This window comes from Leucobacter sp. OH1287, from assembly GCF_003859945.1.
Classification (GTDB): Bacteria; Actinomycetota; Actinomycetes; order Actinomycetales; family Microbacteriaceae; genus Canibacter.
The window spans coordinates 1-56,416 of sequence record NZ_RQYM01000011.1; the positions used below are offsets into that span (position 1 = coordinate 1).

At 60.7% G+C, this 56,416-nt stretch carries 54 protein-coding genes and 3 tRNA genes (1 of these 57 cut by a window edge); 36 read left to right on the forward strand and 21 right to left on the reverse strand.

Going from position 1 to position 56,416, the window contains the following annotated elements:
* Window positions 1-131: 131 nt before the first annotated feature.
* From EII30_RS06815 to EII30_RS06835, 5 genes are all read left to right on the forward strand, one after another.
* Complete coding sequence (locus EII30_RS06815; protein WP_158608678.1) at window positions 132-1,712, forward strand: D-alanyl-D-alanine carboxypeptidase family protein; 1,581 nt, start codon at window positions 132-134, stop codon at window positions 1,710-1,712.
* 297 nt (window positions 1,713-2,009) lie between these two features.
* Entirely contained in the window at window positions 2,010-4,166 is a 2,157-nt protein-coding gene (locus tag EII30_RS06820; RefSeq protein ID WP_124886588.1) for an ATP-dependent Clp protease ATP-binding subunit, read from the forward strand.
* A gap of 74 nt (window positions 4,167-4,240) precedes the next feature.
* Window positions 4,241-4,921, forward strand: a complete 681-nt coding sequence (locus EII30_RS06825; RefSeq protein WP_124886589.1) for a TrmH family RNA methyltransferase — start codon at window positions 4,241-4,243, stop codon at window positions 4,919-4,921.
* A 60-nt stretch (window positions 4,922-4,981) separates the two neighbouring features.
* A tRNA-Arg gene (locus EII30_RS06830) sits at window positions 4,982-5,058 on the forward strand.
* 77 nt (window positions 5,059-5,135) lie between these two features.
* A complete protein-coding gene (locus tag EII30_RS06835; protein WP_124886590.1) occupies window positions 5,136-6,236 on the forward strand; it encodes a YihY/virulence factor BrkB family protein in 1,101 nt (366 codons plus the stop codon).
* Window positions 6,237-6,242: 6 nt separating this feature from the next.
* On the opposite strand, the gene EII30_RS06840 is transcribed toward EII30_RS06835, so the two are convergent.
* Window positions 6,243-8,111: a phospho-sugar mutase gene (locus tag EII30_RS06840; protein ID WP_124886591.1), complete on the reverse strand. Its 1,869-nt coding sequence runs from the start codon at window positions 8,109-8,111 to the stop codon at window positions 6,243-6,245.
* A gap of 88 nt (window positions 8,112-8,199) precedes the next feature.
* On the opposite strand from EII30_RS06840, the gene EII30_RS06845 reads away from it, so the two are divergent.
* Complete coding sequence (locus EII30_RS06845; protein ID WP_124886592.1) at window positions 8,200-9,117, forward strand: purine-nucleoside phosphorylase; 918 nt, start codon at window positions 8,200-8,202, stop codon at window positions 9,115-9,117.
* A 132-nt stretch (window positions 9,118-9,249) separates the two neighbouring features.
* Here the strand turns inward: EII30_RS06845 and EII30_RS06850 are convergent, their stop codons facing one another.
* On the reverse strand, window positions 9,250-10,995 hold the full coding sequence (locus EII30_RS06850; RefSeq protein WP_124886593.1) for an L-aspartate oxidase: 1,746 nt from the start codon (window positions 10,993-10,995) through the stop codon (window positions 9,250-9,252).
* Between the two features lie 39 nt (window positions 10,996-11,034).
* Window positions 11,035-11,517 carry an SIP domain-containing protein gene (locus EII30_RS06855; protein ID WP_124886594.1) on the reverse strand — a complete coding sequence of 161 codons (483 nt, stop codon included), beginning with the start codon at window positions 11,515-11,517 and terminating at the stop codon, window positions 11,035-11,037.
* Window positions 11,518-11,667: 150 nt separating this feature from the next.
* Between EII30_RS06855 and EII30_RS06860 the strand changes: the two genes are divergently transcribed.
* A complete protein-coding gene (locus EII30_RS06860; protein ID WP_124886595.1) occupies window positions 11,668-13,101 on the forward strand; it encodes an NAD(P)H-quinone dehydrogenase in 1,434 nt (477 codons plus the stop codon).
* Window positions 13,102-13,158: 57 nt separating this feature from the next.
* Window positions 13,159-13,530 (forward strand): cupredoxin domain-containing protein, encoded by a 372-nt coding sequence (locus tag EII30_RS06865; RefSeq protein WP_124886596.1) that lies wholly within the window; start codon window positions 13,159-13,161, stop codon window positions 13,528-13,530.
* Window positions 13,531-13,631: 101 nt separating this feature from the next.
* On the opposite strand, the gene EII30_RS06870 is transcribed toward EII30_RS06865, so the two are convergent.
* The 8 genes from EII30_RS06870 to EII30_RS06905 form a co-directional block, all read right to left on the reverse strand.
* Entirely contained in the window at window positions 13,632-15,008 is a 1,377-nt protein-coding gene (locus EII30_RS06870) for an aldehyde dehydrogenase family protein (protein ID WP_124886597.1), read from the reverse strand.
* Between the two features lie 42 nt (window positions 15,009-15,050).
* Window positions 15,051-15,422, reverse strand: a complete 372-nt coding sequence (locus EII30_RS06875; protein WP_124886598.1) for a DUF4190 domain-containing protein — start codon at window positions 15,420-15,422, stop codon at window positions 15,051-15,053.
* A 144-nt stretch (window positions 15,423-15,566) separates the two neighbouring features.
* Complete coding sequence (locus EII30_RS06880; protein WP_124886599.1) at window positions 15,567-16,145, reverse strand: DUF4190 domain-containing protein; 579 nt, start codon at window positions 16,143-16,145, stop codon at window positions 15,567-15,569.
* 36 nt (window positions 16,146-16,181) lie between these two features.
* Complete coding sequence (locus tag EII30_RS06885; protein ID WP_124886600.1) at window positions 16,182-16,733, reverse strand: DUF4190 domain-containing protein; 552 nt, start codon at window positions 16,731-16,733, stop codon at window positions 16,182-16,184.
* 236 nt (window positions 16,734-16,969) lie between these two features.
* Window positions 16,970-17,893: a DUF4190 domain-containing protein gene (locus tag EII30_RS06890; protein WP_124886601.1), complete on the reverse strand. Its 924-nt coding sequence runs from the start codon at window positions 17,891-17,893 to the stop codon at window positions 16,970-16,972.
* 171 nt (window positions 17,894-18,064) lie between these two features.
* Window positions 18,065-18,901, reverse strand: a complete 837-nt coding sequence (locus tag EII30_RS06895) for a DUF4190 domain-containing protein (protein ID WP_124886602.1) — start codon at window positions 18,899-18,901, stop codon at window positions 18,065-18,067.
* A 344-nt stretch (window positions 18,902-19,245) separates the two neighbouring features.
* On the reverse strand, window positions 19,246-19,929 hold the full coding sequence (locus EII30_RS06900) for a DUF4190 domain-containing protein (protein ID WP_158608679.1): 684 nt from the start codon (window positions 19,927-19,929) through the stop codon (window positions 19,246-19,248).
* Between the two features lie 147 nt (window positions 19,930-20,076).
* Complete coding sequence (locus tag EII30_RS06905) at window positions 20,077-21,099, reverse strand: o-succinylbenzoate synthase (protein ID WP_124886604.1); 1,023 nt, start codon at window positions 21,097-21,099, stop codon at window positions 20,077-20,079.
* 19 nt (window positions 21,100-21,118) lie between these two features.
* Here EII30_RS06905 and EII30_RS06910 point away from each other — a divergent pair, with 19 nt between their 5' ends.
* The 4 genes from EII30_RS06910 to EII30_RS06925 are packed head-to-tail and all read left to right on the forward strand — an operon-like array spanning window position 21,119 to window position 24,724.
* The gene (locus tag EII30_RS06910) at window positions 21,119-22,030 is read left to right on the forward strand and encodes a 1,4-dihydroxy-2-naphthoyl-CoA synthase (RefSeq protein WP_124886605.1); all 912 of its coding nucleotides are present in this window, start codon (window positions 21,119-21,121) and stop codon (window positions 22,028-22,030) included.
* A 49-nt stretch (window positions 22,031-22,079) separates the two neighbouring features.
* Window positions 22,080-23,480 carry an AMP-binding protein gene (locus EII30_RS06915; RefSeq protein WP_199731592.1) on the forward strand — a complete coding sequence of 467 codons (1,401 nt, stop codon included), beginning with the start codon at window positions 22,080-22,082 and terminating at the stop codon, window positions 23,478-23,480.
* 15 nt (window positions 23,481-23,495) lie between these two features.
* Entirely contained in the window at window positions 23,496-23,783 is a 288-nt protein-coding gene (locus tag EII30_RS06920) for a hypothetical protein (protein ID WP_124886606.1), read from the forward strand.
* On the forward strand, window positions 23,780-24,724 hold the full coding sequence (locus EII30_RS06925; protein WP_124886607.1) for a 1,4-dihydroxy-2-naphthoate polyprenyltransferase: 945 nt from the start codon (window positions 23,780-23,782) through the stop codon (window positions 24,722-24,724). The genes EII30_RS06920 and EII30_RS06925 overlap by 4 nt, the downstream gene beginning before the upstream one ends.
* A gap of 52 nt (window positions 24,725-24,776) precedes the next feature.
* Here the strand turns inward: EII30_RS06925 and EII30_RS06930 are convergent, their stop codons facing one another.
* Window positions 24,777-25,121, reverse strand: a complete 345-nt coding sequence (locus tag EII30_RS06930) for a DUF4229 domain-containing protein (protein ID WP_124886608.1) — start codon at window positions 25,119-25,121, stop codon at window positions 24,777-24,779.
* Window positions 25,122-25,178: 57 nt separating this feature from the next.
* Here EII30_RS06930 and EII30_RS06935 point away from each other — a divergent pair, with 57 nt between their 5' ends.
* A complete protein-coding gene (locus EII30_RS06935) occupies window positions 25,179-25,553 on the forward strand; it encodes a PLDc N-terminal domain-containing protein (RefSeq protein WP_124886609.1) in 375 nt (124 codons plus the stop codon).
* Window positions 25,550-27,367, forward strand: coding sequence for a 2-succinyl-5-enolpyruvyl-6-hydroxy-3-cyclohexene-1-carboxylic-acid synthase (gene menD / locus EII30_RS06940; RefSeq protein ID WP_124886610.1), 1,818 nt, complete (start codon window positions 25,550-25,552; stop codon window positions 27,365-27,367). Before EII30_RS06935 ends, menD begins: the two co-directional genes overlap by 4 nt.
* 11 nt (window positions 27,368-27,378) lie before the next feature.
* Here the strand turns inward: menD and EII30_RS06945 are convergent, their stop codons facing one another.
* Window positions 27,379-28,830: an isochorismate synthase MenF gene (locus tag EII30_RS06945; RefSeq protein ID WP_233569411.1), complete on the reverse strand. Its 1,452-nt coding sequence runs from the start codon at window positions 28,828-28,830 to the stop codon at window positions 27,379-27,381.
* 78 nt (window positions 28,831-28,908) lie between these two features.
* Here EII30_RS06945 and ubiE point away from each other — a divergent pair, with 78 nt between their 5' ends.
* The 5 genes from ubiE (at window position 28,909) to EII30_RS06970 (ending at window position 33,712) form a co-directional block, all read left to right on the forward strand.
* Entirely contained in the window at window positions 28,909-29,622 is a 714-nt protein-coding gene (gene ubiE, locus EII30_RS06950; RefSeq protein WP_124886612.1) for a bifunctional demethylmenaquinone methyltransferase/2-methoxy-6-polyprenyl-1,4-benzoquinol methylase UbiE, read from the forward strand.
* A 21-nt stretch (window positions 29,623-29,643) separates the two neighbouring features.
* On the forward strand, window positions 29,644-30,708 hold the full coding sequence (locus EII30_RS06955; protein ID WP_124886613.1) for a polyprenyl synthetase family protein: 1,065 nt from the start codon (window positions 29,644-29,646) through the stop codon (window positions 30,706-30,708).
* A gap of 7 nt (window positions 30,709-30,715) precedes the next feature.
* On the forward strand, window positions 30,716-32,161 hold the full coding sequence (locus EII30_RS06960; protein ID WP_233569422.1) for an FAD-dependent oxidoreductase: 1,446 nt from the start codon (window positions 30,716-30,718) through the stop codon (window positions 32,159-32,161).
* A 153-nt stretch (window positions 32,162-32,314) separates the two neighbouring features.
* Window positions 32,315-32,869, forward strand: coding sequence for an orotate phosphoribosyltransferase (gene pyrE / locus EII30_RS06965; RefSeq protein ID WP_124886614.1), 555 nt, complete (start codon window positions 32,315-32,317; stop codon window positions 32,867-32,869).
* A gap of 69 nt (window positions 32,870-32,938) precedes the next feature.
* On the forward strand, window positions 32,939-33,712 hold the full coding sequence (locus EII30_RS06970) for a sulfite exporter TauE/SafE family protein (RefSeq protein WP_158608680.1): 774 nt from the start codon (window positions 32,939-32,941) through the stop codon (window positions 33,710-33,712).
* Window positions 33,713-33,818: 106 nt separating this feature from the next.
* Here EII30_RS06970 and EII30_RS06975 read toward each other — a convergent pair whose 3' ends face one another.
* Window positions 33,819-34,616, reverse strand: a complete 798-nt coding sequence (locus EII30_RS06975; protein ID WP_124886616.1) for an HAD-IIA family hydrolase — start codon at window positions 34,614-34,616, stop codon at window positions 33,819-33,821.
* Between the two features lie 163 nt (window positions 34,617-34,779).
* Between EII30_RS06975 and EII30_RS06980 the strand changes: the two genes are divergently transcribed.
* Window positions 34,780-36,411 carry a phosphoglucomutase gene (locus tag EII30_RS06980; protein WP_124886617.1) on the forward strand — a complete coding sequence of 544 codons (1,632 nt, stop codon included), beginning with the start codon at window positions 34,780-34,782 and terminating at the stop codon, window positions 36,409-36,411.
* 10 nt (window positions 36,412-36,421) lie between these two features.
* Entirely contained in the window at window positions 36,422-37,423 is a 1,002-nt protein-coding gene (pheA, locus tag EII30_RS06985) for a prephenate dehydratase (RefSeq protein WP_124886639.1), read from the forward strand.
* Between the two features lie 75 nt (window positions 37,424-37,498).
* Here pheA and EII30_RS06990 read toward each other — a convergent pair whose 3' ends face one another.
* Window positions 37,499-38,521, reverse strand: coding sequence for a diacylglycerol kinase family protein (locus EII30_RS06990; RefSeq protein WP_124886618.1), 1,023 nt, complete (start codon window positions 38,519-38,521; stop codon window positions 37,499-37,501).
* A 65-nt stretch (window positions 38,522-38,586) separates the two neighbouring features.
* On the opposite strand from EII30_RS06990, the gene serS reads away from it, so the two are divergent.
* From serS to EII30_RS07020, 6 genes are all read left to right on the forward strand, one after another.
* Window positions 38,587-39,864, forward strand: coding sequence for a serine--tRNA ligase (gene serS / locus EII30_RS06995; protein WP_124886619.1), 1,278 nt, complete (start codon window positions 38,587-38,589; stop codon window positions 39,862-39,864).
* Window positions 39,865-39,926: 62 nt separating this feature from the next.
* Entirely contained in the window at window positions 39,927-40,745 is an 819-nt protein-coding gene (locus EII30_RS07000; RefSeq protein ID WP_124886620.1) for an HAD family hydrolase, read from the forward strand.
* Between the two features lie 55 nt (window positions 40,746-40,800).
* Window positions 40,801-40,886: transfer RNA gene (locus tag EII30_RS07005), tRNA-Ser, on the forward strand.
* A gap of 181 nt (window positions 40,887-41,067) precedes the next feature.
* Window positions 41,068-42,297, forward strand: a complete 1,230-nt coding sequence (locus EII30_RS07010) for an SHOCT domain-containing protein (protein ID WP_124886621.1) — start codon at window positions 41,068-41,070, stop codon at window positions 42,295-42,297.
* Window positions 42,298-42,327: 30 nt separating this feature from the next.
* Window positions 42,328-43,641 carry a TFIIB-type zinc ribbon-containing protein gene (locus tag EII30_RS07015; RefSeq protein WP_124886622.1) on the forward strand — a complete coding sequence of 438 codons (1,314 nt, stop codon included), beginning with the start codon at window positions 42,328-42,330 and terminating at the stop codon, window positions 43,639-43,641.
* Entirely contained in the window at window positions 43,638-43,961 is a 324-nt protein-coding gene (locus EII30_RS07020) for a hypothetical protein (RefSeq protein WP_199731593.1), read from the forward strand. The genes EII30_RS07015 and EII30_RS07020 overlap by 4 nt, the downstream gene beginning before the upstream one ends.
* A 119-nt stretch (window positions 43,962-44,080) precedes the next feature.
* On the opposite strand, the gene EII30_RS07025 is transcribed toward EII30_RS07020, so the two are convergent.
* Both EII30_RS07025 and EII30_RS07030 read right to left on the reverse strand, forming a co-directional pair.
* Window positions 44,081-44,172: transfer RNA gene (locus EII30_RS07025), tRNA-Ser, on the reverse strand.
* 84 nt (window positions 44,173-44,256) lie between these two features.
* A complete protein-coding gene (locus tag EII30_RS07030; RefSeq protein WP_233569434.1) occupies window positions 44,257-45,447 on the reverse strand; it encodes an LCP family protein in 1,191 nt (396 codons plus the stop codon).
* Between the two features lie 247 nt (window positions 45,448-45,694).
* Here EII30_RS07030 and mvk point away from each other — a divergent pair, with 247 nt between their 5' ends.
* From mvk to EII30_RS07065, 7 genes are read left to right on the forward strand one after another with little or no spacing between them, the layout of a single operon-like run.
* Window positions 45,695-46,660 carry a mevalonate kinase gene (gene mvk, locus EII30_RS07035; protein WP_124886623.1) on the forward strand — a complete coding sequence of 322 codons (966 nt, stop codon included), beginning with the start codon at window positions 45,695-45,697 and terminating at the stop codon, window positions 46,658-46,660.
* A 24-nt stretch (window positions 46,661-46,684) separates the two neighbouring features.
* Window positions 46,685-47,653 (forward strand): diphosphomevalonate decarboxylase, encoded by a 969-nt coding sequence (gene mvaD, locus EII30_RS07040; RefSeq protein WP_124886624.1) that lies wholly within the window; start codon window positions 46,685-46,687, stop codon window positions 47,651-47,653.
* Window positions 47,653-48,825 carry a phosphomevalonate kinase gene (locus EII30_RS07045; RefSeq protein ID WP_158608681.1) on the forward strand — a complete coding sequence of 391 codons (1,173 nt, stop codon included), beginning with the start codon at window positions 47,653-47,655 and terminating at the stop codon, window positions 48,823-48,825. The genes mvaD and EII30_RS07045 overlap by 1 nt, the downstream gene beginning before the upstream one ends.
* The gene (gene fni, locus EII30_RS07050) at window positions 48,815-50,014 is read left to right on the forward strand and encodes a type 2 isopentenyl-diphosphate Delta-isomerase (RefSeq protein ID WP_233569437.1); all 1,200 of its coding nucleotides are present in this window, start codon (window positions 48,815-48,817) and stop codon (window positions 50,012-50,014) included. The genes EII30_RS07045 and fni overlap by 11 nt, the downstream gene beginning before the upstream one ends.
* Window positions 50,015-50,044: 30 nt before the next feature.
* Window positions 50,045-51,094 carry a hydroxymethylglutaryl-CoA reductase gene (locus EII30_RS07055; RefSeq protein WP_124886643.1) on the forward strand — a complete coding sequence of 350 codons (1,050 nt, stop codon included), beginning with the start codon at window positions 50,045-50,047 and terminating at the stop codon, window positions 51,092-51,094.
* Window positions 51,095-51,109: 15 nt separating this feature from the next.
* On the forward strand, window positions 51,110-52,267 hold the full coding sequence (locus EII30_RS07060) for a hydroxymethylglutaryl-CoA synthase (protein ID WP_124886626.1): 1,158 nt from the start codon (window positions 51,110-51,112) through the stop codon (window positions 52,265-52,267).
* Between the two features lie 29 nt (window positions 52,268-52,296).
* The gene (locus EII30_RS07065) at window positions 52,297-52,674 is read left to right on the forward strand and encodes a TIGR02611 family protein (protein WP_124886627.1); all 378 of its coding nucleotides are present in this window, start codon (window positions 52,297-52,299) and stop codon (window positions 52,672-52,674) included.
* Window positions 52,675-52,752: 78 nt separating this feature from the next.
* Here EII30_RS07065 and EII30_RS07070 read toward each other — a convergent pair whose 3' ends face one another.
* Both EII30_RS07070 and upp read right to left on the reverse strand, forming a co-directional pair.
* Window positions 52,753-53,418 carry a winged helix-turn-helix domain-containing protein gene (locus tag EII30_RS07070; RefSeq protein WP_124886628.1) on the reverse strand — a complete coding sequence of 222 codons (666 nt, stop codon included), beginning with the start codon at window positions 53,416-53,418 and terminating at the stop codon, window positions 52,753-52,755.
* Window positions 53,419-53,793: 375 nt separating this feature from the next.
* On the reverse strand, window positions 53,794-54,429 hold the full coding sequence (gene upp / locus EII30_RS07075; RefSeq protein WP_124886629.1) for a uracil phosphoribosyltransferase: 636 nt from the start codon (window positions 54,427-54,429) through the stop codon (window positions 53,794-53,796).
* Between the two features lie 50 nt (window positions 54,430-54,479).
* On the opposite strand from upp, the gene EII30_RS07080 reads away from it, so the two are divergent.
* Window positions 54,480-54,956, forward strand: a complete 477-nt coding sequence (locus EII30_RS07080; protein ID WP_233569438.1) for a nucleoside deaminase — start codon at window positions 54,480-54,482, stop codon at window positions 54,954-54,956.
* Here the strand turns inward: EII30_RS07080 and EII30_RS07085 are convergent.
* A complete protein-coding gene (locus EII30_RS07085; protein ID WP_124886630.1) occupies window positions 54,943-55,260 on the reverse strand; it encodes a hypothetical protein in 318 nt (105 codons plus the stop codon). The two genes, EII30_RS07080 and EII30_RS07085, sit on opposite strands and share 14 nt — an antisense overlap.
* 161 nt (window positions 55,261-55,421) lie before the next feature.
* On the opposite strand from EII30_RS07085, the gene proC reads away from it, so the two are divergent.
* Window positions 55,422-56,273: a pyrroline-5-carboxylate reductase gene (gene proC, locus EII30_RS07090; RefSeq protein WP_124886631.1), complete on the forward strand. Its 852-nt coding sequence runs from the start codon at window positions 55,422-55,424 to the stop codon at window positions 56,271-56,273.
* A 91-nt stretch (window positions 56,274-56,364) separates the two neighbouring features.
* Here the strand turns inward: proC and EII30_RS07095 are convergent, their stop codons facing one another.
* Window positions 56,365-56,416, reverse strand: the end of a protein-coding gene (locus EII30_RS07095; protein WP_233569439.1) for a TrkA family potassium uptake protein. It continues 614 nt past the right edge of the window; 52 of the gene's 666 nt are visible here — the last part of the coding sequence; its start codon lies beyond the right edge, outside the window — the gene reads right to left on this strand; it ends in the stop codon at window positions 56,365-56,367.

Here is a 56,416-nt window from a genome sequence, read left to right on the forward strand (position 1 = left end):
GTTATCTCACTCCGAGAGAGTTTGCTCAACAGCAGGTGGCGGGTTGAAAAACTCTAATAACGCCTGGACCTAAAAACGGGGCCCCCTCAGCACAGCTGACATTTAGCGCCTCGGCTGTTTATAATTTTCAAGTGCCAACTCAAACCGTAAAACCCCGTAAACTGCGGCTCATCGCAGCAACCGTCACCCTCGCAATCTTGGGTGCAGCGGGATACACAGTTGCCGTCGCAATAACTCCTCTTAAAACCCAACACCCGGTGCTGCAGGACGAAGCGGAAACCATCATCACAGGCGACGCCAGCACAATCGAAACAGCGGTGCTCGCACAGGCACAACCAGCAGGTATCTCACTGCTGACACAAGACACCATAACCATCACCCCGAGCGAAACCGCCGCGGCAGCAACCGGCGCAGACCTTAAAGCCCAACTCTCGCACGAACTCGGCATCGACTTCGGAACAGCAACCGACAGTGACACCGGCGCGGGTGAGGGAAGAGACGGCGGCGAAGCAGCGGGCGCGAGGGCTGACACGATCCACACCAGAGAACACAGCAGCAGCTGGGTCAACAACGAAAACCAGCACAGCATCGCGAGCATCACAAAGGTGATAACCGCGCTCGTCGGGCTGGAAGCGTTAGCCGCGAACGGGCACACGCTCGAAAGTTTCGGGTCATACGCGGTAACCGCGGACACACTGCAGATCACCGCCGAATCAGCCCTGCTAAACGGCAGCGTCGTTGACGTTGCAGAGGGCACAACACTCACCGGCACGCAGCTGCTGCAGCTGATGATGCTGCCGAGTGCAAACAACTTCGCGATCGCCTACTCCAGGTGGATCTTCGGCAGCGACGCGGCGTTCCTGGCACAGGCCCAGCAGTGGCTTGCGGCCAAAGGTCTTAGCTCAACGGTTATTGTGGACGCTGCGGGGCGCAGCCCAGAAAACCGCAGCACTGTCAGAGACCTGCTGCGGCTCGGCGAGCTAGCGATGTTGGATCCGCAACTCGCAGCGATTGTGGCGCAACCAAGCGCCGACATTCCCGGCTTCGGAACCGTTTACAACACCAACACGGTGCTGCAGCAGGGACTCGCCTCGGGCGTTAAAACCGGGACGCTCGACAGTTTTAACCTGCTAACCGCGACCTGGGCAACCCTGCCCGACCAGGCCGGGGCAATGTGGAACGGGGCGGCGCTGCCGCACGCAGCTCGCGCCGTACTCGGTGACGAGAGTCTGGCGGGGCAGAGTGGCGATGGCGGATCCGCACAGGGCGAGGCGGCAGCGACTGCTGAGGGAGAGATTTTGCCGGCGCAGCAGCGTCTTGAGCGGCGAGTGCTAATCGTTGCCGTGGTGCTCGGGCGAGCGGATGCCGCTGCCCGCCACAGCGACTCGGTGACGCTGTTGTCGACTGCGGGTGCGGCGGTCGTGAATGCGCAGACCGAGCTTGTGCCCGCGTCGCAAAGTTGGGCATACCGTTATAGCGGCGCAGGCGACGAGTTCAGAGCGCACAGCGATAACCCGCAGCCGATCACCGCCCCGCTTTTGCCGGGGGAGAGTGCGCGGGTGACCGCGAAGGTTGCCGGGGAGGGCGGATCCGCCACCGTCGAGTGGCCGAGCGGCTCCACGCTGCAGTTGCCTCTGCGCTTGGACGGGTCAGTGCCGGAGCCGGATCTGCTGTGGCGACTAACCCACCCCGCTGAGGTGTTCAGCAACTAGCTTTTGAAAATCGCTGACACCCGCAGGGATTGAAGGCGCCCGCAGGGATAGCGGGTACCCGCCGCGCAACGCCCCGGAAACCCTCACAAAACCGCTCCTGAGGGGCGGTTTTGCTGCATCTGGCGACCCTGCGCTAGTCCGTGTCCTAGCCAGCCTGGGAGAACGCCGACAAAACTTGAGTCCACTTGACTCAGGTTTCCCCGATTAGGTAAACTTGAGTCATAACGGCTCAAGTTTACCTGCGTTGCGGGAGACTGGGCAGACAACAGTATTAAACCTAGCGACAGGAGCAAAATTATGAACCAAGCAGCTGGGCAGCAGAACTCCCAGGAGCAGCAGAGCGCACTAGAGCAGTTCGGCGTTAACCTCACCGAGATCGCGCGCAGTGGCAAACTCGACCCGGTTATCGGACGGGACTCAGAGATTCGGCGGGTCAGCCAGGTGCTCACCCGTCGCACCAAGAACAACCCGGTGCTGATTGGCGAACCCGGTGTCGGCAAAACCGCGGTTGTTGAGGGGCTTGCACAGCGGATTGTGGCGGGCGACGTCGCTGATTCGCTGAAGGACAAAGAGCTTATCTCCCTCGACATTTCGGCGCTGATTGCGGGCGCCAGCTACCGCGGTCAGTTTGAGGAGCGGATGAAGGCGGTGCTCGCCGAGATTAAAGAGTCTGACGGGCAGATTATCACCTTTATTGATGAGCTCCACACCCTGATGGGCGCGGGCGGCGGTGAGTCATCCGTTGCGGCCTCACAGATGTTAAAGCCGATGCTTGCTCGCGGTGAACTACGGCTGATCGGCGCAACAACGCTTGACGAGTACCGCGAATACATTGAAAAAGACGCGGCTCTGGAGCGGCGCTTCCAGCAGGTGTATGTTGGTGAGCCGAGCGTGGCAGACACGGTTGCGATCCTGCGCGGCCTAAAAGAGCGCTATGAGGCACACCACAAGGTGACAATCGCCGACTCGGCGCTGGTTGCGGCCGCGTCCCTGTCAAACCGCTACATCACATCGCGGCAGCTGCCAGACAAGGCGATCGACCTGATTGATGAGGCGGCGAGCCGTCTGCGGATGGAGATTGACTCCGCGCCGGTTGAGATAGATGAGCTCAGGCGCGCGGTTGACCGCCTGAAACTCGAGGAGCTTGCTCTGAAGAAAGAGAAGGACGCCGCTTCGAAAGATCGTCTCGCGTCGCTGCGCGAAACGCTCACGGCCAAAACCGAGGAGCTTAAGGCGTTGGAGACCCGCTGGGAAGAGGAACGGAGCAGCCTCAACCGGGTTGGTGAGCTGCGAGAGAAACTCGACCAGCTTAGGATGTCGGCGGATCGTGCCCAGCGCGAGGGCAAACTCGAGCAGGCATCCAAGATCCTCTACGGCGAGATTCCGCAGACCGAGACAGCGCTAAAGCAGGCAGAGCACGATGCTAAAACCGCGCAAAACGGTGATAGCGCTGAGCGGATGGTGAACGAGCAGGTTACTGAGGCGGACATCGCCGAGGTAGTTGCGGCGTGGACGGGCGTGCCAGTCGGTAAACTGCTGCAGGGCGAAACCGAGAAACTACTGCACCTTGAGTCCGAGCTTGGTAAACGCCTGATCGGGCAAACCGACGCGGTGAGCGCGGTTGCTGACGCGGTGCGCAGAACCCGCGCGGGGATTTCGGATCCAAACCGCCCAACCGGTTCGTTCCTGTTCTTAGGACCAACCGGTGTCGGCAAAACCGAGCTCGCGAAGGCTCTCGCCGAGTTCCTGTTTGACGACGAGCGGGCGATGGTGCGGATCGACATGTCCGAATACGCTGAGAAACACTCCGTTGCCCGGCTGATTGGGGCCCCTCCTGGCTATGTCGGCTACGAGCAGGGCGGCCAGCTAACCGAGGCGGTAAGACGCCGCCCATACTCGGTTGTGCTGCTCGACGAGGTTGAAAAAGCGCACCCGGAGGTGTTCGATGTGCTGTTGCAGGTGCTTGACGACGGTAGGCTCACCGACGGTCAGGGGCGCACGGTTGACTTCCGCAACGTTATCCTGATCCTCACCTCGAACCTGGGCAGCCAGTTCCTCATCGACGACCAGCTTGACTGGGAGCAGAAACAGCAGCGGGTTATCGAAACCGTGGAGCGCTCCTTCCGTCCCGAGTTCGTTAACCGGCTCGATGAGATGGTGGTGTTTAAACCGCTCAGCGAGAATGAGCTGGCGCGGATCGTGGATCTCAGCATCGACCGACTGCAGCAGCGCCTGGGCGACCGGCGTCTCACCCTCGGGGTGACACCGGAGGCGAGGGCCTGGCTTGCTCACCGCGGCTACGACCCACACTACGGCGCTAGGCCGCTGCGTAGGCTGATTCAGCGCAGTGTCGAGGACCAGCTGGCTCGCACCCTGCTCGCCGGTGAGGTGCGCGACGGTGACACTGTCCGCGTCGATCTTGACGGCGATAAACTGCGACTCGAGAAGATGTAGGCGGATCCGCCAGCCCCGCGCGACGGCGACACCAGCCCCGCACGACGGCGCCGCAGGCATGAGAGAATAAACGGGTGAACTCAAACAGTAACCAGCTTCCGGCACCCGGCACCCACCCCGAGCTTTCCACGGCGGGGGTGGGGCCGTGGCCGGGCAGCGAGGCAGACTGGCCGACCGAACCCTGGTATGACCCGGAGCTTTTAGCAAACGGGGACAGCCGCAACGTGGTTGACCGCTACCGCTACTGGCGGATGGAGGCGATTAAAGCGGATCTCGACCAGACCAGGCACAGTTTCCACGTCGCGATCGAGAACTGGCAGCACGACATGAACATCGGCTCGATTGTGCGCAGCGCCAACGCGTTCGGGGCTGACACCGTCCACATTGTTGGCCGGAAACGCTGGAACAAGCGCGGAGCGATGGTTACCGACCGCTACCAGCACGTTGTGCACCACGAGAACGTTGCCGCGCTCACCTCCTGGGCAGCGGCAGAGGGGCTGCCGATTATCGCGATCGACAACGTGCCGGGTTGTGTCCCAATGGAGACCTTCGACTGGCCTGAGCGGTGCGTTATGTTGTTCGGGCAGGAGGGGCCGGGGCTGACAAACGAGGCGATAGCCGCTGCGGAGGCGGTTGTTGAGATCACCCAGTACGGCTCCACTCGCTCAATCAATGCCTCAGCGGCCGCGGCGGTGGCGATGTATAGCTGGGTGAATCAGCGATCCGCCCACGTGCCAGGTGCTGCTGACCGCTAATTTTTGTGTTATCGGCAAAAGTGGTGTATAGTTTCATAAGTTGATTCATTTGATCAACGTGCGCCCTTAGCTCAGCTGGATAGAGCGTCTGACTACGGATCAGAAGGCCAGGGGTTCGAATCCCTTAGGGCGCGCCAATCAAAATAGAACCCCGGCGGTTGCGAAATGCAGTGCCGGGGTTTTGTTTTAGTCATTGCTTGATAGGGTTAATATCATGTGTTTTAAAAAGCAGAGACTGGCTCGATTACGCCGAGAAGCTGTGGCGGAGCTGGAGGCGCGCAAAGCCGTTGAGCAGATGCACAAACCCGTCGGCAAGGCGCAGCTGTTTTTTGAGCGTGTGAAACGCAGTCACCCGATGCGTGCTTTTACCCACCTGATGCTGCTAAACGGCACCCTACTAGCAGCCGGCATGAGTTTTCAAGCGCTGTTCGCTGTGTTCGCTGGTCTGTTTATCGGGTTCGCAGTCTTTGGGCAGTTACTCGCCTCAAATCCGGAGCTTTTGGCCACCATTGTCGCTCAGCTCGACACCATGGTGCCGGGGCTGTTCGGGAAGGGTGGTGCCGTTGATCTAGAAACGCTGCTGAGCACCAGCGTTATCGGGTGGACTGGGGCTATCGCCATTGTTTCGCTGTTCTTGGTGACAGTTGCCTGGTTTACAAACACCCGCAACGCGATCCGCATGATTTTCATGCTCGACACCCGCGAGTACGGCAACCCGGTGGTTTTGAAACTGCGTGACACCGGTTTGGCGCTGTTCTTCGGGGTTATGATTGTTATTTCAGCTGGCCTGATAGTTCTGTCGTCGAGCGCTGCAAATACGCTGTTCGTGTTCCTCGGTGTTGGCGAGGATTCATGGCTGCTAAACAGTGTCGTCAGTGTGTTCGGGTATGTTGTGCTGTTTGCGTTCGATGTGTTGATCATCTTCCTGATCCACCGCGTGCTCGCAAAGGTGCAGGGCTACAAAAAAGATATTCTGCTTGGCAGTGTTATCGGAGCAGCCGGTTTCCTGGTGATTAAACTGCTCGGTAGTGCGCTGCTGGGCGGTGCCACAAAAAACCCGCTGCTTGCCTCGTTTGCTGTGCTGATCGGTCTGTTGATCTGGTTCAACCTGCTCTGCACGGTGCTGCTTTTGACTTCTTCGTGGATTGCGACACGCATCAACACCCACCTGGGGATGCCTCCATCAGAGCGTGACGACAGTGTTTTAGTCGTTGAGGAGCATCGCGAAACACAGCTCACCGATATTGAGCTGGAATATCTCGAAAAGGTGCGGCGCTACGCGGCAATCCGAAAGTATCGGCGCGAGATCAGGTAGCTGAGACTAAGCGCCCTGTGCCTTTAACAGCGCGGTGGCGCCGTCCCGCAGTTGCTGCAGTAGCTGGGCAGCCTCAGCGCGCCGTTTTACCGGATCCGCCAAGGTGCTAACCGCGTCAAGATACAGCTTCAGTTTCGGCTCGGTGCCGCTCGGGCGGATCATTAGACGGGCGCCGCCAGCAAGATCGTAGCGCAGCACATTCGCGGGCACCTCACTCACGCCCGGCTGCAGCAGGTCGCTGAATGATTCAACATCCAGCCCACCGATCTCGGTTGCGGGTGCTTCTCGGAGCACCTGGGCGAGCTGCTCAACCTCCTCGCGCGAGCTAAGCCGCAACGTGATCTGGTCGCTCACAAAGTGACCAAACAGGTCGCTTGCGCGGTCGAGCTGGTCCCACAGGGTTTCTCCGCGGCTGTGTAGTTCGCAGATTAGCGAGGTGATCTCGGCGGCGGCGGAGATGCCGTCCTTGTCGCGCAGCACGCCCGGGTTTACCAGGTAGCCGAGCGCCTCCTCAAACCCGAAAACAAGGCCCGGAATGCGGGAAACCCACTTAAACCCGGAGAGCGTCTCGGCATAGTTGAAACCGTAGTGTTTTGCGACCGCGCCGAGCGCCGGGGAGGAAACAATTGTGCAGGCGAGCGCGGGGCGGATCCGGGCGGCGCCGGGCGCAGTGTGCTCCGCCGGGTCAGTTGATGCTGCCGGGTTAGTTGATGTCTTCGGGTTAGCTGACGCCGCCGACTGGGCGGTGTTCTCGCCGGCCGCAGCCAGCTGAGCGGCGGTTTTTTCCGCGATCCGCCACCCGAGCAGCAGTCCCAACTGGTTGCCGCTTAACGCCCGATATTCTCCGGGATGCTCCGGGTCGGGGAGCGCAACCGCGAGCCGGTCAGCGTCGGGATCGTGCGCGATAATCGCGTCCGCGCCGCAAGCTTTTGCCCGGTCAAAGGCGAGATCGAGGGCGCCCGGCTCCTCCGGGTTTGGAAACTCGACGGTTGGGAAAGCACTGTCTGGCACAATCTGCTCAGGCACTGGGGTCAGCCGCGGCAGTCCCGTGGCGGCAAACACCCGCTCTGTGGTTTGGGCACCAACCCCGTGCATCGCGGTATAAACCAGCTTGGGTGTGGGGCTTGCGGATCCACCCCCGCCAACAGAATCGCTCGCGGCCTGCGCGGGCGAGGCACCCCCCAACGCCGGGGAACCGGTTGCGGCCGCGGTCGCCGCAACATAGTCGGCCACTATCGCGTCAGTCAATCGCGTGTAGTCGCCTGAGCGCGGATAGGCGCTGATCGCCTCAGCGGCGGCGGCATTGATTGCTTCGGCGATAGCGTTATCATCGGGCGGAATAATCTGTGAACCGGCGTCGGCATCGCCGAGATACACCTTGTAGCCGTTGTCGTTAGGTGGGTTGTGGCTGGCGGTTACCATCACGCCGGCGCTCGCGTTTAGGTGTTTCACCGCGAACGCCGTCACGGGGGTTGGCACAGGCCCCGGCAGCAGCAGTGCGTTAACCCCGGACCCTTGCATAATCTCTGCAATATCCGCGGCAAACACGGCAGAGTTTTTGCGGGCGTCAAAACCGATCACAATGGTCGGTGGCTGGGTGGCGCTGCCGGCAGCGGCGCGGGTGAGCAGGAAGTTTGCAAAGCCTAGAGTGGTTTGCGCAACAACAACCCTGTTCATGCGCATCGGCCCGGCACCGAGTTCGGCGCGCAGACCCGCTGTACCGAACTTTAGCCTGCCGCTAAACCGCTCAACCAGCTCGCCCGTGCCGGTGCGAGAGTATGCTGCCATTAGTCGCTGCAGCTCGGCGCGGGTTTCGCTGTCGGGATCCTGCTCGCACCATGCCTTAGCGGCGATCAGCAGTTCATCTCTGGCCATATTAACCTCTTTTCTGCTATCTAAAACTAGCAGAAAATACTGTTTTTTAGGGGAGGCTTTTATGCCCTGGGCGTTATAGAATAGCGGCATGACCCAAAACAGCGGCACAACAGAAAACCACGGCTCACCCAGCGACAACGGCGCTGCAACAGGCGCGGCAGCAGGCAGCGCGGCAGCAGGCAGTGCGGGCGGCACCGGCTCACTCTCAACCGCGGAGCTTGCACAGCAGGCAGCGGATTTCCTGCTGACAGGAGCTGGTATCCCAAAGATTGATATCGCGCTCACCCTCGGCAGCGGCTGGGGCAAAGCGGCAGAGCAGCTTGGCGAGGTGATCGCGAGTTTCGCCGGCGACACCGTCCCCGGCTTCTACAGCGCGGGCATTATCGGGCACTCAGGCAAGCTAACGCTGCTGCGTCTGCCTGATGAGCGGATTGTGCTGGTCATCGGCGCTCGCACCCACCTCTATGAGGGGCACGGGGTGGACGCGGTTGCTCACGGTGTCCGCACAGCCGCCGCCGCGGGAGCGAAAACCCTGATCCTCACCAACGGCTCGGGTGGTATCAACGAGCAATATCAGGTTGGTGAGGCGGTGCTAATCAGCGACCACATCAATCTGACCGCGACCAGCCCGCTAAAGGGCGCCGAGTTTGTTGACATGACAGACCTCTACAGCTCCTCCCTGCGCGACTATGTGCGCACGGTTGAGCCCGGTATTAAGGAGGGTGTCTACGTGCAGCTGCCTGGACCTCACTTTGAAACCCCCGCCGAGATTCGCTTCCTGCGGACAATCGGCGGTGACGCGGTCGGCATGTCAACCGCGCTTGAGGCGATTGCGGCGCGCGCGGCCGGGATGCGGATCCTGGGATTCACCCTGGTAACCAACCCCGCCGCCGGAATCACAGATGAGCCGCTGGATCATCACGAGGTGATTGCGCAGGGTAAGGCCGCCGAGCCGCGGCTTGCGGACCTGCTCACCCGGGTTGTTCACGGCCTCCCCGCGGCATAAGCTCCCCGTGGCATAAGCCCCAGTGAAAAACTAGCCGGGGGCTTAACCCTTAACAAAGCCTCCGCGGCACAAAAGAGCGGGGCCGCAAGTTATACCCCAAGACTTGCGACCCCGCTTGTTTAGATGAGCTCGTTACTCAACGAGCTTGCCTGTGTAATCGGTGTGCTCGTGCATGAGCGCAGCGATCTCAGCTGGAACCTCAGGAATCGGCTCCTTCTCAACTGTGCCGTCGAGTGACCACACCAGGTTCACCTGCAGCGCAGGATCGGTCTCTGGGTAGTCGGTGCGGTTGTGGCAGCCGCGGGTTTCGCGGCGTTCGAGCGCACACTGCAGGGTTGCCCGAGCGGCGATAATGGTTGAGAGCAGGTCGTATGCGTTTGCGAGATCCTGGAAACCAGCGAGGTCAGGGTGAACGCCGAGACCGGCAACGCGCGCCTCAACCTCGTCAAGCTCCTTCAGACCCTGGGTGAGGCCTTCCTCGTCACGGATAACACCCGCATACTTGGTCATAATGTTGCGCACCGCACGCTGCAGTGCACGCACGTTCTCGTCACCCTTGCGGTTCAGCAGGTCGTCCATCTCAGCTGCTGCCTCAGCCTCTGCCTGAGCGGATCGCGGCTGGCTGGTGAGCTCAGCAGAGTATTTCGCAACCGCCTCACCAACAATGCGGCCGTAAACCAGCAGCTCGATCAGCGAGTTACCGCCGAGACGGTTTGCGCCGTGCAGACCGGATGAAGCCTCACCGATAACGTAGAGACCTGGCACCTCGGTGCTGTGATCCTCTGGGCGCACCCAAACACCGCCCATTGAGTAGTGAGCGGTTGGAGCGATCTCCATCGGCTCTTTGGTGATGTCTTTCATCTGCAGTTCAAGCATCAGCGAGTAGACGCGTGGCAGACGCTCCATAATCTGCTCTTTTGGCAGGTGTGAAACGTCAAGCCACACACCGCCGTTTGCGGTGCCACGGCCCTCACGGATCTCGGTTTCAGAGGCGAGAGCAACACGGTCACGGGTGCTGAGCTCCTTACGCTCCGGGTCATACTTTGGCATGTAGCGCTCGCCGAGAGCGTTGCGCAGAATACCGCCCTCACCGCGAGCTGCCTCGCTGATCAGTGTGCCCGCCTCGCTCTCTGGCTCGAGGATGCCTGACGGGTGGAACTGCACGAGCTCGGCGTCACGGATCCGCGCACCAGCGAGAGCTGCGAGACGGAAGGTGTCACCGGTGTTCTCGTTACGGCGGCTGGAGGTGCGGCGCCAGATTCGGTTGTGACCACCGGACGCGAGAATAACCGCGTCAGCGCGCACAATAATGCGGGTGCCGTCAACCAGGTCGAAACCGTAAGCGCCAGAGACAACACCGTTTTCGTCGGTCAGCAGGCGGCTGATGTAGACGGTGTCGAGGATTGGGATGTCGAGCTGCTCAGCGCGGTTAACCAGGGTGCGCTGGATCTCCAGACCCGTGTAGTCTCCTGAGAACGCGGTGCGGCGGTAGGTGTGTGCGCCGAAGAAGCGCAGCGAAATACGGCCGTCATCTTCGCGCGCAAAGCCCATGCCGTAGCGCTCCAAGTCCTCAATACCGCGGGCAGCGTTCTTGGTTACGATCTCGACGGTGCGTGGATCCGCCAGCATATAGCTCTCGGTGATGGTGTCGGCGGCGTGCTGCTGCCAGCTGTCTTCAGGATCCATGGTGCCCAGCGCGGCGTTAATACCACCGGCAGCCAGGGTTGTGTGAGCGTCAAAGCGCGGTCGCTTACCCACCGCAATAACGTCCTGGCCCAGCTCCTGCAGCTCAATGGCTGCACGCAAACCTGAACCACCTGTTCCAATGACCAGAGCGGTCGTGTTGTATATGCGTGTTTTCGGGGTATTAGCGGTCATGATCTCCTCTTTTGTAGGGTTGTTAAATTGTCAACTTGACTAGCTAACGTTCTTTAGTTCGCGCTGCAGCATCAGCCAGTAGCGGTTCATTATTGAACTGCTGCGGGCTCCCGCCCAGATGTGGACGTGGCTGCCGCCCTCAGGGCGAGCCCACTCGTTAAGCCACGCATCAACCGCGTCGCGTAGCGCACTGCCGCGGGGGATCCCAATCCCGGGGCGGCTGCTCGGGCGCAGCTTCTCCCGGGTAATCCAGGTCACGGAAATGTGTTTGGGTGTGAAGAGTTCAACTATCTGGATCGGAGAAAACACCTCAATAAACACCTGTCCGAAGGTGTGCTCGGGCAGGCTGAACAGCCAGTCCTGGATCTCTGCGATATCGCCGGCATCACCGGCCGCAAGAACACACTCGAGACCGACCGGGTCAACGATTCTTAAGCGGGGGTGAGCGAGAAAGCTGTGCTCGAAATCGAATTCAACATGGAGTTGCTGATCTGACTGTTCGTGCCGCCGGTCGTTATACATACTATTTATATTAGGTTGCCCTTACTAAAATGACATGAACTCACAGCAGGTTGTCAGGTTACATGCCGAGAAAGGGCAAAATCTGCCGTTTCGGCGCAGGATACTCCGCAGAAGTTTAAAAGTCAGTCAAGAGAAACTAAACTTAAACACATGGCTAATGTTTTTGCGCGTAAACATCGAATTGCGGTTTTGGGTGGTGGCCCGGGTGGATACGAGGCGGCGCTCGCCGGTGCTCAGCTCGGCGCGGATGTCACCCTGATTGAGCGCGCCGGCGTCGGTGGCGCGGCAGTGCTCACCGACGTCGTTCCGTCAAAGAGCCTAATCGCAACCGCCGACGCCGCAGCTGCTGTGCGGAAGTCGGGCGCGCTCGGTGTGCAAACCTATGTGCCGGGCGGCGATGGAAAACCAGTTAGGCCAGAGATTGCCGTCAACTTCGCAACGGTCAACAAACGGTTGAAAGCGATGGCGGCAGCTCAATCCGTCGACATGCACGCAACGCTAGAGGAGGCGGGTGTACGAGTTGTGCACGGCGAGGGACGGATCGACGGTCCCAATTCGCTGGTTGTGTCAACCGCCGCGGGTGGCACCGATTTCGACCACATTAAAGCCGACACAATCGTTGTCGCGGTGGGGGCGAGCCCGCGCGAGCTGGACAGCGCAAAACCGGACGGGGAGCGGATCCTCACCTGGAAACAGCTCTACGATTTAAAGACGTTGCCCGAGCACCTGATCGTTATCGGATCCGGTGTGACCGGTGCGGAGTTCGCGAGCGCCTACCGGATTCTCGGCGCCGAGGTGACCCTGGTTTCTAGTCGCGAGCAGGTGCTGCCGGGGCAGGACGCGGACGCCGCAGCGGTGATTGAGCGGGTGTTTAAGCGATCCGGCATGAACGTTTTAAGCAAGTCGCGCGCCGAGACCGTAACCCGCACCGAGGACGGTGTGCTCGTCACCCTTTCCGACGGCAGGGAGGTGACCGGCTCCCACTGTCTGATGGCGGTTGGATCCATCCCAAACACCGCCGGTATCGGTCTGGAGAACATCGGGGTTGAGGTGACCGACTCTGGCCACATTGTGGTTAACAAGGTTGCGAACACTAATGTGCCGTCGATTTACGCGGCCGGTGACTGCACCAATTTCTACCCGCTCGCATCGGTTGCCGCAATGCAGGGCCGCACCGCGATTATGCACGCGCTCGGTGATTTTGTGCGACCAATCTCGCTCGATAACGTTGCCTCAACCGTGTTCACCTCACCGGAGATTGCAACGGTCGGGTTCAGCGAGAACGATTTGCAGGAGGGCGGACCAGGCTACGGCTGTGTCAGCCATAAAATCCCGCTCGCAATCAACCCGCGCGCGAAAATGGCGGGCATTAAAGACGGCTTCGTGAAGGTGTTTGCTTCGCAGCGGACCGGTGAGGTGCGCGGCGGTGTGATCGTTGCACCGCGCGCCTCCGAGCTGATTTTCCCGCTTGCGCTCGCGGTTGAACACCGCCTCACCGTTGACCAGATCGCGGCGGCGTTCACCGTTTATCCGTCGCTCACCGGCTCAATCTCGGATGTGGCGCGGATCCTGCACGTCCGCTAGTCACGGTTTTAGTGAGCCGCACCCAAGATCAGTGTTTTCAACAAAACAGGAGTAACAATGAGTCTGACAAAGAGCCTGCCCCGTTTCACCGCTGCCGCAGCGGCCGCGACACTGCTGTTTGGGTTGAGTGCCTGTGCGCCGGCAAAACCGGAGGTGACTCCGTCAGCGGAGGGGGTTACTCCGGCTGTGACAGTTCACGCTATTGATAACAAATACGAGCCCGCCGAGGTGACGATTAAAAAGGGTGAGGCTGTCACCTGGGAGTTTGTTGGCACCAACCGACACGATGTGGTTGCTGCCGACGGCTCATTCGTGAGTGAACTGGTTTACGAGGGCAGTTTCACGCACGTTTTTGATGAGGTTGGAACCTTCAGCTACATCTGCTCGATCCACCCCGAGATGCGCGGGGTTGTGACCGTCACCGAGTAGCCGCAGGCTAGGCGGCTGTGCCTGGTGAGCCAAAACCCGCCTGGCGCGCTAGCGCCGCCCGCGCTGTGAGTGCGAGCGGCGGCACAGTCGGTCAGTGCCCGCTAGGGCGCAACAAAGAACAGTCGCTTGTTGACGAACTCATCAATCCCGATCGGCCCCATCTCACGCCCGAAACCGGAGCGTTTAACCCCGCCGAACGGCAGCTCCGCAGCCTCCGCCGCAATCGTGTTGACGTGCGCCATGCCGACGTTCAACTGCTGTGCCAGCTCGGTCGCCAAAGCAACATCGCGGGAGAACACGGATCCACCCAGGCCGTATGCTGAGTCGTTTGCGAGCGCGAGCGCGTCGTCCGCGTCGGCTGCGCGGTAGACGGTGACGACCGGGCCGAAGATTTCCTCGTGGAAAATGCCTGAGTCGCGTGGCACATCAACCAGCACGGTCGGTGAGTAGTAGGCGGCAGAACCAGCGGTGAGTTCACCGCCGCTGAGCACGCGCGCACCGACTGCAACCGCGCGGTCAACCTGTTCGGCAACGGTTTCCGCCGCGGCTCTCGACGACATCGGGCCGTACTCGCCCGGTTTCAGGTCGCGTGGATCACCTGGGCGCAGACCCGCTGCGTGCTTCACTAACTCGGCAACAAAGGCATCGTAGATGCCGTCCTCAACAATGATCCGCTTGTTGGAGTTGCACACCTGGCCGAGGTTGTAGGTGCGGAAGTCCCACGCCGCCTTCGCAACCTCGGTGACATCAACGTCTGCGAGCACGATCATCGGGTCGTTGCCGCCGAGCTCTAGCACACACTTTTTCAGGTTTTTGCCCGCCTGTTCGGCGATAATTGCGCCGGCACGCTCGGAGCCGGTGAGCGAAACACCCTGGGTGATCGGATCCGCAATAATTTTTGCAATCTGGTCGTGGGAGGCATAAATATTGTGGTAGCCACCCTCGATAACACCAGCCTCAAGGAAGATGTCCTCCATCAGCTGTGCGGAGCGGGCGCAGATGTCCGCGTGCTTGACAATCACCGTGTTGCCGAGCAGCAGGTTTGGGGCGGCGAAACGCGCAACCTGATAGTAGGGGAAGTTCCACGGCATAACACCCAGCAGCGGCCCGATTGGGAGGCGCTGAATAACCGCTTTGCCGGGGACGGTGCTCGGGATTTCACCCTCGGTTATCAGGCTCGGGCCGTGCACGGCATAGTAGTCGATAATGTCGGTCGCAAAATCAACCTCGTCGAGCGCCTCGGGGATGCTCTTACCCATCTCCAGGGTGATGGTTTCGGCGAGTTCCTGGCGGCGTTCAGCAAACAGCTCGGCTGCCCGCTTAATCGCGGCGGCGCGTTCCTGTACGGATTTTTTGCGCCACGCTAAGTAGGCAGCCTCGCTGCTTTGGAGGATCTCGGCAACCTGAGTATCGGTCGCGGGTTCAAAGGTTTCGACGACCTCGCCGGTCGCGGGGTTCTGTACTCGATAGTTTGCCATGTTTCCTCCTCGAAATACGGGGCTTAACCGCCCCGGTTAGTTTTAATACCCGTTGTAGGTATTGGCTCCGACAGCGACCATGACGACAACAACAATCCAGAGCACTACCATGAGCAGCAAAATGCCGATTGCCACCCAGCTGATGATAACACCCGCGAACGCAAATCCTTTGCCGCCCTCACCGGTGCGTTTAATCTGGCCGAGTGCGATGTAACAAACGATCAGGCTGATCACGTTGAATCCCAGCAGGCTCAAAATGAAGCCAATGATCGCGAGGGTGTTGGTTGGTGGAGCAGCGTTAACGTTCGTCACGTAGGTGGTTTGGTGATAGGTTGGCGGTTGGTAGCTCGGCGGTTGGTAGCTCGGCTGCTGATAGCTTTGCTGTGGTTGTTCGGGTGAGTTTGGAACGGTCATGTTTCCTTAGTTCTCCTTCGGTGGTCGGCGGGTCTTGTCTGGTTGTTGGTGGGGGTGGATCTGGTTGGCTAGTGGATCCGGTCAGTCGCGGTTCGGGCTGCTAGGGGGTCTAGCTGATCGGGGTCGCACTGGCCAGCGGACTGGCTAGTAGAGGTAAGGCGGGTAAGCGTTATCAAAGAACAGGACGAGCACCAGCAGACCCATCCCGAAGAGCGTGAAGATCCCGAGCAGTGACCAGCTGATGATAATGCCCGCCATCGCTAAACCGCGGCCGCTCTCGCCGGTCCGTTTGATCTGGGGCAGAGCTATGTAGCCGGTGATCAGGGAAGCAATACTGAGGGGCGCCCCAATCCAAAACATATACAGCGGAAACGCAATAAGGCCAGTGATCAAGCTGATCAGTGCGAGAGTGTTGGTTTTTGCTGCGGGGGTTGCGTATGCGGGGTAGTAGATCACCTGCTGCTGGCCCGGACCGTACTGCGGAGGCGCACTGTACTGCGGCTGTGCGGGGTAGCCTTGCTGCTGGGTCTGATAAGCAGGTGCTGTGTTCTGCGCCGGATACGCCGGGGCTGTAGCTGGTGCGGGTGTCTGCGGCTGCGCCTGCGGGGGTGCAGCATAGCGCAGCTCCGACGTTACGGCCGGCGCTGGCATCACGGGCGTCGCGGTCTGCTCCGATTGCGCTGGCGTCAGCGGCTGGGTTGGGGGGTTATCTGGTGCAGACAATTTTTTGCTTCTTTCTGGATCCGCTAGCTGGGGTGGTTAGTAGATCCCGCACTGGAACTGGTCGTCGGCGGTAACTCGATCAAACTCTTCGGCGGCTTTCGCCTGTTCATCGCTTGTTCCCGAGAGGATCGCATCTTTAAACTCCTCAGTCACTCGCTGCTTGTCAGGCTGATCTGCGTATGCCTCTGCCAGCTCATCAAAGAGGTGCTTCTCAGCGAAGATGTTGCCACTTGCCTGGTTGAGATTATCGAGTGCGGAGCAGACCTGGCTGCTTGGGCCGCCCAAACCTCCACCGGATGAGGTGATCGCGGCAATCACGCCAATAAACACCAGCAGGAAGTAAAGGGCTAGGAAACCGGTCAGGATCCACCCGATAATGACACCCGCGAGCGCCATGCCGCGCCCCTCTTCGCCGCTGGTTTTGATCTGTTTCAGCGAGATGTGGCCAACAATCGCGCCGGCAACCGGCATCACGAAGGCGAGAATCAGCGAGACGTAGGAGAGCGTGTTGGTTTTGGACGGCTGCGGTGCCTGGGGTTGCTGGTAGTTAGCGCCGTATGGATCTTGTGGGTACTGTGGTACTGTCATCGGTGTTCCTCCGCCTGTGTTTGCTGCTGTTGGAAGCCGCCGTGATAACCCTGTGGTTGTTGATCACAGCTTAGCTATATATTAAGCATAACCATTCAATTTGATATTTTCCATTGCGGGAGGGCTGTTTTTGTGCGAAATCGGCGAGAAAGCAACCTCGGAGATAAAGAAACACGGTGCCCGGTTGTAGTCCGGACACCGTGTTGCGGGTGTTTGGTTTGGAATCCTGTGGCCGCTTACTGCAGAGCTAGGAAAACCTTCCCACCGGTGTTATCCGGTGAAACCGCGAGAACACCATCGGTGAGCCCCTCTTTCGGGAGTGTCAGCAGGATGTTGCCGGTACTGCTGGCTCCCTCGTAGAGGCTCTGCCCAGCAGGAAAACGATCTGGGTAGAGAGCGTAGGTGTTGCCACTGAACTCGTCAAAGCTGTTGCCTGCCTTGTTAACATACTCAACCCTGAAGGTTGGTGGTTCACCCTGCGTATTTTTACCGGTGTATTTTGCGGTGACGTTAATCAGTACGAAAACGCTGCCCTCAGGCGCGATATCGTTATACTCGTTTTCTTCCGCTACTTCCGTGGTTGCGTCGAGGTCAACACTGTTAACGACAATGGTCCAGTTGTCTGTCTCGATCGGGGTGTTTAGTGGAAGCGGTTTTTCCCTGGAAGACTTCGGGAGGTCAGCTGAGCCAGATCCGGTGTAGCTGTCTGAGCCTGTGCCGGAGTCGGTTTGTGTTTCGGTGCTGGTGGAGCTGCCGCTGCCGTAGTTGGTGGTAGATCCGCCGCTCGTGTTCAAGGTAATCACGAAAAGAATAATCATACCTATGATGTAGAGAACCGCTAGACCGGTGAACACAGAGCCGGCGATCGCGCCCGCCAGGGCAAGGCCACGGCCCTCCTCGCCGGTCTTTTTAATCTGCTTCAGCGCGATGAAGCTTAAGACCGCACCAACCGGAGCCAAAACAAAGGCGGCAATCAGGCCAACAACCGCGAGCGTGTTGGTCTTCTGGAAGGGTGCCGGCTGCTGCGGAGCTGTTTGCTGAGGGGCAGCATACTGAGGGGCAGCGAACTGCGGCTGCTGGGGTTGCTGGGGCTGCTGCGGCTGCTGGGGCTGCTGGGGCTGCTGTCCAGCTGAGCCGTCAGGGACCTGGGGTGAAGTCATAGAGATGTTCCTTAACTTAAGTGGGATCAGACGGTGAAATGTTGTGTGGCTGTGCCAAACACCTTCTCTTACACCTTTAAGTATAACCATTCAGTTAGATATTCTCCACTTAAAAAAGGGCGCCCACCGGTATAAACCAATGGGCACCCAGGTGTGGTGTGTTGGAGTGGGTTATTGCAGGGCGACGAATACCTTGTCTGCAAAGAACTCCGGGGTTACGCCGAGAACACCGTCTGCAACACCGTCCTTTGGAACGGTCAGCAGGATGTTACCGGTGAGGCTAGCGCCCTCGTAGAGGGTTTCAAAGGTGTCAAGCTTCTCAGGTGGAACAGCGAAGCTGCCGCCGTCGTACTGGCCGAAGGTGTTGCCCTGTTTGTTGATGTACTCAACAGAGAGGCTAGGTGTCTGGCCTGCCGAATCCTTGCCGGTGTAGGTTACGGTCATGTTTACCAGAATATAGACCTGGCCGTCAGGAGCAGGGTCGTTGTATTCTTCTGCCGCCGCTACCGCTTCGGTGGCGTCGAGGTTAACGCTGTTAACCACAACAGTCCAGTCCTCGGTCTTTAGCGGAGTGCCGATTTCTACAGGGTTGTCGCGAGAGGTGCCAACACCGCCGCTAGAGGAGCCACCCTCGTCGGACTCTTTCTCCATCGACGTGCTTGTGTCACCCATTTTTGTCTCAAGATCGGAGTTGATAGCGGCTTGGATCAAAGTCATCGCCACAATTATGTAGATGATTCCGAACACGGTGAAAATCGAGCCGAGGATCGCACCGGTGAGCGCGAGACCGCGTCCACCCTCACCAGTCTTTTTAATTTGGCTGAGCGCTACGAAACTAAGAATCGCACCAACCGGCGCAAAAACAAAGGCTGCGATCAAGCCAACGATGGCCATTGTGTTGGTCTTCTGCGGCGCAGCAGGCTGCTGAGGATGCTGCGGCATCACAGGGGGTTGGTATGCAGGCACGCCATCTGCCTGATTATTAAATCCGTCTTGTTGCTGAGTCATAATGTCCTCAAATCTACTAATTTATCCGACAATACTAATTTTACTGCCGAGAAAACCCTTATTCAAACGGATTTGTCGCCTTAGACGTTTTGATAGCAAAGGCAAGTAGCCGCTGTAGACCCACCGTGTAACTGTTTTTACTTCTCTGACCGGTGAAAAATATTTTTGGTTGTGCTTGTGCCTGGCGCGCAGAGAATTTTGAAAAAATAAAACGACGCGCACAGGGGACTAAACTCTGTGCGCGTCGTCTTTGTGGAGGTGGCTAGCTAGTTTGGGTGTTGGGTACTAGCTAGTTTGTGGATGGCTGCGGTTAAACAGCCAACTCTGTTGACCCCGGTTACCGCCTAGCGGGAGAGGCAAGCGAACTGGTCGTCACGCAGTACGGTGTCAAACTCGGTAGCGGTTGTGGTGATTGTGGATGTGTCGAGTGAATCAACAGCTGCCTTGAAGTCGTTAACGACCTTCAGCTTTGCTGGATCGTCATCGTCGTCACCGTCGCTGTACAGCACTGCGAGCTCCGCAAGAGCGGTGCTGAGCTCTGCAGGATCCTGAGAGCCAGCGATCTTGGTGAATGAGTCGCAGATCGCCTGATCTACATCATCGTCGCTCGGGGTGCTGCTGCCTGAAGAGCTGCTGCCTGAAGAGCTGCTGCCTGAAGAGCTGCCGCTTGATGAGCTTGATGAGCTGTTGCTGTAGGTTTTGTTTGCTTCCTCGGCAGCCTTGCTTGCAACTACAATGCTGAAGATGATGACGAGGATGAAGAACACGGTGAAGAGAGTACCGAGGATTGCACCCGCGAGCGCGAGACCGCGTCCACCCTCACCGGTTTTCTTGATCTGGCCGAGAGCCACGAAGCTGATAATCGCGCCGATCGGTGCCGCGATGAACGCAAGCACGAGGCCAACGATCGCCATTGTGTTGGTTTTCTGCGGGCCAGCAGGGTGCTGATTGTGTGCAGATGCCGCAGCTGGCTGCTGTGGCTGTTCGCCGTGAGCCTGGTTGTTGAATCCATTGTGCTGGTCAGTCATATTAACCTCTAATCTGTAAATTATACCGGTAGACCCCATAATAGCGGCTGCAAATAATACATTCAACTGTATTAGGGGATTTTTTGTGAGCGCGACCGAGATTGCGCACATAACAACCTCAAAAAACCGCGGAATTACAGGGTTGTTTCATCCTGCTCGGGTTTCTAACAGTTTGTAACACTCTGTAACGCGGCGGAGCCATTTTTCCCGCTCTTGCCCGGTTAGCGCGGCGGCGGAAAGCGGCTCGGTGTCACAAACCGGGGCGGTCACCGGTATGGATCCACCCACGGGGGTGAGCGGGGAAGAAACAACGTCGGCAGCCAAGAACTGGGCGGTTGCCAGACCGCAGGCGCCGTAGAACAGGCGGTCAGGAATCACCGCGGCGAGCCGCAAACCCATGCCGATGCCGACGCTTGTGTCGAGGGCGCTGGAGACAACAACCGGCAGCCCGGCCTCCGAAACAATCGCGAGGGCGCGGGAGATACCGCCTAAGGGGGCAGCCTTCACAACCAGCAGGTCTGCCGCGCCAAGTCTGGCGACCCGCAGCGGATCCGCTGCCTTGCGCACACTCTCATCGGCGGCGATCTTCACCGGGCAGCCCGCCTGATCAAGCCGCTCCCGCAGCTCGGCGAGCTCGGCGACACTCGCGCAGGGCTGCTCAACATAGTCGAGGCCGAACCGGGCGAGCTCCTGGATGCTTCGCAGCGCGGTGGCTACGTCCCAGGCGCCGTTGGCATCAAGCCTGAGCTGTATGCCCTCGCCAACCTCTCGGCGGACGGCATCAACCCGCGCAACATCACAGGTTAAATCCTGGCCGGGCTCAGCAACCTTAATCTTGAACACCTCACAGCCTGTAAACCGGGCAACGGTCTTAGGCACCAGCTCCGGGGTGACGGCGGGAATTGTGCCGTTGACGGGGATATTTTTGCGCAGCGGAGCCGGCAGCTGAGACCACCCGTACTCGATTGCAGCGGCGAGCCAGTGAGCGGCCTCTGGGGGAGGATACTCCAGGAACGGGGCAAACTCGCTCCAGCGTTTAACGCCCCGGAACAGCGCCGCCTGACGGGACACAACACCCCGGAACCTGGTGTGCAGCGGCAGCTCGACAGGAACGCAGCTGTCGATAAGATCCGCCAGCGGGGGTAAAACTGTGGGGTGAGACAGGGACATACTTAGGTAGAGTAGCTGTATGACCGTAAAAGTTTCTGAAACATTCGATCCGACACTGTGGGAGGACGCGCCCGGCAGCGAAAACTACACCGACATAACCGCGCACCTGAGCACCGACGGGCGCATCGCCCGCATTGCTTTTAACCGGCCAGAGGTGCGAAACGCGTTCCGGCCACAAACCGTTGATGAGCTGAATGACGCGCTAGAGCGGGTGCGGGTTAACCCGCGGGTCGGGGTTGTGCTGCTAACCGGCAACGGCCCGAGCGAGAAAGACGGCGGTTGGGCTTTCTGCTCCGGCGGTGACCAGCGGATCCGCGGCCGTGACGGCTATAAATACTCCGACACCCCGGATGCCAGCGGTGTTGACAGTGCGCGCGCTGGCAGGCTGCACATTCTCGAAGTGCAGCGGCTGATCAGGTTTATGCCGAAGGTTGTGATCGCACTTGTCGGTGGGTGGGCTGCCGGCGGTGGACACTCGCTGAACGTGGTTTGTGACCTGTCGATTGCGTCGCGCGAACACGGCAAGTTTAAGCAGACCGATGCGGATGTTGGATCCTTCGACGCGGGCTACGGCTCAGCCTATTTTGCCCGTCAGATCGGGCAAAAGCGTGCCCGCGAAATCTTCTTCCTCGCTGATGAATACTCCGCAGAGCGCGCCTACGAGATGGGTGTTGTGAACGCGGTTGTGCCGCACAGTGAGCTGGAAACAACCGGCATTGCCTGGGCGCGGAAGATCCTCGGCAAGTCGCCGACCGCGATCCGGATGCTGAAGTACGCGTTCAACGCGGTTGACGACGGAATCGTCGGTCAGCAGCTGTTTGCGGGGGAGGCGACCCGGCTCGCCTACGGCACCGATGAGGCGGTTGAGGGGCGAGACAGTTTCCTGCAAAAGCGCGACCCTGACTGGACCGGATTCCCATACCAATTCTAGCGGGGTGTGCGGCCGCGGTCTAAGCTGCGTGGTTTAAGCTGATAGGGATATGACGAAGCTACTGACTGTTCCCGCGAACGATGCCGCCTGGTTGCGCGCCGCGCTGGCTGACGTGCTGGGTGAGGTGGATCCGGCTGAGGCGGCGGGTGCTGAGGCTGCGGGTGCTGAGGCGCTGGCTGCTGAGGCGCTGGCTGCTGAGGCGCTGGCTGCCCGGGCTGGCGATGCGGGCGGATCCGCCGTCCTCCCGCTCCCCGCGGGCGACCACCAGCAGCTACCCCCTGCCGAGCTGGCGGCCGCGCTCGCCCCGGACACCGCGCTCGTGATCCACACCTCCGGCTCAACCGGCGTGCCAAAGTATGTTGAGCTGAGCCGTTTGGCGCTGCTCGCGAGCGCCCACGCAACCCACAGCCGCCTCGGAGGCCCCGGTCAGTGGCTGATTACGCTGCCGCTGCACCTGGTTTCGGGTGCGCAGCAGCTGGTGCGCGGGATAGTCGCGGGAACCGACCCGGTCTGTTATTTCGGTTCGCCGTTCGACCCCGCCGAGCTGCTTGACCGCGCCGAGTCGATGACGCACGACAGACGCTATGTGTCGCTGGTTCCGAGCCAGTTTGTGCAGCTGCTTGAGCTCTGCCAAAAAGACGCTGACGCGCTGCAGCGGGCCCGCGAGTTCGCCGCGATCCTCGTCGGCGGCGGGGGATTGAGCGTTGCACAGCGTCAGCTCGCCCACGAATTGAACCTGCCGCTGGTGCGCAGCTACGGCGCGAGCGAAACCGCTGGCGGCTGCGTCTACGACGGCGTTGAAATTGGTGACACCGGGGTGCGGATCCGCGACGGCGAGGTGCAGCTAGCCGGGAGCTGCCTGGCGACCGGGTACCCGCTCGATGCGGAGTTGACGGCGGCGCGGTTTATTACCGAGACGGGCGCTGACGGATCCACCAGGCGCTGGTATCGCACCGGTGACAGCGGTAAACTGCTCGGTGGAATGCTGACGGTGACGGGCAGACTCGACCGGGTGCTGATCTCCGGCGGTGTGAATGTCTCGCTTGACCGGGTAGAAAAGCTTGCGGCCGGGGTTCCGGGGGTTGGGGCGGTGCTCGCCGTCGCGATCCCGAGCGAGCGCTGGGGGCAGTCGGTTGCGCTGCTCGCGGTGGCGGGGGCGGATCCGCAAACCACCGTCGCACGGGAGGAACCCGAGGTCGAAACACAGCAGGCAGGGCAGCAGACAGACCAGCAGGCAGAGCAGCAGGCAGACCAGCAGGCAGCGCAGCAGGCAGACCAGCAGGCCACGCAGCGCGCCGAGCTTGAACAGCGGCTGATTGAGGAGCTGACCGGTGAGATTGGGAAGGCGGCGAAGCCCGCCAGGATCCGCTGGGTGACTGAGCTGCCGCAACTACCGGGCGGCAAACCTGACTATCTGACAGCGCTGAACACCCTGCAGCGGCTAAGCTAGGTGAGGGGGTTATGTATGACAGAGAATGAAGATTTAGCACGCCTTTTTACCTCGTCCATTCCGGTTGCGAAGGAGGTTGACGACGAGGGCACCGATGTTTTTAACCAGGTTGCGGACCACTACCGGAAGCCGCTGAAGTCGTTTATTATCTTCAGCGCGGTGACGGTTGCGGTGATGCTGGTGAGCACGATTCTGCTGCTCGCGTCCGTCAGTCAGGCGGATGAGCCGGAGAACAACGACGGCTCAGTGCAGAACGAAAAGGTTGTTAACACAAGCGGTTTGCCGCAGAAAGACGGTCGATGACAAAACAGTCGAGCGCCAAGCAGTCGAAAGCTAAACGGCCGGCAGCCAAGCAGTACCCCGGCGCGAGCCTCGCCAGCTGGATCGGCGGCGCACGCCTGCGCACCCTCCCCCTAGCCGTCTCACCGGTGATTGTTGGTGCTGCGCTCGCCGGAATGGTCCGCTCATACTCCCCGCTTTTAACGGCGCTCGCGCTCGCGGTTAGTGTGCTGCTGCAGATCGGTGTCAACTACTCGAACGACTACTCTGACGGTGTGCGCGGCACCGACGACTACCGGGTTGGACCCGCGCGGCTAACCGGTTCGGGGCTTGTGAACCCGAAACACGTGCTGGCGGCGGCGCTCAGCTGTTTCGGACTCGTTGCCCTCGCGGGGCTTGCCGCTGTGCTGCTCAGCCAGCAGTGGTGGTTCCTGGCGCTCGGACTGGTCGCGATTGTTGCGGCGTGGTTCTACACGGGCGGCAAACGCCCCTACGGCTATAACGCGCTCGGCGAGGTTATGGTCTTTATTTTCTTCGGACCGGTGGCAACCTGCGGCACCTACTGGCTGCAGTCGCAGATCCCGCTGCAGGAGATGTGGTGGTTTGGATCCGCGATCGGCCTGTTTGCGGTTGCGGTGCTGATCGCCAACAATATTCGCGATATCGAGAACGACAAACTGGCGGGTAAAAAGACGCTGTCGGTTTTGATTGGCGCGCGCGCCTCGAAGGTGCTTTTCACGATTGCAATGCTGGTGCCGTTCGCGTTCGCGGTTTTGCACCTGCCGTTCTATCTGCTGATGGTGCTGGTGCTGCTTGACCTGCTGATTGTGCTGCTGACGATTCTGATTATTTGGACGGCAAAAACCGCCCGTGAGCTGATTCTGGTGCTGCAGCTCAGCAGCGCCGCGTCACTCGTTTACGCGATTCTGCTCGCGTTCGCGCTCGTCGGCGTGGTCTGGGCTTAGCGCTGTTTCGCAGGGTTGGATCCCCTTAGGCGCCGTTCTTCGCGGTTAGCGGCTAGCGCTGCTCAGCGTCATCGGCGGCGGTGTGTGGATCCGCTACCGCCGTTGGGGCAGCCTCTGTCTCTGCGACGTAGGCGTCCTCAACATCGCTGTCATCGGTGCCGTGGGTGCTCTTTCGCCACTGCGCCACCGCGCCCGCTGCCTGCGCGCGCAGTTTGCTCAAAAACAGGATTGAGAGGGCGAGCGAGATAAGCCCCGCACAGCCCGCTGCGAACACGATTCCCCAGGACAGGCCGACCCGGTATTCAGGCGGCAGCAGCAGCATAATAACCGCGAAGGGCACAACAAAAAAAACGAGTCTCAGCAGGGTATAGATAATCCAGGCGCGTTTTCCACTCACACCAACATTTTAGGATAGATTTCTGCGTGCCGCCCCAGGTTTCGGTACGATTATTTCATGGTTCGATTTCTGATAATTGGTGCTGTGATTGCCGCCGCGATAACAATCTACGGCATCATTGACGCGGCAATGACCGATTCGAGCCGAGCCCGCGGTGTCTCCAAACCCGTGTGGATCCTCTTGCTTGTGCTGTTGCCGCTCGTCGGCGCGGTGCTGTGGTTGACGGTGGGTAAAAACCGCGGCGATCTGGCGCAGGAGGAGCCGCGCGATCCAGTAGACTTCAGTGATTTTGAGGGCGTCAGACAGAACCAGCTGCGTGAATCACGGCAGCGCATCGACGATCTTGAAGAGCGACTGCGGGAGCTTGACAGCGAGAAGTTCCCCGGCGAAGAGGACACCCCCGGAGATACAACCCCGGGTGACAAGCGATGAGCGGGGGCAACAGCGGATCCGCCGCCGCGGGTCAGCAGGTTGTTGCGGGCCTGATCGCGCTCGGCGCGAGTGATTTTGTTGTCAGCCCCGGATCGCGTTCGCAGGCGCTCGCGCTCAGCGCCGCCGCCGCAGAACGTCAGCAGCTGGCGCGGCTTAACACCAAAATAGATGAGCGATCGGGCGGTTTTTTTGCGCTCGGGATTGCGAAAGAGCTCGGCGTTCCCGCCCCGGTAATCACAACCAGCGGCACCGCCGTCGGTAATCTGCTGCCGGCTGTGATGGAGGCGGCAAACGCGCGCGTGCCGATGCTGCTTTTGACGGCGGATCGGCCACCCGAGCTGCACGGTGTCCGCGCCAACCAGACGGTGCCGCAGGCGGGACTGTTCCGCGATTTTGCGCGCGAAACCTTCGACTTTGATGTGCCCTGCGATTTTCTGATCGGCGGCGAGGTGAGCCGTGAGCTGGCTCGGGTGCTGCGGCGGGCGTGGATCGCGTCACTCGGCACCCCGGGTGGTAAACCGCCCGGGCCGGTGCAGCTGAATATTAGGCTGCGGGATCCGCTCTCCGCCGCCGACCAGTCGGTTAGCGCCGTGCTGCAACAGGTTAAACAGTTGCTCGCCGCGGAGGAGAACGGGGGAGCGGAAGCCACAGCCGAGCCCTCTGGGGCTGGCGCTGCCGGTGTTGCTGAGAGTGTCGCCGGGGCTGGCGATGCCGCCGAGGCTGTAGAACCCGGCGAGCTTGACACCTTTGTGCTCGCCGACAACCGCCTAACCGTTGCTTTTGCGGGGTCTGGCGCGGGCGCCGCCGCCGAACAGTTCGCGCACGAAGCCGGAGTGCCGCTCCTCGCCGAGGTTGTTAGCGGCTCCCGCTACGGCCGGGAGGCGATCAGCTGCTATAAAACCCTGTTAGAGGGTGAGCTCGGCGAGCTGATCGAGCGGGTAGTTGTTTTCGGCCACCCCACGCTGACCCGCAACGTTGGGCAGTTGCTCAGGCGGAGCGACATTGAGGTGGTGGTTGTGGATCCACACCGGGGCGAGCGCTATAACCCTGGCGGGACCGCACGTTTTGTTTCAGCCGCTACGGTTTCGCGGGATTACAGTCCGGGTTGGCTGCGGCAGTGGCTCGGTGCCTGGGTTGTTGCCGACCGTGAACTGCGTGAGGCGCGCACAACCGTGCACAGCCCTGACCTGGTTGCGGCTCGCGCGACCGGGTATAAAGAGCGCAACCGCTATGCCCGTGCGGAGCTCGCGGTGAAGCGTGAAGCGGTTACGCGCGAGCTGCTCACCGACACGGTGTGGCGGGCGAGCTGGCCGCACGACAGGCTTGTGATTGCCGCGTCCAGGCTTGTGAGAACCCTCGACGGGATTGCCGCGCCGCGTCCGGTGCGGGTGTACGCGAACCGTGGTGTTGCGGGCATTGACGGGACCATCGCCACTGCGCTCGGGATTGCTGCGGCCTCGCAGGCTGCCCCCGATGTGACGCAGGCGGCCGGGGTTACCCGCGTAATAATCGGGGATCTTGCGCTTTTGCACGATGTTGGATCGCTGCTGCTGGGTGACGACGAGGAGCTGCGGGTGCAGATAATCGTCGGCAATGACGCCGGCGGTACTATTTTTGACCAGCTAGAGGTTGCCGAAACCGCCGATCAGGCTGATTTTGAGCGGGTTATGCGGACACCGCAGCGGGTGCAGTTTGAACAGTTGGCTGCAGCATACGGCTGGCAGTACGAGCTGGCCCGCAACCGCGGTGAGCTGGAGAAACTGTTTACCGTTCCTGTCACCGGCCCGATGATTATTGAGGTGCCGCTCGCCTAGCGTAGTTTCGGTTAGAGCGGCCGGTCGAAGGCGTCGCGGATCGGCCGGAACTTAATCACCGTCTCAGTGAACTCGCCCGCGAGGTCGGCTCCGGCAACGAGTCCACCGCCGGCCCAGGCTGACACCCGGCGAACGCCCTGCCCAGCTGCGGAGGCCGACCCGGGAGTCGCGGTCGAAGTGGCCACCGCGGTGGTTGCCGGATCCACCGCCGCGGGAACAGCAGAGACCTGCGCGCAGCGCAGCGCCAGCGCCCACTCGCCGTCACCTGCCGCGTCAATCCAGCCAACCGCGCCAGCATAGCGTTCCCGGTCGAAACCCTCGGACGCGGCAATCAGCGCAACCGCCTGCGCGGTCGGGGTGCCAGCAACGGCGGCCGTCGGATGCATCGCCGCAACCAAATCGAGGCTGCTGATCGAGTTAGAAACCTGCGCCGTAATATCGGTTGCGCGGTGCCAGACATTCGGCAGGGCAATAACCAGCGGATCACGGCCCGTCCGTAGATTCTCAACCAGCGGATCCAGCGCCGAAATCACACTCTGCGCGGCAAAGCGGTGCTCCTCGGTGATCAGCGGGGAGGTTTCAAGCAGTGAGCGGGCGGCGGCGTCAGTTTGCGGATCCGCCCCACGCGATGCGGTGCCGGCGAGGACGCGCGCGGAGGCGTTACCGGCGATCACCCGGATCAGGGTTTCGGGGCTGGCACCGATCAAGCCGTCAACGCTGAACGTCCAGCAGTCGCGGTAGCTGTCGGCGAGGCGGCTGACGGGGATGCGTAGGTCGGCGTCGGCGGGGATCGTGTGCCGCTGCCTGCGCGCCAAGACAATCTTGGAGATTTCGCGGGTGTTCAGCAGCTCCAGCAGGTGCGAGGCGGACTGAAAATACTTGCTGCTCTCGTCAGCGGGGGTGCCCGGGAGGTCGCCGCCGGCGCCAGCGCCAGAGCCCGTGCCAAACCCACCCGGGGCGGGGGCCACGGATCCACCCGCGAGCGGCTCTGCGGGCTGCCAGCTGCCCGCGAGATCACGCGGTGAGAGCCCAAAATCAGAGAGCTGCGCGGCGCTAATAAACCCGGACTCGCGCTCAAAGGCGTGAGCGGGTTCGGCAGCGGTTCTCACCCGGGTTAAAAACCAGCGGTCATCGTGCCTTTGCAGGGTGAAGCGGGGGACAGTGAGAACGCTTTTTGCACGACTGTTTGCGGCGAAGGTTATCGCGCCAAACGCGATCAGGCCGGAACCGGGCAGCTGGACTCGGTCGGTTATCTCGGCGCGGCCACAGATTGCGCGCCAGCGGCGGTTCAGATCCTCAAACCGGGAAGAACCCGACGACTCCAGCCGCAGCACCTCGCCGACACCAACGGCGCCACGCTCCGAACGCAGCCACACCAGCGGATCCCGCGAATCAGCGTATGCTAAAAGCTCAACCGGCTCACTCAACTCCCGGGTTGTGACAATCAGGTGCGCTTCGCTCACCCCAATAGCCTACCCGGTCAACCGTAAATTTTTTACACTCCAAGCAGCCACTCGGTAAATACTCGGTACGATATAAGGGTGAATAAACCAGATCCCGCAACTAAACGCGCCAGCGAAGTTTCGAGTATGTTCGACAAAATCTCGGAGCGATACGATCTCACCAACGATCTTTTAACGCTCGGCATTGACAGGCTCTGGCGGATCGCGACGGTTCGTGCCGTCGCACCCAAGGCGGGGCAGCGGATCCTCGACATCGCCGCCGGCACCGGCACCTCCAGTGCCTCCTTCGCCAAGAGCGGCGCCGAGGTGGTTGCGGCGGACTTCTCGGAGGGGATGCTGGAGGTTGGCCGCAGACGCCAGGCGCACATCCCAAACCTCGAGTTTGTTTGGGCGGACGCAACAGACCTGCCGTTTGCTGACAACAGTTTCGACGCGGCAACAATCTCTTGGGGTCTGCGCAATGTGCAGGACGTGCCAGCCGCGCTCGCCGAGATGCGACGGGTAGTAAAACCGGGCGGACGGGTGGTTGTCTGTGAGTTCTCAACCCCGGCCGAACCGCTTCGCACCCCCTACCAGTTCTACACCCGCCACCTGCTGCCGAAGATTGCGGGAGTGATCGGCGGCGACCGGGGTGCCTACGAGTACCTCAACGAGTCAATCGAAAACTGGCCAAACCAGCGCGACCTGGCGGCGTTGATGCGCGATGCTGGGCTATCCATGGTGAGCTACCGCAACCTGTCCGGGGGGATCGCGGCGCTGCACCGTGGTTTTGTCAACGCGGAATGGAAATAAGCGACCCGGAGTGGATTCACTATGACAAAAGTAGATATTGTTACCGCAACCCAGGCGCTGCCGGGCAAACTGTTCCAGAGCGCCCAAGACAAGAAACACGTGAAGGCGCTTGAGGCTGAGCTCGCAAAGGTTGAGGAGGGGCTGCTAGAGAATCTTCGCTTCGCCTCACCGGTTGCGGATGCTCCGGCGCGCTACCTCGCTGAGGCGGGGGGTAAGCGGATCCGCCCGCTGCTGACCCTGCTGGTTAGTGAGCTCGGCGACGGCCCAACCCCGCAGGTGCGACGGGTTGCGCAGGCGATTGAGCTAACCCACCTGGCGACTCTATACCACGATGATGTGATGGACGAGGCTGGTCTGCGTCGCGGGGTGCCGGCTGCGCACAAGGCGTGGTCGAACTCGGTTGCGATTCTCGCCGGTGACCTGCTGTTTGCCAGGGCCTCTACGGTTGTTGCAGAGTTTGGGCGGGAGGCGATCCTCTTGCAGGCAGAAACCTTTGAGCGTCTCTGTATCGGGCAGCTGCACGAGACGGTCGGTCCGCAGCCCGGTGAGGATCGGATTGCGCACTATCTGCAGGTGCTCGCCGATAAAACCGGCTCCCTGATCGCCTGCGCCGCTCGCATGGGTGGGCTGGTTAGTCGGGCGCCACGGGAATACCTGGATCCGGTAACCGCCTACGGCGAGGAGATCGGTTTGGCGTTCCAGCTGATTGATGACGTGATCGACCTGTCGCCGTCGAAGAAACAGACCGGTAAACGCGCCGGCACTGACCTGCGCGCGGGCGTTGCAACGCTGCCGCTGTTGTTGCTGCAGCAGCGTGCCGGGGAAGACGCGCAGGCGGCGGATCTTTTACAGCGTATCGAGGCGGGCGTTGCCGCGGTTGCTGCCGGGGCTGACGCTGAGGTGATGGACACTGAGGTTGCTGAGCTGCGTGCCCACGAGGTGACAGCGGAGACAGCCCGCCAGGCTCGACAGGCGGCGGATCGCGCTGTGGCGGCGCTTGCTCCGCTGCCGGACAGCGGCCCGCAGGGCGGCGTTAAGCGCGCCCTCGTGAAACTCGCCGAAACCATTGTTGAGCGAAAGGGTTAAAACTGCCGTGAGCGCAAAACTGCGTGTTGCCGTTGTTGGTGCGGGCCCCGCCGGAATCTATGCGGCAGATATTCTGCACCGATCCGAGCGTGATTTTGAGGTAGAGATTGATCTTTTTGAGCGGCTTCCCGCTCCCTACGGACTGGTGCGCTACGGCGTCGCCCCCGACCATCCACGCATCAAAGGTATTATTACCGCGCTGCGTCAGGTGCTTGACGAGGGCAACATTCGCTACTTCGGCAACGTCAACTACGGCACCGACATAACACTCGCGGATCTGCAGCGCCACTACCACGCGGTGATCTTCGCAACCGGCGCGATCACCGATGCGCCGCTTAACATCCCGGGGATTAATGCCGCCGAAAGCCACGGCGCCGCGGACTTCGTCAACTGGTTCGACGGCCACCCCGATGTGCCACGCACCTGGGAGCTTAATGCCGAGCAGGTTGCGGTTGTCGGCAACGGTAACGTTGCGCTGGATATTTCACGGATGCTGGTGAAGGATCCCGAGGAGCTGCTCGCGACCGAGATCCCCGAGAACGTCTACGAGGGCCTACGCAAGAACCCGCTGAAGCAGTTGCACGTGTTCGGGCGAAAGGGTCCAACCCAGGTGAAGTTTACGCCGCTTGAACTGCGCGAGCTCGGCGAGGTTAACGGTGTGGACATGGTGCTTGACGAGCGCGATTTCGAGCTGATCGACGACTATCTCACCGAGCAGGCGAAGAGCAACAAGCAGATGCTGGTTATTTCGCGGATCCTCGGCAAGTGGCGTGATGAACAGCGCGCACGCGAGGCGGGCGAGGTGCCCGCAGCGGATCGCCAGCTCCACCTGCACTTCTGGTCGAAACCCGTTGCTGTGCTGCTCGATGAGGCTGGCAGCGTGCGGGCAATTAAGCTGCAGCGTACCCGCCCAGACGGAGCCGGCGGTGTTATCGACACAGACGAGTTCACCGAGATTCCGGTGCAGGCGCTCTATCGCGCGGTCGGTTACTTCGGTTCCCCGCTGGCGAGTGTGCCATTCGACAGTCAGCGCGGCATCATCCCCAACATTGCGGGCCGGGTTATTGCGGGGGCGGATCCCGCTGCTACCGCCTCTGGTGACTCCGCTGCTGGAGATGCCGAGGTGCCTGCCGAGCCTGTGACCGGCGTCTACGCAACCGGCTGGATTAAACGTGGCCCGGTCGGACTGATCGGCGCAACGAAGTCCGACGCAAAAGAGACAATCGACTCGCTGCTCGCGGACTGGCAGGCGGGCGCGGTCTGGCAGCCAGAAGTCACCGAAACCGAGGCGATCCCCGCGCTGCTTGCCGAGCGTGGCATCAACTACATAACGGTTGAGGGCTGGCATCGGCTGGACGAGCACGAGATCGCGCTCGGTGAGGCCGTGGGCCGCCCACGCATTAAGGTTGTGCCGCGCGACGAGATGGTCGCAATCTCAAACGCCGCGGACTAGCGCGCCGACGCAGCGCCGCCGCGCGCCCGCGCCAAGCCGCGCAGGCCCAAGCGACGCAGCACCCGCTGTGACGGGATCCACTCGCCGCAGCACCCACCGCTTAACCCGCGCCAGTCTTTGAGGCACAGCAGAAAACAAAATATACTGTTAGCTATGACAAGCGCACGAGAGCAACTTATTGAACTGATCAAAACCGAGGCTGTTTTCCACGGTGATTTCACCCTCACGAGCGGTAAAAAAGCGACCTACTACATTGACCTGCGCAAGCTCAGTCTCGACCACCGTGCAGCCCCGCTGATCGGTCAGGTGATGCTCGATCTAATCTCCGATATTGATGGCATCGTCGCCGTTGGCGGTTTGACCATGGGGGCGGATCCAATCGCCTCCGCCGTGCTGCACCAGGGCGCAGCGCGTGGGCTCAACTACGACGCCTTCGTTGTGCGCAAGGAGCCGAAGGATCACGGTCGCGGCCGTCAGGTTGAGGGCCCGGACCTTGCTGGTAAGCGCGTAATCGTGCTGGAGGACACATCAACAACCGGTGGCTCACCGCTGCAGGCGATTGCGGCGCTGGAAAAGGTTGGTGCCGAGGTTGCCGGGGTTGCGGTTGTTGTGGATCGCCAGGCACCGGCGAAAGAGCGAATCGAGGCGGCAGGCTACGAGTACCGTTACGCGATCGGGCTCGATGATCTGGGGCTTGACCCACAATAATTCACCCCGCAATAATTACTTCTGTGGTTGTTGAACTAGAGACGGCCCACAACAGAATTGAGGGGTGCGGTGCATAACGCGATTAAGCTTGTTTTGATCGGCCTTGCGACCGGTGTTTTTGGCGGTTTGTTCGGGATCGGCGGCGGGGTTCTGATGGTTCCCGCGCTGGTCTTTCTAATGGGATTCGATCAGCGCCGCGCGGTCGGAACAACCCCGATCGCGATGCTCCCGGCCGCAACCGCGGGACTCATCTCCTACGCGCTGCAGGGCGGTTTCGACTGGCGGGCAGCAATTGCGCTGTCAATCGGTGTAATCGTGGGCGCGCGGATCGGTTTGCGGCTGCTCAACAAGCTGAGCTTACGGGCGCTGGAGATCGGCTTCTTCGTGTTCCTGCTGCTGTCAATCGTCAGCCTCTGGGTTGTTGTGCCGTCGCGTGACGACACCATCAACATGACCCCGCTGGTGTTTGTGCTGCTGCTGGTGTTCGGTCTAATCCCGGGGCTCGCGATGTCACTGCTCGGGGTTGGCGGCGGCATTATCGCGATCCCGGTGCTGATGGTCGGTTTTAACGCGAGTGATCTCATCGCCAAGGGAACATCCCTCTGCATGGTTATCACCGGCGCGATAACCTCCGCAAGCAAGAACATTCGCATGGGCAACGCCGACATTAAAGCCGGTGCGATCCTCGGTGTTAGCGCGGCGCTTGTGTCACCGTTCAGTGTGCAACTGGCGGTGCTGCTCAGCCCCCAGGTCGCAAACATTCTGTTCTCGCTGTTCCTCGCGTTCGTCGCCTCACAGTACCTGGTGAGGATCCTGAAACAGCGCAAAACCGCCGCTAAATAGCGACGGTTTGAAGCGCGGTGCCGGGGTGGATCCGCACCCCGCCGCCCGGTGCTTACCGCGGCCAGAGGCTCACCCGCTGCCCGCTGCCCGCAACCGGGGCCGGCAGCTACTCCAGCAGGTCAGCGACCGAGCGCAGAATCTCGTCGGGGCGGAACGGATACTTCGCGATCTCCGCGTCGTCAGAAATACCGGTCTTTACGAGAATCGTGTGCAGGCCAGCTTCCATACCGGCGACAATGTCGGTGTCCATCCGGTCACCAATCATCGCGGTTGTTTCGGAGTGGGCGTGAATTTTGTTCAGCGCGGAACGGAACATCATCGGGTTCGGCTTGCCAACCACATACGGTTCCTTACCGGTCGCTTTCGTGATCAGCGCGTTAATCGCACCGGTTGCTGGCAGCGGCCCTTCCGCGCTCGGCCCGGTAGCGTCCGGGTTGGTTGAGATGAAACGCGCACCCGCGTTAATAAAACGTATCGCCTTGGTTAGCGCGTCAAAACTGTAGTTGCGGGTCTCACCCACAACAACAAAATCGGGGTTGGTTTCGGTCATAATAAACCCGGCATCGTGCAGCGCCGTCAACAGACCAGCCTCGCCGATTGCGAAGGCGGATCCACCCGGTGCCTGCGCTTTTAAGAACGCAGCGGTTGCGAGCGCGCTCGTCCAGATGCGATCCTCGGGCACCTCAATGCCGCTCGCCAACAGCCGGGCGCTGAGATCGCGGGCGGTGAAGATCGAGTTGTTGGTCAGCACAAGATACTCTTGACCGGTCTCTCGCCAGTGGTTAAGCAGCTCACTCGCCCCGGGAATCGGCTGCTGTTCGTGAACCAGAACACCGTCCATATCGGTCAGCCAGCAGTTAACCGCTGAGCGTTTTTCGGTGTTCAATTTTGTCCCCTGTGTCATTTTTCCCCTTCAATATTTCTGGTTAAAGCCTATCGTCAGAGTCTTAACGTAGGGTTATAAATTAGCTAAAACCGGTAGAATCTTAGTCGTAACGCTCTGTTTCAAAAGCGCACCCGCAGGCGCTGACCGTCACGAGCCGAAAGTTAGTAAGAGGCCAAAACACATGCACAACCGCGCCGGGCAACCCGCCACACCCGCCGATTTGATCGACCTTGAGGTGCTCAGTGCCGCCTATTTCCAGCCTGTTAACCCGGCGGATCCGGCACAGCAGGTGGTTTTCGGTACCTCCGGTCACCGGGGCAGCTCCCTTAGCGGATCCTTCAACGAGGCCCAGATCGCCGCAGTCTGCGCGGCCGTTGCTGAGTATCGCCGCCAGCAGGGAATCACCGGTCCGCTATTTGTTGGCGCCGACAGTCACCCCCTGTCTGAACCCGCTGCCGAAACCGCCTACCGGGTGCTGGTCGCCTCCGGGGTGCGGGTGCTGCGCAGCAAAAACGACGAGTATGTGCCAACCCCCGCGGTCAGCCACGCGATTATTAAACACAATGCCCGGGGTGCCGAGATCGCTGACGGACTGATTATCACCCCGAGCCACAATCCTCCCGCTGACGGCGGCATTAAATACAACCAGCTACACGGCGGCCCTGCCGACACCGCGGCGACCGGGTGGATTGCGGCGCGCGCAAACGAGCTGCTTGGTGCCTCGGGCGGATCCGCTGCCATCCTGATTTCGCAGCTTGCGGCGCGAGACGGTGGCGAGCTCGGCGAACACGACTTCCTCAGTGAGTACGTTGCCGACCTCGCGGAGGTTGTTGATATTGCTGCGATTAAACGGGCGGGGATCGCGTTTGCGGCGCACCCGCTCGGCGGCGCGGCCGACGCCTACTGGCGGGCGATTGCGGATCGGCACGGGCTTAACATCACGGTGCTCGGCCCCGGCATTGATAAGCAGTGGGGTTTTATGAGCCTCGACTGGGACGGCAAGATTCGCATGGATCCGTCATCGCGCTATGCAATGGCCGCCGTTCTCACCCACCAGAACAGCTTCCCGTTGACGGTTGCGAACGACGCGGACGCTGACCGGCACGGGATTGTCACCCCGGACGGGGGGCTAATCAACCCGAACCACTATCTCGCGGTGGTTATCGACTACCTGCTCACCCACCGGCCCGCCTGGAGTGACACCGCCGGAATCGGTAAAACCATTGTGTCATCGCAGATAATCGACCGGGTTGTGGCATCGCACGGGCGAGCGCTGCTGGAGGTGCCGGTCGGGTTTAAGTGGTTTGTGCCCGGTTTAAGCAGCGGCGAGCTGGTGTTTGGTGGGGAGGAGAGCGCCGGGGCGAGCCTTGTAACGCGCAACGGATCCGCCTGGAGCACCGACAAGGACGGCATCGCGCTGTCCCTGCTGGCGGCGGAGATTCTCGCCGTCACCGGTAAGTCACCGAGCCAGTACTACGCTGAGCTAACCGCCAAACACGGCAGCCCCGCCTACGCCCGGATTGACGCGCCAGCTACCCCGGAGCAAAAAGCGAAACTCTTGGCGCTGACCGTTGACAGCGTTGCGGCGACGGAGTTTGCCGGTGAACCGATCCGTGAGGTGCTCACGCACGCACCCGGAAACAACGCTGCGATCGGTGGTTTGGTGATCCGCACCGGGAATGCTTGGTGTGCGATCAGGCCGAGCGGCACAGAGGCGGTTATGAAGATTTATGCGGAGTCGTTTGACGGCCCGGCGCACCTTGCGGAGGTGCAGCGGGCGGTGACGGCGCTGCTGACGGACCTTTTGAAATAGTGGTGTGAAGATGAACGAAACAGCGGATCGCGCAGAATCAGCTCAGCGTGCAGAACAGACAGAACCGGCAGCTGGGACGGAGTGCGCAGAACGGCAGTACAGCTACCTCGGCCCGGCCGGCACCTTCACGGAGGCCGCGCTGAAGCAGGTGCGTGAGGCTGCCGGGCAGCGCTGGAAACCAACCGCGAACGTCAGCGAGGCGCTGCAGGATGTGATCTCCGGTGTCAGTGAGGCGGCGATGATCGCGATCGAGAACTCAGTTGACGGCGGTGTCACAGTCACCCAGGACGCGCTCGCAACAACCGGTGAGCTCGGCATTATCGGCGAGTATCTGGTGCCGGTGAACTTTGAACTGGTGACACTGCCGGGGGTTTCGCTCAACGACAGCCCCGTGATTGCCGCGCACCCGGTCGCTTACGCGCAGTGCCGCAGCTGGCTTGAGGAGCACTATCCGAAGCACACGCACCAGGCTGCGGGCAGCAACATTCAGGCGGTGCAGCTGTTGCGGGATCCGCTCAGCGATGCCACGGCGGCGATCGGCCCGTTGAACGTTCATAAACATCACAGCGTCAGTGTAATCGCGCAGAGCATCGCTGATAACAGCAACGCCGAAACCCGTTTCGTGCTCGTCGCCAAACGCCGCGCGGTTGCCGAGCCAACCGGTCATGACAAAACATCGCTGATTATTGAATTGGCTGAGGATCGTGCCGGTGCGCTGCTTGAGCTGCTTGAACAGTTCGCGACGAGGGGAGTGAATCTCACCCAGATTGCCTCGCGCCCTAACGGCAATCGTCTCGGCAGTTACCGCTTCTACATCGACGCGGAGGGGCACATCAAGGACGAGCGGGTGGCGGACGCGGTGCTCGGCGTGAAACGTCACAGCCCGCGCGTTATCTTCCTCGGGTCATATCCGCGTGCTGACAAACAGCAGGCAACCAGCACCGCCCACAATTCGAACGAGGCGTTCCAGGAGGCGCGCACCTGGCTGCGGGACCTGCTCAGCGGCAGTTAGCGGGCGGATCCGCTAACTCACTTTATATCGCAGGCACCGGCGAGCTGCTGGCCGTGGCCAAGCGGGCGGATCCAGCTAGTCGGCGAACTCGGCAACGTTCGCGCGCTCCGACCACTGCGGTAGCACACAGAGCGTTAACGCACCCGGATCTACCCGACCGGTTAGGGCAACACAGTGGCCGAAGTCGTCACCGTCCAGCTGCACTGCCTCCTCTTTCGGCACCTGCAGTTGCAACTGTTTTACCCGCCGGTAAACAACGCTCTTGGTGTCGTGTGTTAGGTCGATTATTTTGCGACCGGCGGCGCTTTTGCGGAGCACCCCGTTCTCCCAGCCGAGTTTCGCCATAATCGGCACCCACGACAGCAGGCGCATCTTGCCGATCGGTTTCAGTGCCACAACATCGAGCAGACCGTCATCGAGTTTCGCCTCCGGGATCAGCAAAACCTTTCCGGGCAAAAGCCCACAGTTGCCGATCATAACCGTGTAAACACTGACGTTGCGGGCGTGTTTCTTGTCGTAGCTGGCGCGCACGTGGAGTGGTTTGTCTTTGATAACCGACCGCATCCCGGCATCAACGTAGGCAAGCCAGCCGAGTGATTTCTTCAGCTTCGGGTTGGTTAGCGAGATCGCCCGAGCGTCCAGCCCCATACCGGCGAGCACCAGGAAAACATGCTCGTCAACTTTGCCGTCAGCGCGTTTAATCTCGGCAACCCCGAGATCTATTTTGCGCCGCTCACCGTAAAAGGCAGCCTCAACCTGCTCCTCAACATCGTTAATTGGTGCGCCGATGGTGCGGGCGAGCAGGTTGCCGGTTCCCTGCGGCACAATCGCGAGTGGCACCTCACTGCCGCGCATAACCTCGGCGATTGCGCGGACGGTGCCGTCACCGCCCGAGGCGATAATGGTTTTTGCACCCTCTGAAATAGCCTGTTTGGTGGCCGCTGCTCCGGCATCCTCCTCAGCGGTTTTATACCAGCGCGTTGGCGCACAGCCGGCCTGCTGCTCGTGCTTTTTCACAGCAGCTTTTAGCGCAGTAATATCTGTTTTCAGCGGCTGATAAACAACCGCAACATGGTCAGTTGCCGCAATTTCAGACATAACAGCAAGTCTAGTCACCGTAAATGACAAGAAGCTGGAATAGCAAAAAGCGCTAGACTTGAATCATGATTGATCTCTCTGTGCTCCGCAACAATCCTGACGTGATTGCAACCTCGCAAACAGCCCGCGGCAACGACCCGCAGATCCTCGCTGACGCAATCGCGGCCGACAGTGCGTGGCGCAGCGCCCAGGCAGAGTTTGAGAGCTACCGGGCAGAACAAAACCAGTTCAACACGCGGGTGAAAACCGCCAGCAAAGAGGAACGCCCAGCTCTGATTGAGCAGGTGAAAGAGCTCGCCGCGAAGGTGAAGGCCGCGCAGGCTGCTGCCTCCGAGGCTGAGGCTGTGGCGAAGGCCGCCGTTTACAAAATCGAGAACGTGATCGAGGAGGGCGTGCCAGGTGGCGGTGAAGAAAACTTTGTGACGCTTAGAACCCACGGTGAAAAACCAGAGTTCGATTTCACACCGAAGGATCACCTTGAACTCGGTGAGCTGCTCGGCGCAATCGACATGCAGCGCGGCGCCAAGGTTTCCGGCGCGAGGTTTTATTTCCTGCGCGGGGTTGGTGCGCAGCTGGAGCTCGCGATTATGCAGCTCGCACTCAACAAAGCGCTCGCTGCGGGCTTTATTCCGCTGATCACCCCAACCCTGGTGAAGCCCGAGATTATGCAGGGCACCGGGTTCTTGGGCGAGCACGCTGACGAGGTTTACCACCTGCCGCAGCAGGATCTCTACCTCACCGGCACCAGCGAGGTGGCGCTCGCGGGCTACCACGCCGACGAGATTCTCGACCTGAGTGACGGCCCGATCCGCTACGCCGGCTGGTCAACCTGCTACCGCTCAGAGGCGGGCTCACACGGCAAAGACACTCGCGGAATTGTCCGCGTCCACCAGTTCAACAAGCTTGAAATGTTCGTCTACACAACCCCCGATCAGGCGACAGCCGAGCACGAGCGGCTGGTTGCCTGGCAGGAGGAGATGCTGAAGGATCTCGGTTTAAGCTACCGGGTAATCGACGTCGCCGCCGGTGATCTCGGTTCAAGCGCCGCACGCAAATACGATATTGAGGCGTGGATCCCGACACAAAACACCTATCGGGAGCTCACCTCGACCTCCAACTGCACGGGTTATCAGGCACGCCGGCTCGCAACCCGGTACCGCACCGAGAGCGGTAAACCGGCTCCGGCAGCTACCCTTAACGGCACACTCGCAACAACCCGCTGGCTGGTTGCGCTGCTGGAAATTCACCAACGAGCAGACGGCAGCGTGGCGGTTCCTGAGGCGTTGCGCCCTTACCTGGGCGGGCAGGCAGTTTTACAGCCTGAGACAGCGGGAAAGCGGTAGGGTAAAACCTAAATCAGCGACCAACAGGACAGAGCATAAAGCGGTGAAACAGCAAGCAGAAAATGGTTGAAGCGAAGAAAATAGTTGCACTCGATCTCGACGGCACGGTTGTGCACTACGATGAGACCGTGGATCCAGAGCTCGCGACCGCCCTGCAGCTGCTTGACCGGGATCCGCTCACCGAGGTGATTATCGCAACCGGCCGTTCTGCCGAGTCGACGCTGAAGATCGTCAACCTGGTGGGGATCAGCCCAACCTGGGTTATCTGCTGCAACGGTGCGGTGATTTTGTATCGTGATCCGCTCGCTTCGCACGGTTACCGTCGGGAGCACGTTGAAACCTTTGACCCGAAATCGGTGCTGGAGCTGCTGTACGGTAAGATTCCTGGCGCGCGGCTCTCGGTTGAGTCGGCGGACGGAGTGTTCTACTTCACCGCAGATATTCCTTTTTTCACGCTGCCTGTAGAAAGACGACAGGTTGATTTTGCTGAGCTGGTTAAGATTCCGGCTACCAGGGTTGTGACGCTGGGGGATGAAGAACGGGTGACCAGGCTGCTAACCGGTGCGCAACTTGCGGGCATTAATCATGTCTTTTACAGTGTTGGTGAGGTTGCCTGTCTCGATATCGCTCCGACCGGGGTTTCGAAAGCGAGTGCGCTGAAGTGGGTGAACGGCAAACTGGGTGTTAGCCGGGCAAACGTGTTTGCGGCCGGTGACGGCCACAACGACATCGACATGTTTAGGTGGGCTGGCAAATACGGCACCGCCGTTGCGATGGGGCAGGCCGCCCCGGATGTCAAGGCCGCCGCGAACCGGGTGACCAGCGAGGTTGGTGAATCCGGGCTGCTGCGGGCGCTCACGGACTGGCACCCGCTGCTTTAATCACCGTTCAGCTTGGAATTGGCGCTCTCAGCTAATTTTTGCTAAGCTTTACTGCGGAAGGTTGTCCGAGCGGCCGAAGGAACTGGTCTTGAAAACCAGCAGGCGAAAGCCTCAAGGGTTCGAATCCCTTACCTTCCGCCATTGTAATGTCCTGACACGCCATTCACAGTTTTGTGGGCGTGTCAGGACATTCTCTTTTCCCCCCCATCACCGCTAAAAGTTACACCGCTGAGACGATTTTCGCTGCGTTTTCAAATCTCTGCGCGCTAGAATTAGGGTAAGCGTAATCGCGCTCTAAAACCCTTAAGATAGGCGGTAAAACATGGGACTCATTAAGGCTGTAGCGGGAGCCATCGGGGGCACGCTCGCGGATCAGTGGCTAGACTTTTACTCACTCCCTGACTCTCTCCCAGACACCGCAGCGTTCTTCTCCGCCGTTCCAAAGGGGCAGAATGCTGGGCGTGGATCAAACACTCGTGGGTCCGAGGGCGTTATCAGCAACGGCAGTAAGATTATCGTGCCTGACGGCTACGCACTGGTGCTGCTGCAGGACGGCGCCGTCACAGGGTTCGCGGCAGAACCTGGCGGCTACATCTGGGACAGCGAAGCAACCGACTCACAGTCAATCTTTGCAGGTAACGGCCTCATCAGTTCACTCATCAAAACCAGCTGGGAGCGCTTCAAGTTCGGCGGCCGCCCAAGCTCACAGCAGGCGGCGTACTACGTCAGCCTGAAGGAGCTACCAAACAACCGTTTCGGCACACAGAGCGAAATCTACTGGGATGATGCCTACATGAACGCCCAGGTTGGTGCGCTCACCCGCGGCACCTACAGCCTGCGCATTGTGGATCCGCTGCTGTTTGTAAAAAACTACCTGCCAGCAAGGTATCTACAGCCTGGCCAGGTGTTCGACTTCACCGACCTTGGTAACGACGCTGCCGAGCAGCTGTTTAACGAGGTTGTTGGATCCCTCTCGCAGGCGTTCTCGCTCTACACGAACGACCCATCAAAGGGTAACCGCATCACTCGGATTCAGCAGGACTCTGTCGGTTTTGCGCAGAGCCTCGCCGCAACCGTTGAGGCAAACTACCAGTGGAGTTCACAGCGCGGTTTAACCATCGTCAGCACCGCAATTATAGCGATCGAGTACGACGAGACAACCCGCGAACTGCTGCGCAACGTGCAGCGTGCAGACGCGCTCTCGGGTGCGCGAGGCAACTCGAACCTGCAGGCGTCAGTTGCGGCGGGATTTGAATCCGCCGGAGAAAGCGGTGGCGCAGCGGGTCTTGTAGGTTTGGGAATGGCAGCAGGAGGTGTTGGACTTTCCGGTCTGCAGCAGCCGGTTCCGGGGGTTGGCGCAAACAACACCGCTCAGCAGGCTGCACCAGCAGCAGCGCCAGCTGCTCCAGCATCTCCAGCGGCGCCAGCTGCCGCACCTGCGGAAGCGGTTGATCCCGTGCAGCAGCTCCAGAAATTCAAGGAGATGCTAGACGCCGGGCTCATCACCCAAGAAGACTATGACGCTGCTAAAGCTAAAGCGCTCGGCCTCTAGCCTGGCAGAGCACACCGACCAGGCAGAGTGATGGACAGCCCCCAGAACCCGCAGCCTGCTCAGGTGCCTGAGCAGGCTGCGGCAGAAAGCCAACCCGTAACGCAGGCACCCGCGCAGCCCGCAGCGCAGACCACAGCACCAGCACAGCCAGTACAGCAGGTTCAGCCCGCGGCACCCGCGCAGCAGGTGCAGGAGCAACCAGTGCAACCAGCTGGGCACAACGGGTTAAACAGGTGCCCGAAGTGCGGGTCCACCGAAATACAGCCAGTGCCGGCGACCGCGAACCTGATCTGCATGTTCTGCAGATACCAGTGGGAAGAACAGCAGCTGGAAACAGACCAGCCTGACCCGGAGTCGCTGTTTGACCTAACCGGCACACATGTTAGTCACGGATCCAGCAACATAGCGCCCGATTCGGCGGACATCATAACTCTGAAGTGCGGCGGTTGCGGTTCCGAGATTGTGATCGACACCGCGAACGCGCTGCACGCGAGATGTCACTGGTGCCGTAACACGCTCACCCTGAACGCGCAGATCCCCAACGGTGCTGTGCCTGATGCGGTGCTGCCTTTCTATTTGACGCATGAACAGGCTGTTGCGGCGGTTAGTAAGTTCGCCTCGAAACGGCGGCTGTTTGCGAACCGCCGGTTTATTAAAGAGTTTAAGCCGGAGAACGTGCTCGGTGTGTATCTGCCCTACCTGGTTATCGACAGCAACTCGAGCGCCGAACTGTGGGGATACGGTGAGCACCTGATCCGCAAATACACCGTGAAAAGAGGCGATGACACAGAGACTCGCTACGACGCGGATGTGTACCAGGTGTATCGGCAGATCGACTTCACAACCGACGATCTAACAATCGAGTCATCATCGCAGCGGGCGGACTTTAACAGCCCGGTCAACACCAACAACATTATTAACACGATCCTGCCGTTCGACACCGAGAACGCGGTTGTGTTCAACGCCAACTATCTCAGGGGCTTCACCTCTGAGAAACGCGACCAGGATGTCTCCGCCGTGCAGCCACAGCTGGAACACCAGCTGCTGTCGATCGCGCGCGCTAAAACAAACTCGACGCTCTCGTTCTATAACCGTGGAGTGAGATGGGAGCACGAGAAACTGCAACTGCACGGCACCAAGTGGGTTTCTATGCACCTGCCGGTTTGGCTCTACTCCTACTACGAGCGGAAGAGCAGCCACAGCGTTGTGCACTACATCGCTGTGAACGGCCGCACCGGAGAGACTATGGGCAGCGTCCCCGTCTCCTATCCGCGCCTTTTGACGGCGGCACTGCTGTCAGGCTCAATCGTTGAAGCAATAGCAATAATGGTGGCACTACTGTGATTACACTACTACTGACAAAAACCATCGCGGTGCAGGCGCTGCTTGCCCTGCAAACAGCGATCCCCGCCGATTCCTCATCAGATTCTAATCTGTGGATCCTGCTGGCCGGCCCCGCAGCGGGTGTCGGCGTCTACACCAGCATCTACCTCTACTACCGCAACACGGACAAGTCACACAGTTTCGAGACAGAAACCCGGGTGGCGCACAAACCCATCAACGGCAGTGACAACAAGGTGGACGAGATCAGAGGAACCGCCCGCGGTGAGATCCAGGGCAACAACGTTAACTCACCCAGGGTGCGCGTCAACCGCTTGCAGTAAGCGCAGCGCGTGGTGTAGCGAAGCGCGGGTCTATCGGGAATGGCGGGCTTGACCCCGATGTTAGAGAAAATGTCCTGACACACCCACAAAAACTGTGAACGATGTGTCAGGACATTACATGGCGGAGACGGGGGGATTTGAACCCCCGGTCCGGTTTAACCCAGACCCTTCATTAGCAGTGAAGTCCATTCGGCCGCTCTGGCACGTCTCCTCGCGTTTGCACGCGAAAACTATCTTAACACATAAACGCTGTGCTGTGACGGGGAGGCATAACAGCACTCAGCGAGTCACTAAACTAGCGCGTTCGCCCGCCTGAGCAGGTTGTGTCAGATGCTTTCTGCCCGGTAACATCCGCGAGCACATCGTCTGTGACAGGCGCTGTGCCGGAGCCATCAGAGGCGGTGCCAGCCGCTCCGCCGGTGGCGTTCGGATCCGCACCCGGATCGGTTGCTGCACCACCGGTGTCGCCAGTGCTGCCGTCTGCTGCGGTGCCCGGGTCAGCTGCGGAGGTGTCGACGCCCTCACCGGGGCCGCCGATTGTGAAGTCCTGGTCTGACAGGATCCGCGCCATCAGCTCATCGCCCGCAACCGTGTTCGGTGCGAGCCTGCCCTGCTGGTAGGGGTGATCGTAGCTTGGGTACTGCACGAAAGTGATGTTTTCGAGATCGATTTTGCGGATCGTCTCAGCCACCGCCTGCATAAACTCGACAGACGCCATATTGCTGTAGAGTGTCATGTTCTCAACAGCGGCTTTAGCGAGCGAGTACACCTTGGCGGGGTTACCGAGGGTGTCGGAGCTGCGGATTTGACGCATCATCGCCGCCATAAACACCTGCTGGTTGCTGATGCGGCTAACATCGCTGCCATCACCGACACCGTACCTGGTGCGCAGGAACTGCAGCGCTTCTTTACCGATCAGGGTGACCTCACCGGCTGGCAGGTTGAGTTCAGTGTTCGGGTCTTCAATCGGCTGGGTGAGGCACACATCAACGCCGCCGAGCGCGTTAGACATCGCGGTCACACCGTCAAAAGTGATTAGGCCAGCGTAGGGGATTGTGGCGCCGGTGAGTTCCTCAATGGTTGCAACCGTGCACGGCAGGCCACCATACTGCAGGGTTGTGTTGAGCTGCTGCTCAGACATTGCGGAGTAGAAGTTCTCTTCACCGTTCGGGCCGGGGCAGCTCGGGATTGACAGCATCAGGTCGCGAGGGAAACTAACCACGGTGGCGCGGGTGTGATCCGCTGAAATGCGCAGCAGCATTGTGACGTCGTTGAGTTCACCGAGCTCACCGTCATCAATCTCCTGGCCCTGGCGGGTGTCTGACCCGACCAGCAGCACGTTTAGTTCACCCTCGAGGGTTTTCGGAGCCTCAACCTTGGCGGTACCCTTTGGCGGTTCAATGGTTGTGACCTTGCTGCTGATGTCAAGCAGTGCGTAGGCAGCAACAGATACCAGGCTTAAGCCGAGCACTAAAATTCCCGTCAAGAGCCCTTTTATACCGTTGCGCAGCGAACTCGAGGGGCGCAGTTTACCGTGCCGGGCTGCGTGCAGGTTTGCCGCGGCATGTTTAGCTGTTTTTCGCACTTCCACTCCACTTGTCTATGTTTCTTAAATATAAAGATTACCGTGGAATTGACCGTGATTGCTGAGAGAGTGGGGATTAACATAGACAGTTCCCGTAAAATAGGTCTTTTGTGGGGGAAAGTTAGAACGCGATATCCACGAGAGATTTATGGTCAATTTTTTTAAGCATCAAAAGCGCCCAGCGCCCCTGTCGGGAACCGGTGAAGCGCACGGTAAATCAATCCTGATCGGTGAACACGCAGTGGTCTATGGCGCACCCGCGATCGCGTTCCCGCTGCACGATCTGAAGGTGAAAGCGACGGTGACAGGATCCGCCGCCAGCCACATCGACTCCGAGGTGTTCTCGGGAGCGATCACAATCGCCCCCGAGCGGCTCAGGCCCCCGCTCGCGGCAATGCACGAGGCCGCTGGCCGGTTCGGACTGGATCCTGACCGCCTGCACCTGCGAGTTAACAGTCCCATCCCGGTTGAGCGTGGACTCGGATCCAGCGCCGCCGTTTCAACCGCGATTGTGCGCGCCGTCGCTGACGCGGCAGGCCAAAAATTGACTGATTCGGAGCGGTTCGCGCTCGTGCAACACGCTGAGCAGGTTGCGCACGGCACCTCCTCCGGTCTGGACGCGCACGCGGTCGCCGCTGACACAGCGCTTCGCTTCCGCAGCGGCACCCCAACCCCGCTGCGCAGTAAAGTGCCGGTGACTCTCGTCATCGCGGACACCGGCAACCCCGGCAAAACCTCGATCGCGGTCGGCGGTGTTAGGCAGCTGCGCGAGAACCACCCCCGTTTCGTAAACGGTCTGATCGACAAGCTCGCGAGCCTCACCGACGGGGCTGAACGGGCGCTGCTGCTCGGAACACTTCCCGATCTCGGCCAGATTCTCACCGAGGCACACTTCACGCTTGATGAGCTCGGCGTCAGCTCCCCGGACCTAAACGCCCTGTCAAAAGCTGCCAGGGAGGCTGGAGCTTTGGGCGCTAAAATGACTGGAGGCGGTCTCGGTGGCTGTATTATCGCGCTGTCTCCAAACGCTGAGGCTGCGACCGAGATCGCTGAGCGGGTGAGCGCTGCTGGCGCTGCACGCACCTGGGTTTCAACCCTCGAACAGAACGTTTAATCCAAACCGGGAGTGGCAACAACAATGCGGGCAACAGCAATCGCTCACCCAAACATCGCGCTAATCAAATACTGGGGCAAACGCGATGAAGACCTGATTCTCCCGGTCGCAGGCTCCCTCTCCATGACGCTCGACACCGTCGCAACCCGCACAACCGTCACCCTCGGCGGTGAAAGAGACACCTTCACGCTGAATGGTGAGGCGGCGCAGGGTGGATCCGCGAGCAAGGTTTTTCGATTTTTAGACCGGGTGCGCAGCCTTGCGGGGTCGCACACCCCCGCCGCGGTTGTGTCGCACAATGACGCACCAACAGCTGCGGGTCTCGCGTCCTCAGCGTCCGGTTTTGCGGCCCTCGCGCTCGCTGCCAGCACCGCCTACGGGCTGGAGTTGACCCCGCGAGAGCTGAGCAGGTTGGCGAGGCGCGGATCCGGTTCCGCCTGTCGTTCGACGGTTGACCGGTTCGCGGTCTGGCACGCGGGAACAGATGACGAAACCTCCTACGCGGAACAGATCGACGCCCCGGATATGCGCATGATCGTCTGCGAGATTAACGCCGGCCCGAAAGCTGTTTCAAGCCGCGACGGGATGCTGCTCACCCGCGACACCTCGCCGTTTTATACCGAGTGGGCGCCGTCAACGGAGCGGGCGCTGGAGCGGATGATTGCGGCCTGTCAGGCGGGCGATTTTACGCGGATCGGTGAGCTCACCGAGCTGCACGCGATGCGGATGCACGCACTCACGATGACAACAGAACCGCCGCTGCGCTACCTCGCACCGGCCTCCTTTGCAGCCTTCGATGCGATCGCAAAACTTCGCGCGGACGGGGTTGAAGCCTACGGCACCGCAGATGCTGGCCCGAACGTTGTCGCCATCTCACGACCCGCTGACGCTGAGCGGGTGGCCGCGGCTCTCAGCGAGTTCGGCAAAACCCACATCGCCGCCCCGGGCCGGGGCGCATACCTGGCGGCAGACGGCAGCGGCGAGGCAGCCTAGTGGTGCGGGTGAGCGTTCCGGGCAAACTGTTTCTTGCCGGAGAGTACGCAATCGTGGAGCCCGCACACAGCGCGGTGCTGGTCGCGGTTGACCGGTTTTTAACCGTTGAACTAACAGCAACCGACGGTGAGGCGTCTGGCGGCGAGGGGCTCGGAGGCGAGGAGCTCGGCGGCGTCGTTGAATCCTCTGAGTACGGGGCGAATCCGCTCAAATGGCACCACACTAAGAAGGCGGCCGCCGACACAACCGCGGCGGCGGTTGAGTTTCTTGGGGAGCGCCGCGACTATGTCACAGCGGCTCTGCAGACCTGCGAAAAACTTCGCGCTGAGCGGGGGATTTCACCGCGCGGTTACGATCTGACGATCACCTCCAAGCTGAACGGCGATAACGGCGACAAGCTTGGGCTCGGCTCGTCGGGCGCGGTTGTTGTGGCTATTGTTGCGGCACTCAGCGAACACTACGGCATGGGGTTGAGCACCGCGGAACGGTTTAAGGTTGCGCTGCTCGCTGCCGCACAGATTTCCCCGCAGGGCAGCGGCGGCGACATTGCGGCGAGCACGCTGGGCGGGTGGATCCACTACCGCAGCCCCGATCGCAGGCAGGTGCTTGAGGACTACGCGACAGGGTCGGTTTCGGCGGCGCTCAGCAGCAGAGGCTGGCACGGTTCAGCGGCGTACTCGCTGCCCGCGCCAAAGCAGACCCACCTGCTTGTTGGGTGGACGAAAGCGCCCGCGCTAACCGACAAACTGGTCGCCAACCTGCAGCAGCGCACACCCAGAAACAGTCCGGTCTACGCCGATTTTTTGACCACCAGCGAGCACGCTGTGACCGAGCTGGTGACCGGTATTGTGACCGATAACGGGGAGCAGATCAGCGGCGCGATTGAGCTTGCGAGACAGAACCTGGCGACGCTCAGCGACGCGGCCGCGATCACGATTGAGACACCAGCGCTGCAGCAGATGCGGGAGCTTGCCGCGGCGGTCGGTGTTGCCGCAAAAACCAGTGGCGCCGGGGGCGGCGACTGCGCGATCGCGTTGCCGGCGGATCCCGCAAAACACGACGCGGTTGCTGCGGCGTGGCAGCGCGCAAACATTTCAGTGCTTGACCTCAGCGTTGCTGGCGCAACCGACGGCGCGGGTCAGATAGGGAGCGGGGAGAGTTTTGAGCTTTAACGAGACAGGCGGATCAGGTACCCCAGACCAGGGCAGTCTGCCAGGCCAGGGCAGTGCTCCGGAGCAGAGCGACATCGCGCTTGCCGCATCCCGCAAAGAGGACCACATCAGGTACGCGCTGCAGCAGCAGGCCGCTGCGGCGGGCGGCGGGGGAGTCTCCGCCGCTGGAGCTGCCGGAGCGGGGGATCGCGGATCCACCCCGCACAACGACTTCCAGGACATCGAGTTTCTGCACCACGCCCTAAGCGGCATCAACCTCGCCGATGTTGATCTCGGGGTTGAGGTTGCCGGGATGCGCTGGCAGACACCGCTCTACATTAACGCGATGACGGGCGGCACCGACACCGCGCTGCACATCAACACGGTGCTCGCCGAGGCGTGCGCGGCGACGGGTGTTGCGATCGGGTCAGGATCGGTTGGCATGGCGCTCGACGACCCAGACTGCGCAGCAAGCTTCCGGGTGCTGCGTGAGCGCAACCCGGACGGGCTGGTGTTCGCCAACATCGGTGCCGGGCGGCCGGTGGATCACGCCCTCCGCGCGGTCGACCTGCTCGCCGCCGACGCCCTGCAGGTCCACGTCAACGCTGTGCAGGAAACGGTTATGCCCGAGGGCGGCAGGGATTTTGGCAACTGGCTTCCACTGCTCGCGGAGATTGTTGAGCGGGTACAGGTGCCCGTGATTGTGAAAGAGGTCGGCTGCGGGCTGAGCGTGAAAACGCTGCGGCAGCTTGCCGAGATTGGGGTGACGGTTGCGGACGTGAGCGGCACCGGTGGCACGAGTTTCGCGGCGATTGAGGCTGCTAGGCGCAGCGACAGTTTCACTGACCTGAACGATTTTGGTCAGTCGGCGGTGTGCTGCCTGCTTGACGCAGCTGCCGCGCAGCTGCCGTTGACGCTGCTCGCCTCGGGCGGCGTAAAAACCCCGCTCGACGTGGTAAAAGCGGTTGCGCTCGGGGCAACGGGCGTGGGTGTTGCGGGCAGTGTTTTGCCGTTGGCAGTTTCCGGAGATGCTGAGAGTGTTGCAGAGCATCTAAAATGGATGCAACAGCGCACAAAAGAACTGTTTGCGCTGCTGGGTGCAAACTCTGTTTCGGCAGCGCGTCACTGTGACGTGCTGATCCGCGGCAGGGTGCGCGAGTACTGTGAGCTGCGAGGGATCAACGCTCAGGCGTACGCCCAAAGATCTTAACGGTTTATCGAGAATAGCGCGGTGCAAAACATGGCAACTCCTGAAACACTTATCACGGGTATCCCAACCAGCTGGGTTGGCCCGCTTAGGATCACAGGCAATGTGCTTAATGAAGAGGTCAGTGTGCCGCTTGCCACCTACGAGACACCGCTGTGGCCGTCGGTTGGTCGCGGGGCGAGCATCTCTCGCATGCTGGATGACGGGATCCGCGCCACCGTGGTTGATGAGCGGATGAGCAGGTCGTCGGTTTTTACGGCGGTGGATGCTGCAACAGCGGTCGACGCGGCGGTAACAATCGAGTCGCGTTTTGCCGAGCTTGCCGAGCTGGTGTCGCAGCGTAGCCGCTTCGCGAAGCTTCTGGAGATCCACACCGAGGTGGTTGGTAACCTGCTGTTTGCCAGGTTTGCGTTTAGCACCGGTGACGCTTCCGGTCACAACATGGCAACCGCGGCCGCTGAGGCGATTATGGGGCGCGTGCTGGAGTGGGGGATCGGTGTCGCTTACGGGTCAATCTCGGGAAATTACTGCACCGACAAGAAACCGTCCGCGGTTAACGGGATTCTCGGCCGTGGTCGCCGCACCGTCGCCGATATGCTGATCCCGCACGAGATTGTTGCGCAGCGGCTGCGCACAACCGCCGCCGAAATAGTCGCGCTAAACACGCAAAAGAACCTTGTCGGCTCAAACATTGCCGGTTCGCTCCGGTCAGCAAACGCCCACTACGCCAACATGCTGCTCGGGATTTATCTTGCGACCGGTCAGGATGCGGCAAACATTGTTGAGGGATCACAGGGCATCACCTACGCGGAGGAGCGCGAGGAGGGTCTCTACTTCTCCTGTACGCTGCCGCACCTGATCGTTGGCACGGTCGGTAACGGCAAGCATCTGCCGCACGTTCAGCAGAACCTCGATAAAATGGGTTGTGGAGATGATCGTGAGCCCGGGCAGAACGCCCGCCGGCTCGCCGCGATCACCGCCGCTACCGTGCTGTGCGGTGAGCTGTCGCTGCTTGCAGCGCAAACCAACCCTGGTGAGCTGATGGCAACCCACGTTGCTATGGAACGCCAGCCTCAGAAATAGGAGTTTAGCTGCGCGATGGCTGTTGGCATTATTGACATGGAGATGGCAAGCACACACAACTGTGTGACGCTTGACACGCTCGCTGAGGCAACCGGGGTGGATCCAAACAAGTACCGCTTCGGGCTTCGGCAAGAGGTTTTCAGCGTCCCCGCGATCGACGAGGACGCGGTCACGGTCGGCGCAACCGCCGCGCACAGGCTCCTGGAGCGCACCGGATCTGACGGGATCCGCACCCTCATTTTTGCCACCGAATCGGGCGTTGACCAGTCAAAATCTGCTGGGCTGTTTGCGCAGTCGCTGCTTGATTTGTCACCGAACCTCAGGGTTGTTGAGATGAAGCAGGCCTGTTACTCTGCAACGGCGGCGCTGCAGTTCGCGCTCGGCCTGGTCGCCCGCAACCGTGATGAGCGGGTGCTTGTGATCGCCGGTGATATTGCGCGTTACGCGGTTGATACGGCTGGGGAGCCAACGCAGGGCGCTGGCGCTGTTGCGATGCTGGTGGGGGCGGATCCGCAGCTGCTGGAGATTGAACCGGTTAACGGTGTCTGGTCAGCCCACATCGATGATTTTTGGCGGCCAAACGACCTCAGCACCCCGCTTGTTGACGGCGCGCTCTCGCTTGATGCCTACCTCGGTGCGTTCACCGGTGCGTGGGAGGATTTCACAGCCCGCGGCGGTGCTGCGCTCTCGGAGATTGACTATTTTGTGCACCACCAGCCGTTCACGAAGATGGCGGTGAAAGCCCACAATCGTCTAGCTGAGCACACGGGTGTGAAACTTGGTGCGTCACTGGTTGAGCCGAGCCTTAGCTACACCCCGGTCTTCGGCAACACCTACACCGCTTCCCTCTATCTCGGGTTGCTGTCGCTGTTGCACAGCGACATCGACCTGACCGGCAAACGGATCGGGCTCTACTCTTACGGCTCGGGCGCCGTCGGCGAGTTCTTTACCGCGGTTGTGAAGCCCGGCTATCGGGAGTTTTTGCGTCCCGAGATTGTGCGGCAGACGGCGGATCAGCGCACCCCGCTCGACTACGAGGCATACCGTGCTCTGCACGCGGCCCACGAGCGCGGCAGCCAGGTGGACTACCAGAACCCGCGCGTTACAAGCGCGCCTTTCCGGTTCGGTGGTGTCAGCGGCGGTGCACGATTTTATGAGAAAACGCTAAAGTAACCCCCAACCTAGCTCGTTAAACTTAAACCATGACTGACGAGCAGCAATACGACCCGACCGCCAAGGATATGGCGCAGATGGAGCGTATTGCTAATCGCTTCTCAAAAACCATGAAGCGGTGGCGTGCCGCCGTCGCTGAGAAGCCGTGGCTGTTGCTCACCTACCGGATCGGGCTGTGCATCGTCAGCTCGCTTGTGATTATTGCCGGTATTTTAATGCTTGTTTTGCCGGGCCCCGGCTGGTTGACGATCTTCCTCGGGCTTGCGATGCTCGGTTCCGAGTTCGCGTGGGCGCGCAGAATCCTCAGCTGGCTGCGGATGCAGGTGCGTGCCTGGTGGCAGCGCTATCAGCAGTGGCGTGCCCGGCGACGCAAGGCGAAAGCGGCCCGCAACACCGAGAAGCGCTAAACTGCCTGAGAGCGGGGGTGTGTGGATCCACTCGCCACCGCCTAACACAGCTTGCTGCCAGACGGACCCGCCCGCCGACTAGTTGAGGTCCGGGCTTGGTGCCGGGCCAGAAACCACCCGCACGTCAGCGTGGTAGTCATAGCGGTAGCCGGATCCGCGCACGGTGCGCACAATCCCGTGATAGGCGCCGAGCTTGGTGCGGAGGCGACGAATGTGCACGTCAATGGTGCGTGGCCCAGGCACCTCGGCTTCGCTGCTGTCTGCCCAGAGGCCGGCGATAACGTCCTCGCGGGTGAGGGTTTGACCCTCGCGCAGGATAAAGAACTGCAGCAGCTCAAACTCGCGGTAGGTAAGGTTGCCGAGTTCGCCGTCGAGCAGGATCTGCTGGCGCGAGAGATCAATCACTACACCGCTTTTGGGATCGCCTTTGCGCTGCTTGTTGCGGCTGGCGCGCGCTGCTGGCTCGCCGAGCGCGATCCGGGTGACGTCGAGGTTGCTGCCGCCGAGGTCCTGCGGTGCGAGCGCGAGCGCTGCGTAGCTGGTTGCGGACGGCGCGAGCGCTGACAGGTGAGCCTTCAGCTGGTTCACCAGGTCGGCTAGTTTGGTGTCTGCGCCAAGCTGTTCAGGGGTGACGCCAACGTAGAGCGCAAAACCGCGCACCTCGGTGCCCTCCGGGAGTCCGGCGGTTGGGGCTGCTGGCAGGTTGGCGAGATCTGGGCGAGTTGTTTCGATTGTGTTGCTCATTATAAATACCTTGTGAGTCTTAGTGCGGCCTTGTGTGGATCCGCGTGATACTGTGCCGGGTAGCTGATCCGGCTGGAGGGCGGTGTTAGAAACCGCGAGAATAGCTGGGTGGGTTGAATTTGTTAGGCGCTAACCCGACAGTACGCACTGCTACGGCGGCACATCATCATGCCGGATACTCCAGAGGTCACCTCGCCGATGCACTGGATTGATGTAGCAATAAGAGTCATAGCTTATAGATTAGATTACTTTTCGTTATGTTGTCAAATCGCGGCCGCCGCCCCGCGATTTTTGGGTGGATCCGCTGGTCAGTGCCGGTTCGCTGGCTCGCGACGCAGCCAACCCGTTGCAGTCGGAATACTCGGCGGTGCGCTGCTACTCGGCGGTGCCGTAGAGTCGGTCGCCCGCGTCCCCGAGACCGGGGACGATAAACGCCTGCTCGTTGAGCCCCTCATCGAGCGCTCCGAGCACAAGCTTAACGTTACGGCCGCCAACGGTGTCCTGCAGCTTCTCAACACCCTCCGGGGTGCCGAGCACACAGATTGCTGTCACGTCATCAGCGCCGCGCTCGAACAGGAACTCGATTGCGGCGGCGAGGGATCCGCCCGTGGCGAGCATCGGATCCAGCACAAAACACTGGCGACCCTGCAGACTCTCTGGCAGCCGCTCGGCGTAGGTTGTTGGCTCGTGGGTTTCTTCGTCACGTACCATGCCGAGGAAGCCAACCTCGGCGGTTGGCACGAGCCGGGTCATACCCTCAAGCATGCCGAGCCCGGCGCGCAGAATCGGCACGATCAGCGGCAGTGGCTCGCTCAGTTTCACACCGGTTGTTGTTGCCACCGGGGTGACAACGGTTGTTGGTGTGACCCGCACCTCGCGGGTAGCCTCGTAGGCGAGCAGCGTCATCAGCTCCTCGATCAGCTGTTTAAAGGTTGGTTGCGGTGTTTTATGATCCCTTAAAACACTCAGCTTGTGGGTAATCAGCGGATGCTCTGCAACAAAAACCTTCATGCCTCTAAGTCTACTGCGATAGCCTAGAAGCAAGCTGTTGAAACGAGACGATGAACCCAAATAGCACCGAGACAACCATGATCCGCACCGCGATGACAATAGCGGAAGCGGCGACCGCGCACGGCGATGTGCCCGTCGGCGCCGTAATCGTTGACGGCACCGGGCAGGTGATCGCGAGCGGGCACAACACCAGGGAGCGGGACGACGATATTCTCGGGCACGCGGAGATTAACGCGATAACCGCGGCGATCAAACACACCGGCAGTCGGGTGCTTGGCGACTGCACACTGTTTATTACGCTCGAACCGTGCGCGATGTGCGCGGCGGTGATTGCATCGGCGAGAATCCCGCGGGTTGTGTTCGGGGCGTGGGACGAAAAGGCGGGCGCCGCCGGCAGTGTCTATGATCTGCTGCGGGACGGCAGGCTGCCGCACCCGGTTCCGGAGGTGGTTGGCGGGGTGTTAGCGGACGAGTGCGCCAGGCAGTTAAGCGACTTCTTCAGCGGGCTGCGGCCTAGTCGTAGCTGAGGGTGACGATTGAGCTGGTGGACGGTGCCGCGTTCGGGTCGCAGTAAACATCCGGGGTGATAAACACGTGCTGCGCATCCGGCAGGGCGCGGCGCACCCGACGCTCCGCGAGCGCAACCACAATCGACACGTCACGCATTGTGAAATCAACCGGCAGCGAGATCTTCGCCCCAACCAGCACCGTGTCGGCATCGACGCGGTACGCAGAAACTCGAATCACACGGTCAATCTGCTTCAGCTCATTAAGAGCAGCCTCAATCGCGGCAACATCCTCAACGGTTACTAACACTTCTTCAGCGCTCATGGTTACCCCTCCTTGTTGGCCCGCAAAATCAGGAACAGGCCAGCCAGTATTTATCGCCAAACGGGTATCTAAAACCCGCATATAAACCCGTGCAGCAGAGCTGAGCCGCTGTGCAAAAGCTTTCTCACCTAACAGTAATAGTTTCGTCTTAAAATTTGCTTATGACAAAACGCATAGCTATTCTCGGTCTCGGCTCAATGGGCGGTGCGATCCACCGCGGTCTAATCGCGGCGATGGGGGAGCAGGATCCGCCCGTTATGGTCACCACCAACTCTGCCGCCAGTGCCGCGAAAGCAGCTGAACTGCCGCACACAAGCGCTGCCGCTGTCAGCGAAAATCCGGAGGCGAACCGCGAGGCTGCGGCGGCTGCCGACACCGTGATTCTGGCGGTGAAACCGTGGATGATTCACGACCTGATCGGTGAGATTAGCGATGTTTTGCGACCCGGCACAGCGGTTATCTCGGTTGCGGCGGGCATCACCGTTGAGTCGATGCAGCGGCTACTCCCGGAGGGCGTGATCGCACTTCGGGCGATGCCGAACACGCCATCACACATTGGCGCGGGCGTGACCGGTGTGGCCGCGGCCGAGAGTTTTGAGGGCGGGCAGCTGCCCGAGCTGGTTGCGGCCGCGCTCGCCGATGCGGAGACAATCTTTGCGCGGGTTGGGGCGGTTGTGACGGTTCCCGAGTCACAGATTGACGCGCTCAGCGCGGTTAGTGGATCCGGGCCAGCCTACCTTTTCTGGTTCGTTGAGGAGTTTATTGCCGCCGCCGGCCGGCTCGGTTTCGACCGGGAGACGGCGAAGGTGCTGGCGCAGAACACGGTCGTTGGCGCAGCGAAGCTGCTAGAGAGCACGGGCGAGGACGCGGCAGCGCTACGCCGAAAGGTGACCAGTCCGAACGGCACAACCGAGCAGGCTGTCACCCGGCTGCAGGCCGGGGGAATACCGGAACTTTTTGACACGGCGTTGGGCGCGGCGATTACGCGAGCTCGAGAGCTCGCGGCGGGCTAGTGCGGGCACGCGGGAGCGCGCTAGCGCGCTAGCGCGCCGGGGCGTGCGCCCCGGGGCGTGCCCGCGCAAGCCAGCAGGCTAGCCCGCGGGGCTAGCCCATCGCCGCGAAACGCTCAACGTTGCTGTTGGATCCGGCCACCACA

Coding starts and splice junctions, on each gene's coding strand:
- mvaD (WP_124886624.1), top strand. CDS start 46,685: ATGCGGGCAACAGCAATCGCTCACCCAAACATCGCGCTAATCAAATAC.
- EII30_RS06990 (WP_124886618.1), bottom strand. CDS start 38,521: ATGTCTGAAATTGCGGCAACTGACCATGTTGCGGTTGTTTATCAGCCG.
- proC (WP_124886631.1), top strand. CDS start 55,422: ATGACAAAACGCATAGCTATTCTCGGTCTCGGCTCAATGGGCGGTGCG.
- EII30_RS06905 (WP_124886604.1), bottom strand. CDS start 21,099: ATGTCCCTGTCTCACCCCACAGTTTTACCCCCGCTGGCGGATCTTATC.
- menD (WP_124886610.1), top strand. CDS start 25,550: ATGAGCGGGGGCAACAGCGGATCCGCCGCCGCGGGTCAGCAGGTTGTT.
- EII30_RS06920 (WP_124886606.1), top strand. CDS start 23,496: ATGACAGAGAATGAAGATTTAGCACGCCTTTTTACCTCGTCCATTCCG.
- EII30_RS06870 (WP_124886597.1), bottom strand. CDS start 15,008: ATGGCAAACTATCGAGTACAGAACCCCGCGACCGGCGAGGTCGTCGAA.
- EII30_RS06890 (WP_124886601.1), bottom strand. CDS start 17,893: ATGACTTCACCCCAGGTCCCTGACGGCTCAGCTGGACAGCAGCCCCAG.
- EII30_RS07015 (WP_124886622.1), top strand. CDS start 42,328: ATGGACAGCCCCCAGAACCCGCAGCCTGCTCAGGTGCCTGAGCAGGCT.
- EII30_RS07065 (WP_124886627.1), top strand. CDS start 52,297: ATGACTGACGAGCAGCAATACGACCCGACCGCCAAGGATATGGCGCAG.
- EII30_RS06955 (WP_124886613.1), top strand. CDS start 29,644: ATGACAAAAGTAGATATTGTTACCGCAACCCAGGCGCTGCCGGGCAAA.
- EII30_RS06885 (WP_124886600.1), bottom strand. CDS start 16,733: ATGACAGTACCACAGTACCCACAAGATCCATACGGCGCTAACTACCAG.
- EII30_RS07085 (WP_124886630.1), bottom strand. CDS start 55,260: ATGAGCGCTGAAGAAGTGTTAGTAACCGTTGAGGATGTTGCCGCGATT.
- EII30_RS06840 (WP_124886591.1), bottom strand. CDS start 8,111: ATGGCCAGAGATGAACTGCTGATCGCCGCTAAGGCATGGTGCGAGCAG.
- EII30_RS06935 (WP_124886609.1), top strand. CDS start 25,179: ATGGTTCGATTTCTGATAATTGGTGCTGTGATTGCCGCCGCGATAACA.
- EII30_RS06835 (WP_124886590.1), top strand. CDS start 5,136: ATGTGTTTTAAAAAGCAGAGACTGGCTCGATTACGCCGAGAAGCTGTG.
- EII30_RS06980 (WP_124886617.1), top strand. CDS start 34,780: ATGCACAACCGCGCCGGGCAACCCGCCACACCCGCCGATTTGATCGAC.
- EII30_RS06820 (WP_124886588.1), top strand. CDS start 2,010: ATGAACCAAGCAGCTGGGCAGCAGAACTCCCAGGAGCAGCAGAGCGCA.
- EII30_RS07055 (WP_124886643.1), top strand. CDS start 50,045: ATGGCAACTCCTGAAACACTTATCACGGGTATCCCAACCAGCTGGGTT.
- EII30_RS06850 (WP_124886593.1), bottom strand. CDS start 10,995: ATGACCGCTAATACCCCGAAAACACGCATATACAACACGACCGCTCTG.
- EII30_RS06875 (WP_124886598.1), bottom strand. CDS start 15,422: ATGACCGTTCCAAACTCACCCGAACAACCACAGCAAAGCTATCAGCAG.
- EII30_RS06910 (WP_124886605.1), top strand. CDS start 21,119: ATGACCGTAAAAGTTTCTGAAACATTCGATCCGACACTGTGGGAGGAC.
- pyrE (WP_124886614.1), top strand. CDS start 32,315: ATGACAAGCGCACGAGAGCAACTTATTGAACTGATCAAAACCGAGGCT.
- EII30_RS07070 (WP_124886628.1), bottom strand. CDS start 53,418: ATGAGCAACACAATCGAAACAACTCGCCCAGATCTCGCCAACCTGCCA.
- EII30_RS07000 (WP_124886620.1), top strand. CDS start 39,927: ATGGTTGAAGCGAAGAAAATAGTTGCACTCGATCTCGACGGCACGGTT.
- EII30_RS06975 (WP_124886616.1), bottom strand. CDS start 34,616: ATGACACAGGGGACAAAATTGAACACCGAAAAACGCTCAGCGGTTAAC.
- EII30_RS07010 (WP_124886621.1), top strand. CDS start 41,068: ATGGGACTCATTAAGGCTGTAGCGGGAGCCATCGGGGGCACGCTCGCG.
- mvk (WP_124886623.1), top strand. CDS start 45,695: ATGGTCAATTTTTTTAAGCATCAAAAGCGCCCAGCGCCCCTGTCGGGA.
- EII30_RS06865 (WP_124886596.1), top strand. CDS start 13,159: ATGAGTCTGACAAAGAGCCTGCCCCGTTTCACCGCTGCCGCAGCGGCC.
- EII30_RS06900 (WP_158608679.1), bottom strand. CDS start 19,929: ATGACTGACCAGCACAATGGATTCAACAACCAGGCTCACGGCGAACAG.
- serS (WP_124886619.1), top strand. CDS start 38,587: ATGATTGATCTCTCTGTGCTCCGCAACAATCCTGACGTGATTGCAACC.
- EII30_RS06915 (WP_199731592.1), top strand. CDS start 22,080: ATGACGAAGCTACTGACTGTTCCCGCGAACGATGCCGCCTGGTTGCGC.
- EII30_RS06895 (WP_124886602.1), bottom strand. CDS start 18,901: ATGACTCAGCAACAAGACGGATTTAATAATCAGGCAGATGGCGTGCCT.
- EII30_RS06925 (WP_124886607.1), top strand. CDS start 23,780: ATGACAAAACAGTCGAGCGCCAAGCAGTCGAAAGCTAAACGGCCGGCA.
- EII30_RS06860 (WP_124886595.1), top strand. CDS start 11,668: ATGGCTAATGTTTTTGCGCGTAAACATCGAATTGCGGTTTTGGGTGGT.
- pheA (WP_124886639.1), top strand. CDS start 36,422: ATGAACGAAACAGCGGATCGCGCAGAATCAGCTCAGCGTGCAGAACAG.
- EII30_RS06845 (WP_124886592.1), top strand. CDS start 8,200: ATGACCCAAAACAGCGGCACAACAGAAAACCACGGCTCACCCAGCGAC.
- EII30_RS06855 (WP_124886594.1), bottom strand. CDS start 11,517: ATGTATAACGACCGGCGGCACGAACAGTCAGATCAGCAACTCCATGTT.
- upp (WP_124886629.1), bottom strand. CDS start 54,429: ATGAAGGTTTTTGTTGCAGAGCATCCGCTGATTACCCACAAGCTGAGT.
- EII30_RS07060 (WP_124886626.1), top strand. CDS start 51,110: ATGGCTGTTGGCATTATTGACATGGAGATGGCAAGCACACACAACTGT.
- EII30_RS07080 (WP_233569438.1), top strand. CDS start 54,480: ATGAACCCAAATAGCACCGAGACAACCATGATCCGCACCGCGATGACA.